The 57,671-nt window shown below is 68.8% G+C and carries 50 protein-coding genes and 1 riboswitch (2 of these 51 running past the window's edge); of the genes, 18 read left to right on the top strand and 32 right to left on the bottom strand.

Annotated features, from left to right (window positions below; all coding sequences use genetic code 11):
• Positions 1 to 800, bottom strand: partial view of a recombinase RecA gene (recA, locus tag ACLJOO_RS14545; RefSeq protein WP_410787598.1) — the 5' portion only. 274 nt of this gene lie to the left of the window's left edge; only the first 800 of its 1,074 coding nucleotides appear in the window; it begins with the start codon at positions 798 to 800; its stop codon lies beyond the left edge, outside the window.
• A 249-nt stretch (positions 801 to 1,049) separates the two neighbouring features.
• Between recA and ACLJOO_RS14550 the strand changes: the two genes are divergently transcribed.
• The 3 genes from ACLJOO_RS14550 (at position 1,050) to ACLJOO_RS14560 (ending at position 4,715) form a co-directional block, all read left to right on the top strand.
• On the top strand, positions 1,050 to 1,841 hold the full coding sequence (locus ACLJOO_RS14550; protein ID WP_410787600.1) for a hypothetical protein: 792 nt from the start codon (positions 1,050 to 1,052) through the stop codon (positions 1,839 to 1,841).
• Between the two features lie 41 nt (positions 1,842 to 1,882).
• Positions 1,883 to 2,443 (top strand): GrpB family protein, encoded by a 561-nt coding sequence (locus ACLJOO_RS14555; protein WP_410787601.1) that lies wholly within the window; start codon positions 1,883 to 1,885, stop codon positions 2,441 to 2,443.
• A gap of 166 nt (positions 2,444 to 2,609) precedes the next feature.
• Entirely contained in the window at positions 2,610 to 4,715 is a 2,106-nt protein-coding gene (locus tag ACLJOO_RS14560; RefSeq protein WP_410787603.1) for an MMPL family transporter, read from the top strand.
• A gap of 32 nt (positions 4,716 to 4,747) precedes the next feature.
• Here ACLJOO_RS14560 and ACLJOO_RS14565 read toward each other — a convergent pair whose 3' ends face one another.
• Complete coding sequence (locus tag ACLJOO_RS14565; RefSeq protein WP_130379664.1) at positions 4,748 to 4,942, bottom strand: DUF3046 domain-containing protein; 195 nt, start codon at positions 4,940 to 4,942, stop codon at positions 4,748 to 4,750.
• The gene (locus ACLJOO_RS14570) at positions 4,939 to 6,105 is read right to left on the bottom strand and encodes an LppM family (lipo)protein (RefSeq protein ID WP_410787604.1); all 1,167 of its coding nucleotides are present in this window, start codon (positions 6,103 to 6,105) and stop codon (positions 4,939 to 4,941) included. The genes ACLJOO_RS14565 and ACLJOO_RS14570 overlap by 4 nt, the downstream gene beginning before the upstream one ends.
• A gap of 109 nt (positions 6,106 to 6,214) precedes the next feature.
• On the opposite strand from ACLJOO_RS14570, the gene ACLJOO_RS14575 reads away from it, so the two are divergent.
• From ACLJOO_RS14575 to ACLJOO_RS14585, 3 genes are all read left to right on the top strand, one after another.
• Entirely contained in the window at positions 6,215 to 10,861 is a 4,647-nt protein-coding gene (locus ACLJOO_RS14575) for an ATP-dependent helicase (RefSeq protein ID WP_410787605.1), read from the top strand.
• Positions 10,862 to 10,872: 11 nt separating this feature from the next.
• Complete coding sequence (locus tag ACLJOO_RS14580; protein ID WP_410787606.1) at positions 10,873 to 11,658, top strand: DNA-formamidopyrimidine glycosylase family protein; 786 nt, start codon at positions 10,873 to 10,875, stop codon at positions 11,656 to 11,658.
• Positions 11,659 to 11,772: 114 nt separating this feature from the next.
• Complete coding sequence (locus ACLJOO_RS14585) at positions 11,773 to 12,234, top strand: DUF4262 domain-containing protein (protein ID WP_410787607.1); 462 nt, start codon at positions 11,773 to 11,775, stop codon at positions 12,232 to 12,234.
• Between the two features lie 8 nt (positions 12,235 to 12,242).
• On the opposite strand, the gene ACLJOO_RS14590 is transcribed toward ACLJOO_RS14585, so the two are convergent.
• Entirely contained in the window at positions 12,243 to 12,530 is a 288-nt protein-coding gene (locus tag ACLJOO_RS14590; RefSeq protein WP_130379674.1) for a helix-turn-helix domain-containing protein, read from the bottom strand.
• Positions 12,531 to 12,693: 163 nt separating this feature from the next.
• Positions 12,694 to 13,167, bottom strand: a complete 474-nt coding sequence (locus ACLJOO_RS14595; RefSeq protein WP_410787608.1) for a CinA family protein — start codon at positions 13,165 to 13,167, stop codon at positions 12,694 to 12,696.
• 296 nt (positions 13,168 to 13,463) lie between these two features.
• Here ACLJOO_RS14595 and ACLJOO_RS14600 point away from each other — a divergent pair, with 296 nt between their 5' ends.
• The gene (locus ACLJOO_RS14600) at positions 13,464 to 14,591 is read left to right on the top strand and encodes a DUF2332 domain-containing protein (protein ID WP_410787610.1); all 1,128 of its coding nucleotides are present in this window, start codon (positions 13,464 to 13,466) and stop codon (positions 14,589 to 14,591) included.
• A gap of 60 nt (positions 14,592 to 14,651) precedes the next feature.
• Here the strand turns inward: ACLJOO_RS14600 and pgsA are convergent, their stop codons facing one another.
• The 7 genes from pgsA to ACLJOO_RS14635 all read right to left on the bottom strand — a co-directional run bounded on the left by pgsA (position 14,652) and on the right by ACLJOO_RS14635 (position 22,459).
• Entirely contained in the window at positions 14,652 to 15,275 is a 624-nt protein-coding gene (gene pgsA / locus ACLJOO_RS14605) for a CDP-diacylglycerol--glycerol-3-phosphate 3-phosphatidyltransferase (protein ID WP_410787611.1), read from the bottom strand.
• The gene (gene rimO, locus ACLJOO_RS14610) at positions 15,272 to 16,936 is read right to left on the bottom strand and encodes a 30S ribosomal protein S12 methylthiotransferase RimO (RefSeq protein ID WP_410787613.1); all 1,665 of its coding nucleotides are present in this window, start codon (positions 16,934 to 16,936) and stop codon (positions 15,272 to 15,274) included. Before rimO ends, pgsA begins: the two co-directional genes overlap by 4 nt.
• 51 nt (positions 16,937 to 16,987) lie before the next feature.
• Positions 16,988 to 17,752, bottom strand: coding sequence for a helix-turn-helix domain-containing protein (locus ACLJOO_RS14615; protein ID WP_410787614.1), 765 nt, complete (start codon positions 17,750 to 17,752; stop codon positions 16,988 to 16,990).
• A 117-nt stretch (positions 17,753 to 17,869) separates the two neighbouring features.
• Positions 17,870 to 18,436 (bottom strand): hypothetical protein, encoded by a 567-nt coding sequence (locus tag ACLJOO_RS14620; protein ID WP_410787615.1) that lies wholly within the window; start codon positions 18,434 to 18,436, stop codon positions 17,870 to 17,872.
• Between the two features lie 4 nt (positions 18,437 to 18,440).
• A complete protein-coding gene (locus ACLJOO_RS14625) occupies positions 18,441 to 21,056 on the bottom strand; it encodes a DNA translocase FtsK 4TM domain-containing protein (RefSeq protein WP_410787617.1) in 2,616 nt (871 codons plus the stop codon).
• Positions 21,057 to 21,129: 73 nt separating this feature from the next.
• Positions 21,130 to 21,912 (bottom strand): DUF4184 family protein, encoded by a 783-nt coding sequence (locus ACLJOO_RS14630; protein ID WP_410787618.1) that lies wholly within the window; start codon positions 21,910 to 21,912, stop codon positions 21,130 to 21,132.
• Positions 21,913 to 21,943: 31 nt separating this feature from the next.
• Positions 21,944 to 22,459, bottom strand: a complete 516-nt coding sequence (locus ACLJOO_RS14635) for a DinB family protein (RefSeq protein ID WP_410787619.1) — start codon at positions 22,457 to 22,459, stop codon at positions 21,944 to 21,946.
• Positions 22,460 to 22,566: 107 nt separating this feature from the next.
• A riboswitch (SAM riboswitch) is annotated at positions 22,567 to 22,680 on the top strand.
• A gap of 17 nt (positions 22,681 to 22,697) precedes the next feature.
• Here ACLJOO_RS14635 and ACLJOO_RS14640 point away from each other — a divergent pair.
• Entirely contained in the window at positions 22,698 to 24,062 is a 1,365-nt protein-coding gene (locus ACLJOO_RS14640; protein WP_410787620.1) for an aminotransferase class V-fold PLP-dependent enzyme, read from the top strand.
• 10 nt (positions 24,063 to 24,072) lie between these two features.
• Here ACLJOO_RS14640 and ACLJOO_RS14645 read toward each other — a convergent pair whose 3' ends face one another.
• Positions 24,073 to 26,139, bottom strand: a complete 2,067-nt coding sequence (locus tag ACLJOO_RS14645; RefSeq protein WP_410787621.1) for a prolyl oligopeptidase family serine peptidase — start codon at positions 26,137 to 26,139, stop codon at positions 24,073 to 24,075.
• 37 nt (positions 26,140 to 26,176) lie between these two features.
• Here ACLJOO_RS14645 and ACLJOO_RS14650 point away from each other — a divergent pair, with 37 nt between their 5' ends.
• Genes ACLJOO_RS14650 through ACLJOO_RS14660 form a run of 3 tightly spaced genes read left to right on the top strand, consistent with a single transcriptional unit; the run spans position 26,177 to position 29,448 of the window.
• Entirely contained in the window at positions 26,177 to 28,009 is a 1,833-nt protein-coding gene (locus tag ACLJOO_RS14650; RefSeq protein WP_410787622.1) for a LuxR C-terminal-related transcriptional regulator, read from the top strand.
• A 48-nt stretch (positions 28,010 to 28,057) separates the two neighbouring features.
• The gene (locus ACLJOO_RS14655; protein WP_410787623.1) at positions 28,058 to 28,807 is read left to right on the top strand and encodes a disulfide bond formation protein DsbA; all 750 of its coding nucleotides are present in this window, start codon (positions 28,058 to 28,060) and stop codon (positions 28,805 to 28,807) included.
• Positions 28,807 to 29,448: a maleylpyruvate isomerase family mycothiol-dependent enzyme gene (locus tag ACLJOO_RS14660; RefSeq protein WP_410787624.1), complete on the top strand. Its 642-nt coding sequence runs from the start codon at positions 28,807 to 28,809 to the stop codon at positions 29,446 to 29,448. The genes ACLJOO_RS14655 and ACLJOO_RS14660 overlap by 1 nt, the downstream gene beginning before the upstream one ends.
• A 70-nt stretch (positions 29,449 to 29,518) precedes the next feature.
• On the opposite strand, the gene ACLJOO_RS14665 is transcribed toward ACLJOO_RS14660, so the two are convergent.
• Positions 29,519 to 31,045, bottom strand: a complete 1,527-nt coding sequence (locus ACLJOO_RS14665) for an alkaline phosphatase D family protein (protein WP_410787626.1) — start codon at positions 31,043 to 31,045, stop codon at positions 29,519 to 29,521.
• Positions 31,046 to 31,242: 197 nt separating this feature from the next.
• On the opposite strand from ACLJOO_RS14665, the gene ACLJOO_RS14670 reads away from it, so the two are divergent.
• The gene (locus ACLJOO_RS14670) at positions 31,243 to 32,322 is read left to right on the top strand and encodes a fatty acid desaturase family protein (RefSeq protein ID WP_410787627.1); all 1,080 of its coding nucleotides are present in this window, start codon (positions 31,243 to 31,245) and stop codon (positions 32,320 to 32,322) included.
• Positions 32,323 to 32,397: 75 nt separating this feature from the next.
• On the top strand, positions 32,398 to 33,480 hold the full coding sequence (locus ACLJOO_RS14675; protein WP_410787628.1) for a fatty acid desaturase family protein: 1,083 nt from the start codon (positions 32,398 to 32,400) through the stop codon (positions 33,478 to 33,480).
• Here ACLJOO_RS14675 and ACLJOO_RS14680 read toward each other — a convergent pair.
• From ACLJOO_RS14680 to dapA, 3 genes are read right to left on the bottom strand one after another with little or no spacing between them, the layout of a single operon-like run.
• Positions 33,454 to 34,485 (bottom strand): LacI family DNA-binding transcriptional regulator, encoded by a 1,032-nt coding sequence (locus ACLJOO_RS14680; RefSeq protein WP_410787629.1) that lies wholly within the window; start codon positions 34,483 to 34,485, stop codon positions 33,454 to 33,456. The two genes, ACLJOO_RS14675 and ACLJOO_RS14680, sit on opposite strands and share 27 nt — an antisense overlap.
• Positions 34,486 to 34,530: 45 nt before the next feature.
• Positions 34,531 to 36,225 (bottom strand): ribonuclease J, encoded by a 1,695-nt coding sequence (locus ACLJOO_RS14685; protein ID WP_410787630.1) that lies wholly within the window; start codon positions 36,223 to 36,225, stop codon positions 34,531 to 34,533.
• Positions 36,222 to 37,136 (bottom strand): 4-hydroxy-tetrahydrodipicolinate synthase, encoded by a 915-nt coding sequence (dapA, locus tag ACLJOO_RS14690; protein ID WP_410787631.1) that lies wholly within the window; start codon positions 37,134 to 37,136, stop codon positions 36,222 to 36,224. Before dapA ends, ACLJOO_RS14685 begins: the two co-directional genes overlap by 4 nt.
• Before the next feature lie 218 nt (positions 37,137 to 37,354).
• On the opposite strand from dapA, the gene ACLJOO_RS14695 reads away from it, so the two are divergent.
• On the top strand, positions 37,355 to 37,885 hold the full coding sequence (locus ACLJOO_RS14695) for a hypothetical protein (protein WP_410787632.1): 531 nt from the start codon (positions 37,355 to 37,357) through the stop codon (positions 37,883 to 37,885).
• On the opposite strand, the gene ACLJOO_RS14700 is transcribed toward ACLJOO_RS14695, so the two are convergent.
• On the bottom strand, positions 37,876 to 38,691 hold the full coding sequence (locus ACLJOO_RS14700; RefSeq protein WP_410787633.1) for a metal-dependent hydrolase: 816 nt from the start codon (positions 38,689 to 38,691) through the stop codon (positions 37,876 to 37,878). The two genes, ACLJOO_RS14695 and ACLJOO_RS14700, sit on opposite strands and share 10 nt — an antisense overlap.
• A 109-nt stretch (positions 38,692 to 38,800) precedes the next feature.
• Between ACLJOO_RS14700 and argG the strand changes: the two genes are divergently transcribed.
• Entirely contained in the window at positions 38,801 to 40,234 is a 1,434-nt protein-coding gene (gene argG / locus ACLJOO_RS14705) for an argininosuccinate synthase (RefSeq protein ID WP_410787635.1), read from the top strand.
• Positions 40,235 to 40,346: 112 nt separating this feature from the next.
• Here the strand turns inward: argG and ACLJOO_RS14710 are convergent, their stop codons facing one another.
• From ACLJOO_RS14710 to paaA, 6 genes are read right to left on the bottom strand one after another with little or no spacing between them, the layout of a single operon-like run.
• Positions 40,347 to 40,949: a hypothetical protein gene (locus ACLJOO_RS14710; protein ID WP_410787636.1), complete on the bottom strand. Its 603-nt coding sequence runs from the start codon at positions 40,947 to 40,949 to the stop codon at positions 40,347 to 40,349.
• 26 nt (positions 40,950 to 40,975) lie between these two features.
• The gene (gene paaE, locus ACLJOO_RS14715) at positions 40,976 to 42,061 is read right to left on the bottom strand and encodes a 1,2-phenylacetyl-CoA epoxidase subunit PaaE (RefSeq protein WP_410787637.1); all 1,086 of its coding nucleotides are present in this window, start codon (positions 42,059 to 42,061) and stop codon (positions 40,976 to 40,978) included.
• Complete coding sequence (paaD, locus tag ACLJOO_RS14720; protein WP_410787638.1) at positions 42,062 to 42,529, bottom strand: 1,2-phenylacetyl-CoA epoxidase subunit PaaD; 468 nt, start codon at positions 42,527 to 42,529, stop codon at positions 42,062 to 42,064. It abuts the gene before it with no gap.
• Entirely contained in the window at positions 42,523 to 43,257 is a 735-nt protein-coding gene (gene paaC / locus ACLJOO_RS14725; RefSeq protein ID WP_410787639.1) for a 1,2-phenylacetyl-CoA epoxidase subunit PaaC, read from the bottom strand. Before paaC ends, paaD begins: the two co-directional genes overlap by 7 nt.
• Positions 43,254 to 43,532, bottom strand: a complete 279-nt coding sequence (paaB, locus tag ACLJOO_RS14730; RefSeq protein ID WP_410787640.1) for a 1,2-phenylacetyl-CoA epoxidase subunit PaaB — start codon at positions 43,530 to 43,532, stop codon at positions 43,254 to 43,256. Before paaB ends, paaC begins: the two co-directional genes overlap by 4 nt.
• Complete coding sequence (gene paaA, locus ACLJOO_RS14735) at positions 43,529 to 44,443, bottom strand: 1,2-phenylacetyl-CoA epoxidase subunit PaaA (protein WP_410787642.1); 915 nt, start codon at positions 44,441 to 44,443, stop codon at positions 43,529 to 43,531. Before paaA ends, paaB begins: the two co-directional genes overlap by 4 nt.
• A 164-nt stretch (positions 44,444 to 44,607) precedes the next feature.
• On the opposite strand from paaA, the gene ACLJOO_RS14740 reads away from it, so the two are divergent.
• From ACLJOO_RS14740 to ACLJOO_RS14750, 3 genes are all read left to right on the top strand, one after another.
• Positions 44,608 to 45,795, top strand: a complete 1,188-nt coding sequence (locus tag ACLJOO_RS14740; protein ID WP_410787643.1) for a DUF418 domain-containing protein — start codon at positions 44,608 to 44,610, stop codon at positions 45,793 to 45,795.
• An 18-nt stretch (positions 45,796 to 45,813) separates the two neighbouring features.
• Positions 45,814 to 46,422 carry a GNAT family N-acetyltransferase gene (locus ACLJOO_RS14745; protein WP_410787644.1) on the top strand — a complete coding sequence of 203 codons (609 nt, stop codon included), beginning with the start codon at positions 45,814 to 45,816 and terminating at the stop codon, positions 46,420 to 46,422.
• Positions 46,423 to 46,669: 247 nt separating this feature from the next.
• Positions 46,670 to 48,370, top strand: coding sequence for an alpha/beta hydrolase (locus tag ACLJOO_RS14750; protein WP_410787645.1), 1,701 nt, complete (start codon positions 46,670 to 46,672; stop codon positions 48,368 to 48,370).
• Positions 48,371 to 48,677: 307 nt separating this feature from the next.
• Here the strand turns inward: ACLJOO_RS14750 and ACLJOO_RS14755 are convergent, their stop codons facing one another.
• The 8 genes from ACLJOO_RS14755 to ACLJOO_RS14790 form a co-directional block, all read right to left on the bottom strand.
• A complete protein-coding gene (locus ACLJOO_RS14755) occupies positions 48,678 to 51,197 on the bottom strand; it encodes an ATP-binding protein (RefSeq protein ID WP_410787647.1) in 2,520 nt (839 codons plus the stop codon).
• Positions 51,198 to 51,306: 109 nt separating this feature from the next.
• On the bottom strand, positions 51,307 to 51,750 hold the full coding sequence (locus ACLJOO_RS14760; RefSeq protein WP_410787648.1) for a hypothetical protein: 444 nt from the start codon (positions 51,748 to 51,750) through the stop codon (positions 51,307 to 51,309).
• A gap of 1 nt (position 51,751) precedes the next feature.
• Positions 51,752 to 52,498 carry a 4-hydroxy-tetrahydrodipicolinate reductase gene (gene dapB / locus ACLJOO_RS14765; RefSeq protein WP_410787649.1) on the bottom strand — a complete coding sequence of 249 codons (747 nt, stop codon included), beginning with the start codon at positions 52,496 to 52,498 and terminating at the stop codon, positions 51,752 to 51,754.
• Between the two features lie 60 nt (positions 52,499 to 52,558).
• Positions 52,559 to 54,379, bottom strand: coding sequence for a hypothetical protein (locus ACLJOO_RS14770; RefSeq protein ID WP_410787651.1), 1,821 nt, complete (start codon positions 54,377 to 54,379; stop codon positions 52,559 to 52,561).
• A 36-nt stretch (positions 54,380 to 54,415) separates the two neighbouring features.
• A complete protein-coding gene (locus ACLJOO_RS14775; protein WP_410787652.1) occupies positions 54,416 to 55,411 on the bottom strand; it encodes an ABC transporter ATP-binding protein in 996 nt (331 codons plus the stop codon).
• Positions 55,411 to 56,412: an ABC transporter ATP-binding protein gene (locus ACLJOO_RS14780; RefSeq protein WP_410787653.1), complete on the bottom strand. Its 1,002-nt coding sequence runs from the start codon at positions 56,410 to 56,412 to the stop codon at positions 55,411 to 55,413. Before ACLJOO_RS14780 ends, ACLJOO_RS14775 begins: the two co-directional genes overlap by 1 nt.
• Positions 56,409 to 57,308, bottom strand: a complete 900-nt coding sequence (locus ACLJOO_RS14785; RefSeq protein WP_410787654.1) for an ABC transporter permease — start codon at positions 57,306 to 57,308, stop codon at positions 56,409 to 56,411. The genes ACLJOO_RS14780 and ACLJOO_RS14785 overlap by 4 nt, the downstream gene beginning before the upstream one ends.
• A protein-coding gene (locus ACLJOO_RS14790; RefSeq protein WP_410787656.1) for an ABC transporter permease crosses the window boundary here: on the bottom strand, positions 57,301 to 57,671 show its end. The gene runs 556 nt beyond the window's last position; only the last 371 of its 927 coding nucleotides appear in the window; the start codon falls outside the window, past its right edge; its stop codon occupies positions 57,301 to 57,303. Before ACLJOO_RS14790 ends, ACLJOO_RS14785 begins: the two co-directional genes overlap by 8 nt.

The following is a 57,671-nucleotide window of genomic DNA, read 5'->3' on the forward strand; positions in this document are numbered from 1 at the left end:
GCCTGCTTGAACGGCGGGGCCACCTTGTTCTTCACGACCTTGACGCGGGTCCGGTTACCGACGACGTCGGTACCGTCCTTCAGCGACTCGATCCGGCGCACGTCCAGCCGCACCGATGCGTAGAACTTCAGCGCCTTACCACCGGTCGTCGTCTCCGGGGAGCCGAACATGACGCCGATCTTCTCGCGCAGCTGGTTGATGAAGATCGCGGTCGTGTTCGTCCCGCTGACCGCGCCGGTCATCTTCCGCAGCGCCTGGCTCATCAGCCGGGCCTGCAGACCGACGTGGCTGTCACCCATCTCACCCTCGATCTCGGCCCGGGGCACCAGCGCGGCCACCGAGTCGATCACGACGATGTCGATCGCGCCGGAGCGCACCAGCATGTCGGCGATCTCCAGCGCCTGCTCACCGGAGTCGGGCTGCGAGACCAGCAGCGCGTCGGTGTCGACGCCCAGCTTCCGCGCGTACTCCGGGTCGAGGGCGTGCTCGGCGTCGATGAAGGCTGCGATCCCGCCGGCCCGCTGAGCGTTGGCGACCGCATGCAGCGCGACCGTCGTCTTACCGGAGGACTCCGGACCGTAGATCTCCACCACCCGGCCGCGCGGCAGTCCACCGATCCCGAGCGCGATGTCGAGCGCGATCGAACCGGTCGGGATGACCTCGATCGGCGGCCTGTTCTGCTCGCCCAGGCGCATCACCGAGCCCTTGCCACACTGCCGCTCGATCTGTGTCAGCGCAGTCGCAAGCGCCTTCTCACGATCCGCTTCCTTGCGCTCCGCGCTCACCGCTGCACCAGCCATCTGACTGCCACCTGACCCATCTCATAATCGGGGCCGCTTCCTAGCCGCCCGGAGGACTTCTCGTATCGCCAAAGAAGGTATCCATCACGTCGGACAGTTTTCGCCGCGACTTCGAATCTGTGGACAACTCGGCCGTCCAACCACCTTCCGAGCACCAAAGTATCCCGAACACGTGTTCGAATCACAACTGACACGCCGAAGCCTGTTCCCGCAACCATCCTGACCCAGCCGGTCCCTACTCTTGCGGACGTGACAGACCGTCCCGACGTACCCGATTCCGCCGTGGTCCTCGCGATCAGCAGGGTCGAATTCGGTATCGACATCGTGCTCGACGCGCTCCGCTCGCAGGACCCGTTCGGCATCCGCACCGTCCTCGCCGAATACTCCGCTCAGGAGAAGCCCAACCTCGCCGAGAAGGGTCTGATCCTCGCGATCGACCGGCTGCTGCAGATGAAGGTGCCCGGCCACGAGGAATGGCCGACTCTCCCGCTCGCCAAGCGCTGCGACTGGTGGGTCGAGCGCCTCGGCGGGTTCGCCGCGGTCGTCGCCGGTCTCCCCCGGCTCAGCGGCGCGGCAGCGGACCGGTTGCCGATGAAGGACACCCTCGGCGCCGCCGTGCAGGCGATGGTGATCGGCGCGGTCTGCCGCGAGTACGGCGTGGAGGCGCACGCCGACCGTACGTCGATCATCATCCGCGTACTCACCGACCGCCCGATCACGCCGGACGAGGTCCTCAAGTACGACGACCCGGAGATCGCCGGCAAGGACGTCTCCGAGCAGTTGGGGCTCGACGAGGTCGCAACGGACATGGGGTTGCGCAAGGGCGTCCGGCTGGTTTGGCGACTGAGCAAGCTGTTCGGCGGACTCAGCGAGGTGTTCGAGGACCGTCCGCGCGGCAGCCTGGGCGCCCGGTTCGTCGGGAAGCTCCCCGGCGTCGGCGTGGTCGGCGGCTTCTTCGACGAGCGCAAGGGCATCAAGAAGGCGGCGTACGAGGCCGCGGATCTGCTCACCACCAGCGCGTTCCGGGTCAAACCGGTGTAAAAGGCTGGGACCCGCCACCGCAGTACTGGGATGATCTCCGCATGACTGGGATCGTCATCGCGCGGCCGGACGACACCTGGCCCGCGCAGTACCAGAAGACCGCTCAGGTGATCGGCGGACTGCTCGGCGAGCTGGCCCAGCGGATCGACCACATCGGCTCCACCTCGGTGCCGGGTCTCCCGGCCAAGGACATCCTCGATATCCAAGTGACGGTCGGCACCGAACCGGACCTGGACGACGTCGCCGAGCAGATGGCCGCCGCGGACTGGGGGCTCCGCCCGCCGCGGCGTGACCACCCGGTGCCGGGTCTGCCCGCCGACGACATCCAATGGGTGAAGCGGATGCTGGTCGAGCCGATGTACCGGCGCCGGGTGAACCTGCACATCCGTGTCGCAGGGCGGGCCAACCAGCGGTACGCGCTGCTGTTCCGCGACTATCTGCGCAGTCATCCGGAAACGGCGCGGGCGTACGCCGTCTTCAAGCAGCACGCGGCCGCGCTCCGGCTCGAGATCGGCGACTACAGCGACCTGAAGGACCCGGTCTGCGATCTCATCTATCTACCGGCCGAGGAATGGGCCGCCCGCACCGGCTGGACACTCTGAGAACTGAACCAGTGCCCGTGCAGGCAGGACGACGCACGGTGAGCGCAGTACTACCGAGTGGTCGTTGACCCTGTCTGACGCAGCCACCAGGCTGGTTCGGGGGCGTCGTGATCGGTCCGGCGTGCGGACGGATGTCTCTCCAGGGGGCGTGGTTCGGGTGCGCGGAGTGGGACGGCTCGCGGCGTTGCCGTGCGGCAAGGTGTCGAAGTGGATCGTGCTGGCGCTGTGGATCGTCGCGATAGGGGTGTCCTTCAGTCCGGCGGGCAAGCTGACCGGTGCGCAGGAGAACGACGCTGTCTCGTGGCTGCCCGGTAAGGCGGAGTCCACCGAGGTCTTGAAGGCGACCCAGCAGTTCTCGTCCCCGGACGAGATTCCGGCTGTGCTGGTGTACGAACGCTCGTCCGGTATCACTCCCGCTGACCAGCAAGCGGTCGCTCGACAGGTCGCTCAGTACGGCGATCTGCAGGACGTCGACCGTGACGTCATCGGGCCGATCCCGTCGGAGGATCGCAAGGCACTCCAGGTGCTCGTACCGATCAACGCCGGCTCTGGCGGCTGGGAGACCATCGGTGCGCGTGCCGACGACATCAGGCGGATCGCGGCGGACCGGCCAGACGGACTGTCCTTCCACGTGACCGGACCGGGCGGATTCGCCGCCGACTCGCAAGAGGCCTTCGCAGGTATCGACGGCAAGCTCCTGTACTCCGCTGCAGCCGTGGTGATCGTCATCCTCCTGCTCACCTACCGGAGCCCCGTGTTGTGGCTGCTGCCGATCCTCTCCGCAGGTGTCGCACTCTTTGCGGCACAGGCCGTCATCTACGTCTTGGCGACCCGAGCGGACCTGACCGTCAACGCCCAGAGCGCAGGCATCCTGACAGTCCTTGTCTTCGGCGCGGGGACGGACTATGCCCTGCTACTGATAGCCCGCTACCGCGAGGAACTCAGGAAGCATCAGGACAGGCATGAGGCGATGGCATTCGCTTTGCACCGGTCCGGTCCGGCGATCATCGCATCAGGATCCACAGTGGTAGCAGGCATGCTCTGTCTGCTGTTCGCCTCGATGAACTCCACCCGCGGGCTCGGTCCGGTCGCAGCAGTCGGCATCGTGATCGCCCTGCTCGCCATGCTGACCTTGCTGCCCGCACTGCTCGTCATCTGTGGTCGTTGGGTGTTCTGGCCGCTCCGTCCGACGTACGGATCGGATGACCACACCGAGACGAGTGTGTGGGGTCGCATCGGCCGACGGATCGCCGTACGGCCGCGGCTGACCTGGATCACCACGTCCGTACTCCTGGGCATCGCCGCCCTCGGCATGCTGACACTCAATGCCAACGGCCTGTCCAACGAGGAGTCCTTCGTCGGTACGCCGGACTCCGTCGTCGGAGAGAAGATCGTGGCCGCCCACTTCCCGGCCGGCGCGGGCAACCCACTGGTGGTGGTGAGCAAGGCTGACAAGGCCGCGGAGGTCCGTACGGCGATGTCCTCGACGCAAGGCATTGCGGCGGTGGCGGAGCCGCGGGTTGCCGGCGGACTGGCGTACCTCGAGGGGACCATGACCGACGCGGTGGACACGCAGGCCGCGAAGGACACCGTCGATCGCGTACGCACGTCCGTCCACGCGGTGCCGGACGCCGACGCACTCGCCGGCGGTGGTGCCGCGATCCTGCTGGACACGCAGCGGGCGTCCGCTCACGACAACAAGCTGATCATCCCGGTGGTGCTCGCGGTGGTGCTGGCGATCCTCGCACTGTTGCTGCGGGCACTGGTCGCACCGGTGATGCTGGTAGCAACCGTCGTACTGTCGTTCGGCGCGGCGCTCGGGATCAGCTCACTGGGATTCAAGGCACTCGGCTTCGAGGGTGCGGACACGTCGTTGCCGCTGTTCGTCTTCGTCTTCCTGGTTGCCTTGGGCATCGACTACAACATCTTCCTGATGACACGTGTGCACGAGGAGGCGAAGACCCACGGCACCCGGCGCGGTGCGCTGATCGGGGTGGCCGCGACCGGTGGGGTGATCACGTCGGCCGGACTGGTGCTGGCGGGGACCTTCGCGGTGCTGGCGACGCTGCCGGTGGTGGCTTTCGCGGAGATCGGCATCGCGGTCGCGCTCGGCGTACTGCTCGACACCATCGTCGTCCGTTCCGTGCTGGTCACGGCGCTGAACCTGGACATCGGCCGGCACCTGTGGTGGCCGAGCCGGCTGGCCCGTCAGCGCGATCCTGGTCCGGCCGACAGCCTGCCTGAGGGCGAGTCGACGCTCACCAGGACCTGATCGAGTGGCGTGGGCTGGCCAGCGTGGGCTGGTCAGCGTTCGCTGGGCGGAAGGTTGAGGTGCGCCCACACCGCCCGCCAGACGAACTTGGCGGCCTCACCGTCGGCCAGGGCCTCGACGACCGTGCGGCCGCCGAGCTCCTGGACCACCTGGGTCTCTGCCCAGGTCCGTGCATACGCGGGCCCGAGATGGTGATCCATCCGTGCCCAGAATTCCGTCAGTCTCATGCCTGCCCGTCGTTGTCCTTCGGCGGCGGTCCCCAACCGCCCTGCTGCCCCTGCTGAGGCGCCGACGGACCACCCTGCGGGCCCCAACCACCCTGCTGCTGCGGCGGCTGCTGACCGTAACCCTGCTGCGGAGGCTGCTGACCAGGCTGCTGACCCTGACCAGGCTGCTGTCCCCAACCACCAGGGCCCTGCTGAGGCGGCTGCTGCGAGCCCCACTCCCCCTGACCTTGCTGAGGCTGCCCAGGGTACTGCTGCTGACCAGGCTGACCATGCTGACCGGGCCCCTGCGGCGGCTGACCCGGGTACTGCCCCGGCTGTCCGCCGTACTGACCAGGCTGTCCGGGCTGTCCCTGCTGACCGCCGTACTGACCGGGCTGGCCCGGGTACTGCCCACCGGGCCCCTGCTGGCCGTACTGCTGCTGGCCGAACCCAGGCTGCCCCGGGTACTGCCCCGGGGCGCCGTACTGACCCGGCTGGCCCGGGTACTGCCCCGGGAACTGCTGGCCGTAGCCCTGCGGCCCCTGCTGCGCCTTGCGGCTACGCAGGATGAAGACCACCGCCGCGCCGATCGCCAGCAGCACGAGCACGATGATCAGGATCAGCGCCCACATCGGGAACCCGCCACCGGCCTCGGAGGTCAGCGAGATCTTCCCGAGCTTGTCGATGCTGTCGTACGTCGCGGTCCGGCCGCTGACCTTCGCGCCGCTGTCGTGTTCGAGGATCTTTCCCGGCATGGTGATCTTGAAGTTCACCTCCGGCTGGCTGCCGGACGGCAGGTTGCTGCCGAGGTCGCCGGCCTCGACCGTCACCTTGACCTTGTCGCCGTCCTTGGTGAAGCCGACGCCTTCGCCGCTCGAGCTGCCCATCTTGTCGAACGGCACGTTCTTGAAGGTGCAGTCGGAGCCGACGTACTTGTCGTCCTCGTACGACTTGCACTCGACGCCCTGCGTGGCAGTCGATTTGACGCCGCTCTCGACCTGCTGGCGGATCTTGTCGAGGGACTGGCCGCTGGACTGCAGCAGCTGCTTGTCCACCCCGAGCTTCATGGTCCCCGAGACCGTCTCGTTCGACCCGACCTTCAGGTCGGCGTCGAGCTTGACGCACCCGGTCAGCCCGACCAGGCAGGCCACGACGACGAGGGCTCCACGTACGCGGTTCATCATGCGACCGATCATTCCAGACGAAGGGGACAACCGGCGCACCGGACGGAAAGCGCCTGCTCACGGTGGGCGATCGGGCGGCTCGTGAAAACTGTCGGCGGGACCCGGCAAGATGGTCGGCGTGAAGAAGACCAGCGCGTTGAGCCGGTTCTCGCCCGCGACCCGGGCGTGGTTCGGCGACGTCTTCGAGGCGGCCACCCCGGCCCAGCTCGAGGCGTGGGACGCCATCACCGCGGGCCGGGACGCGCTGGTGGTCGCCCCGACCGGCTCCGGGAAGACGCTGGCGGCCTTCCTGTGGGCACTGGACCGGCTGGCCACGACACCGCCGCCGGACGATCCGAAATTGCGCTGCCGGGTGCTGTACGTGTCACCGCTGAAGGCGCTCGCCGTCGACGTCGAGCGGAACCTTCGCGCGCCGTTGATCGGCATCCGGGAGACCGCCCGCCGGCTCGGTGAGGCGCCGATCGACGTCGAGGTCGCGGTGCGCTCGGGCGACACCCCGGCCAACGAGCGGCGACGGTTCGCCACGCGGCCGTCCGACGTACTGATCACAACTCCTGAGTCCTTGTTCCTGTTGATGACCTCGCAAGGCCGGGAGTCGCTGCGCGGGGTCGAGACCGTCATCGTCGACGAGGTGCACGCGGTCGCCGGTACCAAGCGGGGCGCGCATCTCGCGCTGACCCTCGAGCGGCTCGACACACTGCTGCCGCAGCCGGCGCAGCGCATCGGCCTGTCGGCGACGGTGCGACCGGTGGAGGAGGTCGCGCGGTTCCTCGGCGGCGAGCGGCCGGTGACGGTCGTGCAGCCCAAGTTCACGAAGCAGTGGGATCTGAGCGTCGTCGTACCGGTCGAGGACATGGCTGAGCTGGCCGCGACCGAGGTCGAGACCTCTGGGTCCGCGGCCGGTCCGCAGCAGCATGCGTCGATCTGGCCGCATGTCGAGGAACATGTCTTCGACCTGATCAGTCAGCACAGTTCGACGATCGTCTTCTCGAACTCGCGCCGCCTGGCCGAGCGACTCACTGCCCGGCTGAACGAGATCGCTGCCGAGCGCGCCGAGCTGGAGCTGCCGGAGCTCGGCTCACCTGCGCAGCTGATGGCGCAGTCGGGCGGATCGCTCGCGGCTCCGCCGTTGATCGCGCGGGCCCATCACGGCTCGGTCAGCAAGGAGCAGCGGGCGCTGATCGAAGCGGATCTGAAATCCGGGCGGCTGCCGTGCGTCGTGGCGACGAGCAGCCTCGAGCTCGGCATCGACATGGGCGCCGTGGATCTCGTGATCCAGGTCGAGGCGCCACCGTCGGTTGCCAGCGGACTGCAGCGCGTCGGTCGTGCGGGCCACCAGGTGGGAGCGGTGTCGCGCGGTGTGCTGTTCCCCAAGTTCCGCGGCGATCTGATCGACACCGCCGTCGTCGTGCAGCGGATGCGCGACGGCCTGATCGAGAGCCTGCACATCCCGGCGAACCCGCTGGACGTTCTCGCGCAGCAGATCGTGTCGATCGTGTCGCTGGACTCCATCGACGTCGACGAGCTCTTTTCTCTGGTACGACGCTGCGCGCCGTTCGCGACGCTGCCGAGATCGGCGTACGACGGGGTGCTCGACATGCTCTCCGGTCGGTACCCGTCCGACGAGTTCGCGGAGCTGCGGCCGCGGATCGTCTTCGACCGGGTGAGCGGGGAGATCTCCGGCCGGCCGGGCGCGCAGCGGCTCGCGGTGACGAGCGGCGGGACGATTCCGGACCGCGGGCTGTTCGGCGTGTTCTTGGTCGGCGAGTCGACGAACCATCGCGTGGGCGAGCTCGACGAGGAGATGGTGTACGAGTCGCGCGTGGGCGATGTCTTCACCCTCGGCGCGTCGAGCTGGCGGATCGAGGACATCACGCACGACCGGGTGCTCGTCTCCCCCGCGCCCGGTCAGCCGGGCAGGTTGCCGTTCTGGAAGGGCGATGCGGTCGGGCGGCCGGCGGAGCTCGGCGCGGCGACCGGCGCGTTCGTTCGCAAGATGGCGTCGTTGCCCGCGGGTAAGGCGATCGAGCGCGCGCGGACCGCGGGCCTGGACGAGTACGCCGCGAACAACCTCGTCGCGTATCTCGCCGAGCAGCGCGACGCGACCAGCCGAGTGCCTGACGACGTGACGATCGTGGTCGAGCGGTTCCGCGACGAGCTCGGCGACTGGCGGGTGTGCGTGCACTCGCCGTACGGCGGACAGGTGCACGGCCCGTGGGCGCTGGCGATCGCTGCGCGGCTCCGGGATCGCTACGGGATGGACGCGCAGTCGGTGTCCGGCGACGACGGGATCGTGCTGCGCCTGCCGGAGACGGACGAGCCGCCGCCGGGCGCGGATCTGGTGTTGTTCGATCCCGCGGACATCGAGGATCTGGTGACCACCGAAGTTGGTGGGTCGGCGTTGTTCGCGGCGCGGTTCCGGGAGTGCGCGGCGCGGGCGTTGCTGCTGCCACGACGCAATCCGGGACGACGGTCACCGCTGTGGCAGCAGCGGCAACGCGCCTCGCAGTTGCTGAGTGTCGCGAGCAAGTTCGGGTCGTTCCCGATCGTGCTCGAGACCCTGCGCGAAGTCCTGCAGGACGTCTACGACCTGCCTGCGTTGAAGGAGCTGCTGACCGGGATCAGCGAGCGCCGGATCTCGGTCGTCGAGGTTGAGACATCCGAGGCGTCGCCGTTCGCGAAGTCGTTGCTGTTCGGCTATGTGGGCGCCTTCATGTACGAAGGTGACAGCCCGCTCGCCGAGAAGCGCGCAGCCGCGCTGTCGCTGGATCAGAGTCTGCTGGCCGAGTTGCTCGGGCGGACCGAGCTCCGTGAGTTGCTCGACGCCGAGGTCGTACTGCGGACCGAGGCCGAGCTGCAACGCCTTGCCGAGGATCGCCGAGCGCGTGATGCCGAAGGGTTGTTCGACGTACTGCGGATCATCGGTCCGCTGTCGTTGCCGGAGGCAATCCAGCGGTGCGTCGACGGTTCGGATGCGGAGTCCTGGCTGACGTCGCTCGCGGCCGCGCGTCGCGTCGTCCGGGTGCGGATCGCGGGCGAGCATCGCTGGGCGGTCGTCGAGGACGTGGCTCGGTTGCGCGACGCCCTCGGCGTGCCGCTGCCACCTGGCGTTGCGGAGGCGCATGCCGAGCCGGTCGCCGATCCGCTCGGCGACCTCGTGTCTCGGTACGCGCGGACGCACGGACCGTTCCGCGCGATCGATCTCGCGACCCATCTCGGCATCGGAGTCGCAGTCGTCACCGACGCGCTGCGGCGGCTGAGCGCGGCCGGTCGAGTCGTCGAAGGCGAGTTCCTGCCGGGCGGGATCGCGCTCGAATGGTGTGACAGCGAGGTCCTCCGGCTGCTGCGACGCCGCTCCCTCGCCGCGCTGCGCAAGGAGGTCGAGCCGGTCGATCCCTCCGCGCTGGCGCGATTCCTGCCCGCCTGGCAGGGCATCACGAGCAGCCGCGGCCGCGGGTACGACGTACTTCTCGGAGCGGTCGAGCAACTCGCGGGATGCGCGGTGCCGGCGTCGGCTCTGGAGTCGATCGTGCTGCCGTCGCGGGTCCCCGGGTATCAGCCGTCGATGTTGGACGAGCTGACCGCGACCGGTGAAGTGGTGTGGGCCGGCTCGGGTTCACTGCCCGGAACCGACGGATGGGTGTCGCTGCATCTGGCCGACAACTGCGACTTGACGCTGCCTGACCCGGATCCGGCTTTCGAGCTCGGCGACACGCACCAAGCTGTGCTGGACGCGTTGGCCGGGGGCGGTGCGTTCTTCTTCCGGCAGTTGAGCGACGTCGTCGGTTCCAGTTCTGGTGCGATCGAGGACGAGACGCTGGTCGGCGTTCTCTGGGACCTCGTCTGGGCCGGGTTCCTGACGAACGACACGTTGACGCCGGTCCGATCGCTCGTCGGTGGTGGTCGCGGCAGTCATCGAACTCGTCGTGCGACTCCACGTGCGCGTCCGGGTCGGCCGATCCGGCCAGGACGACCCGCGATGCCGTCCCGGAGTGGTCCGCCGACGGCCGGCGGGCGGTGGTCGTTGCTTCCGGCCCGAAGCTCGGATGCGACCCGGCGGGCGCATGCCGCCGCCGAGACCCTTCTCGATCGCTACGGCATCGTGACGCGGGGTTCGGTGATCACCGAGCGGACGCCTGGTGGGTTCGCGGCCGTCTACAAGGTGCTGAGTGCCTTCGAGGAGTCCGGGCGGTGCAGGCGCGGGTACTTCGTCGCGGGCCTCGGAGCTGCCCAGTTCGCACTGCCCGGCGCAGTCGATCGGCTGCGGGCGCTCGCCGAGCTACCGACCTCGAGGCCTGACGGACCATTCGGCTCCCCGGGACGGTTCGGGCCCGGTGGCGCACGGGCAGGCGGTGCCGCTCGCGGCCGGAAGGACGAGGAGCTGACCGCGCGCGCCGTCGTACTGGCTGCGTCCGATCCAGCCAACCCGTACGGTGCCGCGTTGCCCTGGCCTGAGCGGGAAAGCGCCGGCGGGCATCGCCCCGGCCGGAAGGCAGGCGCGTTGGTGGTGATGGTCGACGGGCAGCTGATCGTGTATGTCGAGCGTGGCGGGCGGACCGTGCTGAGTTTCACGGAGGATCCCGATCTGCTGCAGCCGGCCGTTGACGCGTTGGCGCTGTCGATCCGGGACGGTCAGCTCGGCAAGCTCAGCGTGGAGACCGCGGACGGTGAGCAGGTTCGCCATACCGCGTTCGGGGACGCGTTGGCCAAGGCCGGATTCCACGCCACGCCACGCGGTCTGCGGCTCCGGGCGTGAAGTAGTCGGTCATGCCCGAAGGAGACACCGTCTGGCGAGCCTGCAAGCGGCTGAATCAGGCCCTTGCAGGGCAGGAACTCGTTCGCACGGACTTCCGGGTGCCTTCGTTGGCGACGACCGATCTGACCGGACGGACAGTGCTGGAAGTCGTTGCGCGCGGCAAGCACACTCTGATGCGGATCTCCGGTGGGCTCACGCTGCACAGCCACTTCCGGATGGACGGCAGCTGGCACCTGTACCGTCCCGGCGAGCGTTGGCGCGGCGGCCCCGACCACGAGATCCGTGTGGTCCTCGAAACCGCACCGTGGACGGCCGTCGGATACCGGCTCCCGGTGCTTGACCTCGTCGCCTCCGACAAGGAGGACACCGTTGTCGGGCATCTCGGCCCGGATCTCCTGTCGCCGTCGTTCAATCGCACACTTGCGATCTCGAACGTCGAGTCCGATCCCGGACGCACCATCAGCGAGGCGCTGCTCGACCAGCGCAACCTCGCCGGGATCGGCAACTTCTACCGCACCGAGGTCTGCTTCTTGCTCGGCTTGCACCCATGGCGCCCGGTCGAGGCTGTCGACGTCCCCGGCGCGGTCGACCTGAGCCGCAAGCTGATGAAAGCCAACGTCCGCAACGGCACCCAGGTCAGCACCGGCATCGACCGGCCGGGGCAACGCTCCTGGGTGTTCGAACGCGCCGGCAAGCCGTGCCGCCGATGCGGTACGACGATCCTCACGTCCTCCCTCGGCGAGCCGACCCGCGAGCGGGTCACGTACTGGTGCCCGGCCTGCCAGCCCGAAGCCTGATTCCTGTCGACATCGCCCTACCGAAATTGCCCTGTGGACAACGGCTCCGGAGGGAGTGAACACGGATACCTTCTCTGACGCATCGAACAACTGTTCGAGCGAAAGGAGATGGTGATGTGCGACAAGTGCGGTGGCCTGGACGACGAGCGGTACTCGCGACAGCTCGAGCGAAACATCCAGACGTACGGCTGGACGATGCAGTTCATCGAGGGCGACGGCGGGCGGAACCCTGCCTTCGGGTACACACTCGGCCTCAGCCTCTACCGGCATCCGGAGATCATCGTCTTCGATCCGGAGCCCTGCTACGCCTTTCTGGGGCTCAAGCCGCTCGCCTGGGCGGTGCTGGAAGGCGCGGTCTTCGACGAGGGCGACGACCTGTCCGGCTTCTTCCCGCCGCCGCACACCGCCGAGCTCCTGCGATTTCCCGACTCGGCGCACCATCTGTACACCGCCAACACGATGTTCCGGCGGCCCGGTCAGCCGCCGCTGCCCGCGCTGCAGCTCGTCTGGCCGACCCGGATCGCACTGATCCAGCCGTCCAGCAGTGGTTCGACCCCCAACGGAGGCGTCCGATGATCCGCGGCTCAGGCCGCGGCCACGACCTCGGGCTCGATGGTCGGATGCGCCAGCACCAGGGCCTCTTCGCGCGCCAGATCTTCGCTCACCTCGGCGAACACCGTCGACAACGGCACTTCCAGCGCCATGCAGATGGCCGCCAGCAACTCGCTCGAAGCTTCCTTCTGACCGCGCTCGACCTCGGACAGATAGCCGAGGCTGACGCGTGCGTCGGCGGATACCTCGCGCAGAGTGCGCCCCTGGCGCAGCCGCTTACGCCGCAGCACGTCGCCCAGCAGGCCACGAACCAGCACCATGAGGTTTCTCCCTTCCGCCTGTCCGGTCGCGTCTACTCGCACGGTAGCTCGACCGTAGGAACCAACGGTACCTGTTGCTGGGTCACTACCTCTCGCAATGTCCACCTTCGGTGCGCCGTGCCAGTCTGCCTTACCTGTCCCCATGCTGGTCCCAACACCCCGATCAGTCGAGTTCTTCCGCCACAAGTTCTGCTCCGAGTTCCAGGACGGCCTGCACACTCCCCCGGCGCACAGCTGCCCGATCACCGCTCAGCTGCAACTTCCGCACCTGCACCGAGCCTGGTCCGGCCGCGGCGACGTACACCGTGCCGGCCTCGACACCCGCCTGCGGGTCCGGTCCGGCCACACCTGTCGTCGCGAGCCCGTAGTCCGCCTCCAGACGCTCCCGCACACCGCTGGCCAATGCAGCAGCCGTATCCGGGTGCACCGGGCCCACAGCAGCCAGCAGCTCCTCCGGCACGCCCGCAAGCTTGGCCTTCAGGTCAGTCGCGTACACCACCACGCCACCCCGATACACAGCCGACACCCCCGGCACATCCGTCAGAACCGCCCCGACCATCCCACCAGTCAACGACTCAGCAGTCGCCAGCGTCACGCGACGTTCCAGCAACAACCCGACCAGTCGCTCAACCGCCACCTCGACCCCACCGCCCACGGCCACCTCCCGCTCCCAACACGCGCCAACTCGACACCCACCACCCAACACCACCCCCGCTGCCAACCCATGACACACCACCCACAACGCGCCACCCACCGCCGTCCCCCTCGACCATCCCGGAGGCCCATACAACTAACAACACAATCCGCAGAGGCACCCACGCGAACGGAGGCGTGGCGAGGTTCGGTCGAAAGTACGAAGCCGCTGACCCACATCCGACAAGAAGCTCGAGAATTCCTGAAGCTGGGCGAGGGTGCGTGGCTAGACTCGTTCGAATGCCGGAGGCGACTGGTGGGAGCGTGAAGGGCGGGGTGCGCGGGCGTACTCTCGCGCAGGTCTATCGGCGGTTCGGTGAAGGCGATGCGCTGAAGATTTCGCCGCTGTACGCGCGCATGGCGATCGCGCTGAGTGAGTCACCTGAAGCGCTCCGAGTGATCGAGAACGCGCCGCCACGCCGTCGGCATCCGACGGTCATCCTCGCCGCGCTCCACGACCTCGCCCTCTCCGGACAGGCCTCAGACCTAGCCGCCGCCTTCGCCACCGCAAACGCCACCGCCGCCACATCAGGCGCGGATGGGGTGGATGTGGTTGGGGCGGTGGGGGTTGGGGTGGTCGAGCGGGTTGGGGAGTTGGTCTTGGGGGTTGGGGCGGGGCGGAAGGTTCGGGGGGATGAGGGTGGGCGGCATGCGGTGTTGTATCCGGCTGTTGCTGAGGTGGCGCGGCGGGTTGGGGCGGCGTCGGTTGGGCTGATTGATGTGGGGCGGCCGGCTGGGCTGAATCTGACGGTTGATCGGGTGGGGATCTCGTATTCCAGCGGGCAGTCGTTGGGTGACTCGGGCTCCGCGGTGCAGGTGTCGGCTTCGGTTGTGGGTGATGGGCTCGTGCCGCTACTAGCGGTGCCGGAGGTTGCGGCTCGGATCGTGGTTGATGTTGATCCGGTTGATGTGACTGAGGTGGACGAGGCGCGTTGGTTGCGGGCCTGTGTGCCGCCGGATCAGGTGGAGCGGTTGGCGAGGCTCGAGGCGGAGTTGGCGTTGGCGGCGGCGGCTCCGCCGGTGCTGGTGCGGGGTGGTGTCGTTGACGTTCTGCCGGAGGCGCTCGCGTTGGTGCCTGACGACGTACTCCCGGTGGTGATCACGACCTGGGCGTTGTCGGGGCTGGATCTCGAGGGGCGGTTGCGGTTCCTGCAGCGGCTCGACGAAGCGGCGACCCGGCGGCCGGTGGCGTGGGTGTCGGTCGAGGGGGTTGGAGTCGCGCCGGGGATGCCGACGTTCGGCGATCGGCGGGCTTCGGGGCACAGCATCATCGGTTTGGGCGTGTTCGATCACACGTCGCTGCATGCCACGGCGGTCGGGCGCTGCTGGCTCCGCGGCGAGATGCTCGCCTGGCTGGCCGACGCGTAGACCCACCCGCCAGTCCACTGCTCGCCGGACCATCGCTCGCCGATCAAGCAGTGACCAGGGTTATGGGAGGGGGCGTTTGGCCGCGGCTCTTAGGCGGAGGGCTCGGGAGAGGTAGTCGAGGCCGGTGACGAGGGTTACCAGGACGGCGGCGGCCATGATGGCTACCGCGGGCCAGTGGACCAGCGCCAGGTGTTGCCATGGGAGGAGGTAGAGGCCCAGGGCTACGGCTTGGAGAACCGTCTTCAGTTTGCCGCCTCGGCTGGCGGGCATGACGCCGTGGCGGATGACCCAGAAGCGGAGGGCGGTGACGCCCCATTCGCGGACCATGACCACGATGGTGACCCACCAGGGAAGTTCGCCGAGGTACGAGAGGCCGAGGAAGGCGGCGCCGGTGAGGGCCTTGTCGGCGATCGGGTCGGCGATCTTGCCGAAGTTCGTGACCAGGTTCCAGCGGCGGGCGATGTCGCCGTCGAAGCGGTCGGTGACGATGGCGACGACGAACGCGGCGGTCGCGAGGAGGCGGTCCCCGGTCGTGTGGCCGCCGTCGCGGAGCAGGAGCCAGACGAACAGCGGTACCAGGACCAGGCGGAGGACCGTGAGCGCGTTCGGCACGTTCCAGGCGCTGGGCGCGTGGAGATGGCCGCCGGCTGCGTGCGGCGCCGGGTTCGTCTCCGGGTTGGTCACGCGGTCAGGTTAGCTGCCGGGCGGGCGTCTGGGGCGTTCACGAGTGCCGCGAACTCGGCGATCAGGTCGACGCCGTCGTTCGACACCACCTTCGCGGAGACCAGATCCCCGACCCGGATCCCGTCCGGGAGGCCGGTCACCGTCGTCATCCCGTCCACCTCGGGCCCCTGGTGCGCCGCACGACCCTCAGCCGTGCGACCGGCCACGACCCACCCGGTGGACCCGAGGTCGGCGTCGGACTGCGACGCGGCCTCAGCCGCGTCAGAGTCGCCGGAGTCCGTCGAGTCGAGGGACTCGATGAGGACCTCCAGGAGTTCGCCGATGCGGGATTCAGCGCGGGAGGAGGTCAGGTCCTCGGCGAGGCGGGTGACGCGGTCGAGGCGGTCAGCGATGGTGTCCTCGTCGAGTTTGCCGTCGTACGTCTCGGCCTCGGTGCCGTCCTCGTCGGAGTAGCCGAAGACGCCGATCGCGTCCAGGCCGGCGCGGGAGAGGAAGTCGCAGAGGATGTCGACGTCCTCTTCGGTCTCGCCGGGGAAGCCGACGATGACGTTGCTGCGGATGCCGGCGGTCGGGGCGGCGGCGCGGACCTGGGAGATGAGTTCGAGGAAACGCTCGGAGTCGCCGAAGCGGCGCATCCGGCGCAGGAGCGGGCCGGAGGCGTGCTGGAAGGACAGGTCGAAGTACGGGACCACGCCGGGGGTGGCGGTCATCGCGGTGATCAGGGTGGGGCGCATCTCGGCGGGCTGCAGGTACGAGACGCGGACGCGGGTGATGCCGGGGACCTGGGCGATCTCGCCGACCAGGGTCTCGAGGAGGCGGAGGTCACCGAGGTCCTTGCCGTAGGAGGTGGAGTTCTCGGAGACCAGGAAGAGTTCCCGTACGCCGTTCTCTGCCAGCCACTCGGCTTCGCGGAGCACCTCGGCCGGACGGCGGGACATGAAGGCGCCGCGGAACATCGGGATCGCGCAGAACGCGCAGCGGCGGTCGCAGCCGGAGGCGAGTTTCAGCGGCGCCATCGGGCCGCCGTCGAGGCGACGGCGCATGACGCGAGGGCCGCTCGCAGGCGCGGTCGCGAGATCGGGGGCGTCGATCTTCAACTCTTCCGGTGCACCGGTGACGAAGCGACCTTTGAGTTCGCTAGGAGCGTCTGAGGTGGTGCCTACCGGCCGGAGCGCCTCTGGGATGTGGTCGCCGTGGCCGGGGATTGCTACGCCGGAGGTGGTGTGGCGGTCGGCAGGGGCGAGTGGGAGGAGTTTGCGGCGGTCGCGTGGTACGTGGGCCTGGTGCTTGGTGCCGGCGAGGATTGCGCGGAGGCGCTCCGAGATGTCGGTGTAGTCGTCGAAGCTGAGGACGGCGTCCGTCTCCGGGAGAGCGTCCGCGAGCTGCTCGCCGTACCGCTCGGCAAGGCAGCCGACCGCGACGACGGCCTGCGTGCGGCCGGAATCCTTGTAGTCGGCCGCCGCGAGCAGCGTGTCGACGGAGTCCTTCTTCGCGGCCTCGACGAAGCCGCAGGTGTTCACCACCACCGTGTCCGCCTCGGCGGCGTCGTCGACCAGCTGGAATCCGCCGGCTTCGAGCCGGCCGGCCAGTTCCTCGGAGTCGACATCGTTACGGGCACAGCCCAGCGTGACCAGGGCGACGGTGGTGGGTGGCGTAGTCATCCCCACGAGTATGACGCGCTGTGCACGTCCGTACCTAACTCAGAAGCTCGATTACTGGTTGCCGGTGGTCTTGCTGAGGGTGCCGTTCGGGTGCGCGGTGAACTTGTAGAGCTTGGTGGGGATCCGTTTGCCGTTGAGCACGACGACGAGGTTGCCGGGGTTGCCTACCGTCACGCGGATGTCGCCGGCGCTGGTGACGGACTGCGCGATGCCCGGGCTGAGGCGGCCCTGGAAGAGGCGACGATTCTTCCTGTCCCGGATCGTCAGGTACGTGCCGTCGCCCGTCGCCGTCAGTCGCAGCGCGGTCATCAGAGCGGGCGGTTTGGCGGACGTCGGCTTCTTGGTGGGCCGCACCGTCGGCTGCGGCGATGCCTTCGGGGTCGGCGTCGTGACCGTTGCCGTCGTGGTCGCGGTCTTGGACGCGTTGGCCTCGATGTCGCTGGGTAACGTGAACAGCCGCACCATTCCCCAGCCCATCAGGATGACCAGGATCGCGCCGACCACGAGAGCCCAGCGCGGGCGGGCCGGGCGGAGGGTCGGGGCCTTGGCCGCGGCGCGTTCCTCGCGCCGGGATTTCTCCTCCTCGACGGCGTGTTCGGCGTCGAAGGCGGCGAGCAACGGAGCGGGGTCGGCCTTGACCACGCGAGCGATCGACCGGATGTGCCCACGGGCGTAGAAGTTCCCGCCGCAGCGGGAGAAATCGTCGGCCTCCATGGCGATCAGCAGCCCGGATCTGATCCGGGTGGCGGCGCTCAGTTGCTCGATCGTCATGTCGGCCCGTTCGCGGGCCGCCGTGAGCTCGCTGCCGATGCTCACGTCCCCACCATCCTCTCCTCGTCCGACCTGTTCGCGCGGACCATCGACAGCCGGTGCATCGATATCAACACAACGACATCAACTCAACGGCTTGGGTTCGACGGGGTCACGGACGAGTCAGAGCTGTTCTCTGACTGGGCACCTGGTATCGGCCAGCATGTGCAGTGCCTGCACCACTTCCCCGTTGGACGGCCGAGCCGTCAACCCGAACGGTATCGCGAGTGAGGATCCGGTCAGGCGGCGGTTGGCATCGGTTGTCTTGCGGGTCGAGCTCGGCATCGCACCGAGCACCGGCCCAGGATCCTGCAGGTGTACGGCGATCCGCCCGTCGTCGAGCGGATGCCGGCGCTGCAGCACCGTCACCTCTTCGATGTCCTCCCACCGGGTACCCACCCATTCGCTGCCGATGCGCAGCCGGATGCCGACGTCGTCGGCGACCAGCATGTCCCCCACGGTCAGCGCGCGGGCGCACACCACGGCGAGTACGGCGAACGCGGCCGCCACGATCCAGCGCAGGATGCCGGCCGGACTCGAGGACGCGGACGCCGCGAAGCCGATCGCGACCAGCGCCGCACCGACGGCGAGTCCGCCGTGCACCCGCTGCGAGGCGCGAACGGTGAACGGCACGGGCTCGGGGTCGACGTCGAATCGGTCCTGCCTGGGCAGTGCGCTCGCGGCGGTCACGGTCTCACTCTCCTCGGAGGGTGGTGATGAAGTCCTCTAGGTCGTCGGGCTTGACCAGGACGTCCCGGGCCTTCGAACCCTCGCTGGGACCGACGACGCCGCGGCTCTCCAGGATGTCCATCAGCCGGCCGGCCTTGGCGAAGCCGACGCGGAGCTTACGCTGCAGCATCGACGTCGAGCCGAACTGGGTGGAAACAATCAGTTCCGCCGCCTGCACCACCAGGTCCAGGTCGTCGCCGATCTCGTCGTCGAGGTCCTTGCTCGGCCCCGGTGCCGCGGTGACGTCCTCGCGGTACGTCGGCTCCAGTTGCGTCTTGCAGTGTTCGACGACGCCGTGGATCTCGGACTCCGTCACCCACGCACCCTGGATACGCATCGGCTTGCTCGCGCCCATCGGCAGGAACAGACCGTCACCCTGACCGACCAGCTTCTCCGCACCGGGCTGGTCGAGGATGACCCGGCTGTCAGCCAGCGACGAGGTCGCGAACGCGAGCCGCGACGGCACGTTCGCCTTGATCAGACCGGTGACGACGTCCACCGACGGCCGCTGGGTGGCGAGCACCAGGTGGATACCGGCGGCCCGGGCCAGCTGGGTGATGCGGACGATCGAGTCCTCGACGTCGCGCGGGGCGACCATCATCAGATCGGCGAGCTCGTCGACGATCACCAGCAGATACGGGTACGGCGTCAGCACGCGCTCGGATCCCGGTAGCGGCTTCACCTTCCCGCCACGGACCGCCTTGTTGAAGTCGTCGACGTGCCGGAACCCGAACGCCGCGAGGTCGTCGTACCGCATGTCCATCTCGCGGACGACCCACTGCAGCGCCTCGGCGGCCTTCTTGGCGTTGGTGATGATCGGCGTGATCAGGTGCGGGATGCCCTCGTAGTGGTTCAGCTCGACCCGCTTGGGGTCGACCAGGATCATCCGCACCTCGTCCGGCGTGGCCCGCATCAGGACCGAAGTGATCAGCGAGTTGACGAACACCGACTTACCCGAACCGGTCGCGCCCGCGACCAGCAGGTGCGGCATCTTCGCCATGTTCGCGACCACGAACCCGCCCTCGACGTCCTTGCCGAGGCCGGCCACCATCGGGTGATGGTCGTTGCGGGCCGTTGCGCTCCGAATGACGTCGCCGAGGCTGACGATCTCCTTGTCGGTGTTCGGGATCTCGATACCGATCGCGGACTTGCCCGGGATCGGCGACAGGATCCGGACGTCGGCCGACGCGACGGCGTACGCGATGTTCTTGGACAGCGCGGTGACCTTCTCGACCTTCACCGCGGAGCCGAGCTCGACCTCGTACCGGGTGACTGTCGGGCCGCGGGTGTAGCCGGTGATCTGGGCGTCGATGCCGAACTGCTCGAACACCTCGGTCAGCCGGTCGACCACCGCGTCGGACGCCTTGGTCCGGGCCTTGTGCACCGAGCCGGGCTTGAGCATCTGCCCGTCGGGCAGGGTGTACGTGATGTCGCCGGACAGGCTGAGCTGCTCGACCCGCTGCGGCAGCGGCGTGTGCGGCGGCGGCTCGGGGGCCGGTGCCGGCGGCTTGCTCGGGGCGGGCGCCTCGAAGGCAGGCTCGACCGCGGCCGCGGAGGGTGCGTCATCAGAGACGTCGTACGCCTCCTCGACGACCGGCTGGGCCTTCGCCTTGCGGCCGCGCTTCGGGGTCTCCTCGAGTACGGGTGAGTCGTACGGCTTGATCGTCGGCTCGCCGTCCTCCTCGAGCTCGGCCTTGGCGCGTCGCTGCTTGCGGGTCAGCCGGACCGTGTCGTCGGTCGGAGCCGCGATCACGGACGGAGCGTCCTCGGGCAGCTCGGTCCGTCCCATCAGTACGTCGAACGCCGCCCGGAACCTCAGTGGGATCGCGTAGACCGGCGTACCGGTGATCACCAGGGCGCCGAAGATCGACAGGAGCACGAGCAGCGGCGCGGCGACGTACTGCGTGAGCAGGTCCGAGAGGAACGACGAGACGAAGTACCCGATCGCGCCGCCGGCGTCACGCAGCGGTCCGTCGGCCGGGTTGCTCGGCCGCGGGAGGCCGTTGGCGATGTGGATCAGGCCCAGTACGCCGAGGCACACCGCGGTCCACCCGATGACCTGACGGCCGGCAGGGCCGTTGCGGTCGGGGTGACGCAGTGTGCGGATCGCGATGACCACCAGCATCAGCGGCAGGGCCCAGCCGAGCATGCCGATGCTGCCGCCGACCACGGTCCGTACGCCGTCGCCGACCGAGCCCGGGAGGTCCCACCAGATCGCGGCGGCCACGACGACCGCCAGGCCGATCAGGAACAGGCCGGCGCCGTCACGGCGATGCTCCGGCTCGAGCTCACGGGCACTGTGGCCGATCCCCCGCACCATGCTGCCGAGCAGGTGCGCGATACCGATCCAGACCTTCACCACCCCGCGGCAGAGCGCGAGCATGGCGGCCGCGAACGGGCCCGGTCCGCTGTTTTTGGGCGTGCTGGTCCGCGCGGCGGTGGATCCACCGCGCTTCGAGCTTTGCCCTCGCTTCTGGGCGCCTGACGGACGGGAGCGTCCACCGGCAGCCGAACGGGCCGTGCTCGGCCGTTTAGCTGCCGACTTCTGCGCCCGCGCCGGGGAAGACGTGCGGGTCGCCATATTGATCAGGCTACCCCGATTACCCCTTGAGTCCCACGTGTCACACGCCGATCACGCTGCCCCATCCGTGGCGTCACGAAACGTGTGTTCGCCGTCGCAGCCGCCCCAGGTGCCACAACACGACGTACCACGCGAGCGCGGCCAGGCCGCCGGAGACGAGGCCGGACAGCACCAGTCGTACGGCGGTCTCCCCGGCGAACTCACCGTCCACCCGGCCGAGTTCTACGACCGCACCGACAACCCCGAAGAGCACCAGGGCGCCGAGCACGAGGTATCTCACCCAAGCGGGCACACCAGCTGTGACTGCCGCTGGCGCCGTACGGCGGTACCAGCGGTAGAGCCAGATCGCGAGGACGAGGCAGCCGCCGACTGTACTGACGTACTGGAGGATGCGGTTCACCTCCCACGCTCCCGTGACCTGTGCCCGAAAGAAGCCTGGAAACTGGCGGACGAAGTACCCGTCCCAGTGAGTGAAGGAGTCCCAGAGCACATGGGTCAGCGCGCCCACGACGGCCGAGACGACTGTCCACAGCAGGAAGGTGGCACTGAGTCGGTCCGGTGCAGGTAGGCGCGCGGCAAGCGCAGGTGGCGCGAGAGCCGTCAGGGGTCGCCTCAGGACCAAGTTGAAGACTGCGAGGAGCACGAGCGCCAGCAACGGGTCCAGCCAGAACGCCGAAGTGAACTGGTGGGTGAGCGTCAGCGTGAAGTTGCCGTTGATCCGCTGGGTCGCGATCCGGTAGATCGGGTCGACGTACAGCAGGTCAGGCGCTACCGCACCGGCCACCAGGGCTGACGCCACGAAGGGCCGGCGGACTAGCGGGAGCACAGCCGCAGGGTGGGCGAGGGTGAACGGCACCCCCGCACCTTAGAAGCCCTGAAGGTCGTCGTTACGCGCCTGTGGTGCCGTCGAGTTGCTCCCGCAAGAGGTCGGCGTGGCCGCAGTGGCGGCCGTATTCGCCGATGAGGTGGATGTAGATCATCCGCAGCGTCGACTCGGTGCCCTTGAACGTGAAGCGCTCGTCCAGCGAGTGACCGGCGGCAACGTCGTCAGACAGCTTCCACTCGGCGATCAGACCGTCGTACGCCGCCTGCGCGTCAGCAGGGTCGATCAACTCGAAGTCCGCGTCCTTGCCTAGCTCCGGCGCGAACAGCGGCTCTGCGGGCTCGTCGGCGAAGTGGATGCGGAACCAGATCCGTTCGACCTTGGTGAGATGCCGGATCAGGCCGAGCAGCGACAGGTTGGACGGCGGCGACGGCCGTTCCGCCAGCTGCTCAGCGGTCAGCCCTGCGCACTTGAAGAGCAGCGTGGTGCGGTAGAACTGCAGATAGCCGTGCAGCAGTTCCGCCTCAGGTGCGGTCAGCGAGCCGTCCGGTCGTTCGACGGCAGGTGCTCTCCAGGTCACTCGACTTCCTCACCCTGTTCGATACTGTCCCACGATGTGTGCAGTCATCTCATCACATGAGATAGCCACTGGCGGTGCCCGTAGCCCGTTCGTTACCGTTCTCGGCAGGTCATGAGTGTCAGCGACAAGCCCCGGCTAGCTGGCCGGCAACCCTCCTCCGCGGTGGGGTGCCCCGGGTGAAGACCAGGCCGTGCGGATACCCCGTTCGGCAAGTGCGGACTTCCCTGGGAGCAGCATCATGTCGATCCTGTCCATTCTCGAGCCGGCCAGTACGACGACTCCGCGGCCGGCGATCGCCCGGCTCGCGACCGGCAGCATCCCCGCCACGGTCGGGTCGGACCTCCTGGTCCCGCTCGCCGACGGCCGGGTCACCGACTACGCGAACTTCGACCACGGTGCGAGTGCGCCGTGTCTGGAGTCCGTCCGGGCCAGTGTCGAGGCCGCGCTGCCGTCGTACGCGTCGGTGCACCGCGGCAACGGGTACGCCTCGCGGATCACCACCCAGTGGTACGAGCGGGCGCGCGCCGAGGTGCACGCCTTCGTCGGGGCGCGTGCGGACGACCAGGTGATCTTCACCCGGCAGACCACCGACGCCCTGAACCTGCTGGCCCGTGCGGTGCCGGCGGACGCGACCGTGATCGTGTTCGAGTCCGAGCACCACGCTGCCCTCCTCCCCTGGCCCGGCGACCGGACCGTGCGGCTCAATGCGCCGTCGAGCGCGGCCGAGGCCGTGACCCGTGTCGCCGACGCACTCCGTCAGGCGCCCGAGGGCCCGCGGCTCGTCGTCATCACCGGTGCGTCCAATGTCACCGGCGAGATCTTCCCGATCGCCGACATCGCCAAGGTGGCCAAGGCGCACGGCGCGCGCGTTTGCCTGGACGCCGCGCAGCTCGCCCCGCACCGCCCGGTCGACATCGCCACCCTGGACGTCGACTGGGTCGCCTTGTCCGGTCACAAGCTCTACGCGCCGTACGGCGCGGGTGCGCTGATCGGCCGCTCCGACTGGCTCGACGCCGCCGACCCGTACCTGCACGGCGGCGGCGCGACCCATGCCGTCACCAGCGACACCGTGGTGTGGACGACCGGTCCGGCCCGCCACGAGGGCGGCTCCCCGAACGTCATCGGGGCCATTGCGCTGGCGAGCGCCTGTGCCGCGATCAGCAAGCACCGGGACGCGATCGAGCAGCACGAGCGCAGCCTGCTGGCCCGTCTGCGCACCGGCCTCACCCAGATCCCAGGCGTCACGACGTACTCGATCTTCGGTGAGGACGCGGACCGTGTCGGCACCGTCTGTTTCACGGTCGCCGGTCTGACGTCGACGCTGGTGTCGGCAGCGCTGAGCGCGGAGTACGGCATCGGTGTCCGGGACGGCAAGTTCTGCGCGCACCCGCTGGTCGGTCACCTGCTGGCGAACTCCCCCGAGCACGGTACGGCGGTCCGCGCCAGCCTCGGCCTCGGGACGACCCGTGAGCACGTGGACCGGCTCGTCGACGCCGTACGCACGCTGGCCACCAGCGGCCCGCGCACGGAGTACACGGAGAGCGCGAACGGCTGTCAGCCGGCCGACGATCCCCGCGATCTCCAAGCGCCCCGCATCTGGTGAAGCAGCCCTCCTACTGCTCAGGAGGTACGAGACCTACATGGTGAGCAGCGAACGCCAGTAGGTCCGCCCACTCCGCCGCGATCATCGCGGCGGGCTTTCCGAAGCCATGGCCGGTGTTGACCTCGACCCGAGTCAACACAGGCCGCGGACCGGACTGGGCATGCTGCAGCGCCGCGATGAACTTGTGGCTGTGCAACGGAACCACCCGGTCGTCGTGGTCACCTGTGGTCACGAGAGTCGCCGGGTACGCCGTACCGTCGCTGACGCGATGCAGTGGCGAGTACGCCAACAGGTCCTCGAACTGCTCCGGATCGTCGGGCAGACCGAAGTCGGACGCCCACGCCGCTCCCACGGTGAACAGGTGGAACCTCAGCATGTCCAGGACACCCACACCGGGCAGGGCGACGGCGAACAGGTCCGGCCGCTGCGTCATGACCGCGCCGACGAGCAGTCCGCCGTTGCTGCGGCCGTGGACTGCCAGCTGCTCCGGAGTGGTCACGCCGGTGTCCCGCAGGTGTTCAGCGACCGCGATGAAGTCGTCGAACACGTTCTGCTTGTTCTTGAGCCGTCCCGCGTCGTGCCACTCGGACCCGTACTCACCGCCGCCACGCAGGTTCGTGATGACGAGTACGCCGCCTGCAGCAAGCCAAGCCGGCCAGCCGGGGCGGTAGTCGGCCTCGACTGGGATGCGGAACCCGCCGTACCCCCACATGAGGGTCGGACGCGGCGCATCGAAGTCCAGGTCGGATCGGGTGATCAGGAAGTACGGCACGTCGCGGCCAGGAGCGATCCGGCGTGTGACGGTGACCTGCGGCGGTGCGAACCCAGCAGAACTGTCAGCGCCGCGGACCAGCTGAGGCAGTGCGCGTACGTCGCCTGACCCGGTCGAAACGGCGTACGACAGCGTGGGGTCGGTTGTCGTCGACAGCCCGATGAACAGCTCGTCGTACTCCGCTCCAGCGTTGAGGCCGACCACTCCCCCGCCAGGTACGTCGACAACACGCTGGCCGGACCCGTCCAACGCGTAGAGCGTCAGCACCGGCTGCGCGTCCACGAGCGTCAGCGTGGCCAGGCCGTCCGCAGTACCGCGGACTGCCTGCAGCGTCGATTCCCCCTCCGGGATGAGGTCGGTGAACTCGCCCTCCAGCGTCGAGAGCACCACACGGCCGCGCGACGCGTCCCGGTCGGTCCGCAGTACCAGCTGGTCGCCAGACATCCGTACGAACGCGATCTCGTCCACGAACTCGTCGACGACCTTCACCGGCTCGCCCAGCCCGTCCGAGCTGACCGGGTACACCCAGAGCCGGGTGGCCGGGTCCGTGCCTTCGAAGATGTGGACAACCAGGTACCGGTCGTCGTCGGATACCTCGGGCGTGACGAAGTACTGGTCATGGCCCGGGAAACTCAGCACCAGCTCGTCCTCGGACTGGGACGTGCCGACCCGGTGCAGCATCAGCCGCCCACCACCCAGCGACGCCGTCTCGGTCCCCTCGCTGCGCCCACTCGCCGGGTAGTGCAGATAGAGGTACGCCGAACTGTCCGGAAGCCACGTCGCCTCGCTGAACTTGGCCTCCGACACCACATCGTCGACCGGCGTACCAGTGGCGATGTCGAGCAGCCGGAACGTCGTCCAGTCGCTGCCGCTCTCGTTGATGCCGTACGCGAAGTACTTCCCGTCAGGGCTGACGGTGAACGACCCGAGCGAGTCGGTGCCGTCCTCGGAGAGGGTGTTCGGGTCGATCAGCACGCGGCCGCGGGACAGCAGCTCGTCGAGCGAATCGGCAACGTAGATCACGTCCTGTGCCTGCGTGCCGTCGTTGCGGCCGACGAAGTACCAGCCCGCCTTCTTGACCGGTACGCCGGCGCGTGGGCGCGCGAGGATCGCGGCCATGGTGGTCTGGAACCAGCCACGCTCGGAGTAGCCGGCCAGCTCGGCCTGCGTGTACTCGTTCTGCCGGCTGACCCAGTCCTGGGTGTCGGCCGAGTCAGGGTCCTCCAGCCAGCGGTACGGATCGGCGATCTGGTGCCCGTGCAACGTCTCGACCACCTCGTCGCGACGGCTCTCCGGATAGGTCATGCTGACAAACCTAGCTGGTGACGGTCACACTGCGAGCGTGAATAACGACCTGCTCCTGGGTGCCGCTGCGGTGGCCGGTGAGCGGGTGCGCCTCGACGTACTGCAGCAGGTCGTTGGCCTACCGCCCAACGACTTTCTGGACGCCCTGGACGCGCTGGTCCGTGCTGGCGCTTTGGTCGTCACGGCGGGCGAGGCCTGGTTTGCCGACGAGTCCGTACGCCGGGACGCCGAGGGACGGCTGCCCCTGACCGACCGCGCCGACCTGCACCGCCGTACAGCCGAGGCCGTCGACGCACCGGCCGAGGTCCAGCGGCACTACTCCGCAGCCGTCGCAGTGACACCGGATCCCCGAGAACGAGCGCGGCTGCAACTCAACCTCGCAAAGGCAGCCGTCCGCGCCGGGGACCTCCCGGCAGCACACGTGGCCGCCCAGGCGGCGGTCGCGACCGCACGCACCTTGCAGGACCTCGATCTGCTCGCAGACGCAGCAGTGACGTTGGAGCCGATCGGCCAGTCCGCGTGGGACGGCGACATCCACCAGTGGTGCACCGAAGCGCTGGCCGCCCCCAGCCACTCAGCAAGGACCCAGGTCCATCTGCTTGCCCGGCAGGCACAGGCAGCCATCTACCTCGGCCGCTGGTCAGAGGCCTCGGCTGCGAGCAGCGAAGCGCTCTGCCAAGCCGAGAGCATTCAAGGCGACGACCTGCTCGTCGAGGCACTCACTGCACGCCAACTCGCCACCAGCGGACCGGACGACGTCGACGAACTGACCACCGCAGCCCGCCGCATGATTGAGCTCGGTACGTCGACTGGACGCGCCGAGATCGAGCTACGCGGACGCCTGTGGCAGGTGGACGCGCTGTGGTACGCCGGCGACCTGGCAGCGATCGCAGCCGAGACAGGGCGACTCGCGAGCTGTGCTGGTCGTGTCAGCGGTCCGCACGGCCGCTGGCACGTGCTGCTCACGCGGGCCTCGCTTGCACTGGCCAGGGCCGAGTTCGAGGACGCCGAGTCCCTGCACGACGACGCACTCTCTGGCTTCCGGGAGATCGACCACCCCGCGGCGCATGGTGCTCAGGTCGCGTTCCAGATGGTGCTCGGCCATCACCGCGGTCACACCGAGGCCCTGCTGAGCCCCGCGGTCTGGCAGTTCGGGACGGATGTCCGTTGGGACCTGTCCGCCCGCCTGGCTCGTGCGTTCGTCCTCGTGGATGCAGGTCGGTTCGACGAAGCAGCTGCCGCCTACGAACGCTGCGGACGCCCGGAGTCCTGGCAACCGATGCGGGCCGCCGAGCTACTGATGGACGCCATCGCAGCACGAGTAGCGGCCGCACTCGGCCGCACAGACGACGTACGGCTCCTCCGTGCCCGGTTGGAAGCCCGCCGCGGCCGGTACGTCGTCGGCGGCGCCGGCGCGACCAACTTCCTCGGTCCGGTCGAACTGGTGCTCGGTGCATGCGCTGCCGCGCTGAGCGACTGGGATGCGGCCGCTGCAGACCTCCAGATGGCCGGTGCGCTCAGCCGGTCGATCGGTGCGCCCGGCTTCGCGGTCGAGGCCGCCTGTCTGCTGGCCGAGGTGTACGAGCGGTCCGGTGATTCAGCGCAGGCCCGTGCCCTGGCCGCCGAGACGCTGCCGCTGGCCAAAACGCTAGGAATGACGCCCTGGATCCGCAGATTGACGCCGACAGACCCGTTGAGTCAGCGCGAGCGAGAAGTCGCCGATCTGGTCGCCAAGGGCCTCAGCAACCGCGAGATCGCCGCTGCACTGGTCATCTCCGAACGAACCGCGCAGAACCACGTCCAGCACATCCTGACCAAGCTGGGCTTCGCCAATCGCACCCAGGTGGCCGCCTGGGTGAGTAAGGGATGAGCAATTCGGACGATGCGCCGCGCCCTCGCGCGGCGGACGCTGAGGACCATGACGCGACACGACCAGACCGGCGCCGACCTCGACCTGTGGGACCAGGTCACCAGGACCTACTTCACTGAGCGCCTGGGCACCGTCCCAGACCACCGCACCGAGGCAGCAAGCACAGCACCAGGCGTGCACCTGTATGTCGACCCCGTCTGCCCGTACACGTGGGTGGTGGCCTGCTGGCTGCGCGAGGTCGCCCAGCACCGCGACCTCGATCTCCGCTACCACGTGATGAGCCTGCTCATGCTCAACGAAGGCCGCGACGACACCTACAGCCGGCAACTCGACGCGTCGACAGGCCCGTCCCGGGTGGCGACCGCAATCGTCGTACACCACGGCCCCACAGCCTTCCAGACCTGGCACAGTGCCTTCGGCAACCTGATCTTCGACCACTGGCGCTACCCGACGCCGACGGAGTACCGCGACGCCTCAGCAGCAGCCCTCACCGAGGCCGGACTGCCCGCGAAGCTCGCGGACACGGCCGGCACCACGGAGTACGACGAGGCACTGCGCCGCAGCCACGACGAAGGAACTCGTGCGGTCGGGATCGACGGCGGTACGCCGGTTGTCCACATCGACGGGACCGCCTACTTCGGACCGGTCCTGAACGCGGTCCCCCGTGGCGACGACGCGCTGCGCCTGTTCGACGGCGTACGGCTGCTCGCGGGGTGTCCTGACTTCTACGAACTGAAGCGCACGCGAACCACACCGCCCGATGTGAGCTACCGTCCGATCGAGGGGAAGGCACCGTGATGAACGACGATGACCTGTGGGCCGCGATCGATGCTCAGCGCCTGCGCACCGCCGACCTGCTGGCAACGCTGGCGCCGGCCGATTGGTCGCACCGCTCGCTGTGCGACGGCTGGACTGTGCGCGACGTCGCCGGCCACCTCACCCTCCAGCAGATGACGATCGGCAACGTCCTCCGCCTCGCGATCAAGCATCCGGGAATCCACAGCCTCAACTGGATGATCCAGACCTCCGCCCGCGACCAGGCGGCCCTGCCGACCGAACAGCTCATCGCCGAGATCCGCGGCATGATCGGCTCCCGGCGGCACAACCTCGGCGTCACCCCGCGAGAGACGCTGATCGACATCGTCGTCCACGGACAGGACATCGCGATCCCGATCGGCCGGTCGCTCGCCGTACCGCCGGAGATAGCGGCGACGGCGGCCTCGCGTGTCTGGGAGTGCCGGGGCACGCGACTGTCCAAGGTCTTCAAACCAGTGCCGTACGACGGTCTGAGACTGGTCGCAGACGACATCGACTGGGCTGTCGGCGACGGGCCGGAGCTCCGCGGTCCCGTGCTGTCGTTGCTCCTGCTACTCACCGGCCGTCGCGTCGTACTGCCACAGCTCGTCGGCCCCGGCGCGGAAGTCCTACAGCGGGTATGACGTCGTACTCACCGGGTCCGGCGGGCGGCATCCCGCACAGGCGCCGGAGCCCGGTGAGCACGACTGGCCCTCACGGATGGGCCGGGGTGATGTCCTTGCTCCAGAGCACCGCGCCGAACAGGTTCCGCAGCGAGACCGTGAACACGCCGGTCCGCGGGTCGATCCGGGTGTGCCCGAAGAACTGGTTGCCGGCAGCGGGTGACTGGCTCGGGAAGTCGGCCGCCTTCGAGAACACGACCTCCGGGCCGAACGTGTTGTCCAGCGCGTTCGGCCCGAACGTCCCGGCGTTGATCGGCCCCGCGACGATCTCCCAGAACGGATCGAAGTCGGTGAACGCAGCACGCGCCGGGTCGTAGTGGTGCGCGGCACAGTAGTGCACGTCGGCGGTCAGCCAGATCGCGTTGCGGACCTTGCGCTTCTTGAACTGGCTGAGCACCCAGGCGATCTCGTGCTCACGACCACCGGGCGCCCCCGGCAGACCGTTCGCGACCGCCTCGATCAGGTCGCCGTCCGGGACGAGCAGGCCGAGCGGCATGTCGCTGGCGATCACCTTCCAGGTTGCCCGCGACGCCGCGACCTCACGGACCAGCCAGGCGGCCTGCTCGGCGCCGAGCATCGCCACCGGCCCGACCGTCGACGGCACCGGGTTCGCGCCGCGGAACGTGCGCATGTCCAGGCAGAACACGTCCAGCTGCGGACCGTAGCTCACCTTGCGGTAGATCCGGTCCCGCCCGCCGACGTGCTCCATCGGCAGGTACTCGAGGAACGCCTTCTTCGCCCGCGCCGCGAGGACGTCGACCCGCTTCTCGGTGTACCGGGCGTCGGTGATGATCTCGCCCGGGTACCAGTTGTTCAGCGTCTCGTGGTCGTCCCACTGCGCGACCAGCGGTACGTCGGCGTACAGCGAGCGCACGTTCTCGTCGAGCAGGTTGTACTTGTACCGGCCGCGGTACTCGGCCAGCGTCTCGGCGACCTTCGACACCTCCTCGGTCACCACGTTCTTCCACACGGTGCCGTCGGCAACTTTCAGCTCGGCCTGGATCGGGCCGTCCGCATAGATGTTGTCGCCGGAGTGCAGGAAGAAGTCCGGCCGGGTGTCGTGCATGGCCTTGTAGGCGATCATCCCGCCGAGCTCGGGGTTGATGCCGTACCCCTGGCCCGCGGTGTCGCCGGTGAACACGAAGGACACCGGTTGGTTGCGCCCCGGCGTACTGAACGAGCCGTCGAGCGTCTGACCGATCCGGCCGTTCTCGTCCTCGAAGCCGAGCCGGTAGTCGTACCGCTGCCCCGGCCGCAGACCGCGCAACGGGAGCCGCGCCGTGAAGTCGTCCGCGGCGTCCGTCTTCGGGCCGCGCAGGCAGATCGCCTTGTCGAACCGGCCGTGGCTGGTCAGCTGGACGACCAGCCGGCCGGGCCGGTCGGCGCGCGACCAGACGACGGCCGAGTTCGGCGTCACGTCGGCGCTCGCGATGCCGGACGGCAGCACGGCCCGGTCGCGACGGATGAGGTTCGGCCCCGCAGCGGCGACGCCCGGTACGGCGAGGGACGCACCAGCGACGGTTGACGCGGCAAGGAGTTGGCGGCGACTCAGTTTCATGACCCGAAGGTGCTCCCCGCTGATGACTGGCAGGTGAAAGCCGGGCGAACTGAGCCTCAAATCACCTCCGCATCCCGGACAGCGCCTTGCGTGCGACTACCCGGCGTGGTTCCGTTGAAGACCTCAGCACCTTCTCGTGACGCTGCCCCGGACCTGGTAGCGCATCAACCGATGCACTATTGGAACGGGGCGCTCCCATGTCATCGCTTCTCGCCGAAGACCGCGACCCCCTGCGGGCACAGAACAAGTACACGAACCTCTACACCGACCTGCTCCGGACCGTCCGCGAACTCGGACTGCTCCGGCGGCGTCGCGGGTACTACTTCACCCGGATCGGCTTGGTGCTGACGGCCTTCGCGGCCGTCTGGGTCGGCGTCGGCCTGCTCGGCAACTCCTGGTTCCAGCTCCTGATGGCAGGCGCGCTCGCGCTGGTACTCACGCAGGTCGCCTTCCTCAGCCACGACAGCGCGCATCGCCAGGTCTTCGACTCGGCCGCGTGGAACGACTGGACCGCGCGCCTGCTGGCCGGTGGTCTCGTCGGGATGAGCGCCGCGTGGTGGAAATCGAAGCACAGCCGCCACCACGGTGCGCCGAACCAGTTGGGGAAGGACCCGGACATCGCTATCGGGGTCATCGCGTTCACGCCTGAGCACGTCGGCAGACGTAAGGGCTTCCAGGCCTGGCTGACCCGCCGCCAAGGCTGGCTCTTCTTCCCCTTGCTGACGCTGGAAGGCCTGAGCCTGTACGTCTCGAGCATCCAGCACCTGTTCCGCCGGGGAGCGAGCACGGTCGACCGCATCGAGGCCGCGATCGTGGTCAGCCGGCTCGCCGGCTATCTGACCGTGCTGTTCCTCGTGCTGCCGATCGGCAAGGCCGGAGCGTTCCTCGGGCTGCAGCTCGCCGTCTTCGGCGTCTGCCTCGGCGGTTCGTTCGCCCCGAACCACAAAGGCATGCCGCTGGTACCGAAGACGATGAAGCTCGACTTCCTGCGCCGCCAGGTGCTGATGTCGCGCAACATCCGCGGCGGCGTGTTCACCGACTTCGCGATGGGCAGCCTCAACTACCAGATCGAGCACCACCTGTTCCCGAGCATGCCGAGCCCGACGCTGCGCAAGGTCCAGCCGATCGTCCGCGAGTACTGCGAACTGCACGGAGTGAAGTACACCGAGGTCAGCCTGTTCACGTCGTACAAGATCGTGGTCGGGTACCTGAACAACGTCGGTCTGCGCGCCCGGGACCCGTTCGACTGCCCGCTGGCCTCGCAGTACGGCCGATAGCACTTTGCCAACCCGACCTCGTCGAGTCACGTGTCCGCACGCCCGACGTTGCATGAGGTCACTAGGCTGACCGGCGTGACAGCCCAGCAGCAGTACGTCAGCCTCTACACCGATCTCCTGCAGACCGTCCGCGACCTCGGTCTGCTGAGGCGGCGGCAGGGCTACTACGTCACCCGGATGAGTATCGTCCTCGGTGCCCTGCTCGCGGTCGTCGCGTGCATGATCCTGCTCGGCAACTCCTGGCACCAGCTCTGGCTCGCCGGTGCCCTGGCGCTCGTGCTGGTGCAGGTGGCGTTCCTCAGCCACGACAGCGCCCACCGGCAGATCTTCCACTCGAACGCCCGCAACGACTGGACCGCGCGGATCCTCGCCGGCTGCGTCCTCGGAATGAGCGTCAGCTGGTGGCGCAGCAAGCACAACAAACATCACGCCGCCCCGAACCAGGCGGACCGCGACCCCGACGTACAGCTCAAGGTGCTCGCCTTCACGCCTGACGCTGTCGTCGAACGCGGGCCGGTGGGCCGCTGGTTCGCCGCGCGCCAGGGCTGGCTGTTCTTCCCGCTCCTCACGCTCGAAGGCATCGGCCTGCACGCCTCCAGCCTGACGCACCTCCTCCGCCGCGGCGCGACCCGCGCGGACCGCGTCGACGCCGCTGTCGTCGCGTCGCGGATCAGTGTGTACGTCGCCGCGCTCTACTTCCTGCTGCCGCCCGGGAAGGCCACCGCGTTCCTCGGTCTGCAGCTCGCCGTGTTCGGGGTCTTCCTCGGCGCCGCGTTCGCCCCGAACCACAAGGGGATGCCGATCGTGCCGGCCGGGATGAAACTCGACTTCCTCCGCCGCCAGGTGCTGACGTCGCGCAACATCCGCGGCGGCGTCCTCACCGACTTCGCGATGGGCGGCCTGAACTACCAGATCGAGCACCACCTGTTCCCGAGCATGCCGCGACCGACGCTGCGGCGGGTCCGGCCGATCGTCCGCGAGTACTGCGAACTCCACGGCATCGCGTACGCCGAGGTCGGCCTGTTCGCGTCGTACCGCGTCGTCGTCGACTACCTCAACAACGTCGGCCTCCGCGCCCGCGACCCCTTCGACTGCCCCCTAGCCGCCGAACTGCGCTCTGCGGGCGGGCCCTCAGCTGGGCGGCGGGATCTCGCCTGAGCCGCGGATTGTGAGTTTTACCGGGACGCGGACCGTGCGGCCGGGGCGGTGGGGCTCCGGGAGGCGTTCGGTCATCAGTTGGATCGCCGTGCGGGCCATCACGTCGGCGGACTGTGCGACCGCGGTCAGGCCGGGGCTGAGGAGGTCGCCGAGTGCCAGGTCGTCGAAGGACACCAGGGCTACCTGGTCCCGCCGGCCGGCGAGGCCACGCAGTACCTCCGCGGTGGTCATGTTGTTCGCCGACAGCAACGCTGTGGCCGGCTCGGAGCGGTCGAGGACGGCCGAGAGCGTGATGCCGATGCCCTCGGTGGTCGGCTCCGACAGGTGCACCAGGTCCTCGTCGACGGTGATCCCGTGCCGGGCCATCGCCGCCCGGTAGGCCACCACCCGCTCGCGGGCGGTGAAGATCCGCTCGTCGTCACCGAGATAGGCGATCCGGCGGTGACCCTGGCGGACCAGGTGGTCGATCGCCTGGTCGATGCCGCCGGCGTTGTCCGCGAGTACGGCGTCGGCCTCGATCCCGTGCGCGGGACGGTCGATCGTGACGACCGCCATCCCGGCGTCGACATGCGGCGCGAGGTACTCCTGGGTCTCCCCGATCGGCGCCATGATCAGCGCGTCCGGGCGCCGGGCGACGAACTCCAGGCAGACCTCCCGCTCCCGCTCCGGGTCCTCGTCGGTCAGGCCGATCATCACGACCGAACCCGACGAGCGGGCCCAGAGCTCGACCGCGCGCCCGAGCGACGCGAAGAACGGGTCGCCGATGTCGCGGATCACCACCGCGATCGTTCCGGTCTTGCCGCGGCGCAGCATCCGGGCGGACTCGTTCGGGGTGTAGTTGAGCTCCTTGATCGCGGCCTGGACCTTGGCGGTCAACTCCGGGCTGACGTTCGGTTCCTCGTTCACCACCCGGGACACGGTCTTCAACGCGACCCCGGCCCGGGCGGCGACCTCCTTCATCGTGGGCCGGCGCTGGCCCGTCCCGTTCACCCCGCTGACACTCATCGCCGGCCCACCCTTTCGTCGTCGCGCAGAGGTTACACCGGGTGACTAGCTTTCGACCACGACCGGAATGATCATCGGGCGGCGGCGGTGGGTGTCGCTGACCCACTTGCCGACCACCCGGCGGATCACTTGCTGCAACTGGTACATGTCGTCGACACCAGTACCCATCGCCTTCGCGATCTCCGCCTCGATCTTCGGTTTCAGGTCGTCGAAGACCGAGTCGTCCTCGGCGAACCCGCGCGCGTGGATCTCCGGGCCGGCGGTCAGCTTGCCGGTCACCGAGTCCATCACCGCGATCACCGAGATGAAGCCCTCGTCACCGAGGATCCGGCGATCCTTCAGCGAGGTCTCGGTGATGTCGCCGACGGTCGAGCCGTCCACGAACACGTACCCGCAGTCCACCTTGCCGGCCACGACGGCCTTGCGGTCGATCAGGTCGACCACCACGCCGTCCTCGACGACGACCACGTTCTCCCGCGGTACGCCGGTCTGCACCGCCAGGTCCGCGTTCGCGTGCAGGTGCCGGACCTCGCCGTGCACCGGCATCACGTTGCGCGGCTTCACGATGTTGTAGCAGTACAGCAATTCGCCCGCGCTCGCGTGACCGGACACGTGCACCAGCGCGTTGCCCTTGTGGATCACGTTCGCACCGTGCCGGATCAGGCCGTTGATCACCCGGTACACCGAGTTCTCGTTGCCCGGGATCAGCGAGGACGCCAGTACGACGGTGTCGCCCGGCTGCAGGTGTACGACGTTGTGGTCGTTGGCGGCGATCCGGGACAGCGCCGACATCGGCTCGCCCTGCGAACCGGTCGACACCAGCACCACCTGCTCCGGCGGGTAGTTCTCCAGTTCGCGCATGTCGATCAGCGTGTCGCCGGGCACGTTCAGGAAGCCCAGGTCCCGGGCCACGCCCATGTTGCGGACCATCGAGCGGCCGACGTACGCGACCTTGCGGTGGTGCTTCACCGCGGCGTCCATGACCTGCTGGACGCGGTGCACGTGCGAGGCGAAACAGGCGACGATGATGCGCTGGTTCTTCGCCTTGGTGAACACCCGGTCCAGCACGGGCGCGATGTCGCGCTCGTGGGTGGTGAAGCCGGGCACCTCGGAGTTGGTGGAGTCGACCATGAACAGGTCGACGCCCTCCTCGCCGAGCCGCGCGAACGCGCGCAGGTCGGTGATCCGGTTGTCCAGCGGCAGCTGGTCCATCTTGAAGTCACCGGTGTGCAGCACCACGCCGGCCGGCGTCTTGATCGCGACCGCAAGCGCGTCCGGGATCGAGTGGTTGACCGCGACGAACTCGCAGACGAACGGCCCGATCTGGAGCTTCTCGCCCTCGACCACGGTCTGCTGCGGCACGTTGCGGTGCCGGTGCTCCTTCAGCTTGCCCTCGAGCAGCGCGAGCGTGAGCTGCGACCCCACCACCGGGATGTCGCCCCGCTCACGCAGCAGGTAGGGCAACCCGCCGATGTGGTCCTCGTGGCCGTGCGTCAGAACCACCGCGACGACGTCGTCGAGACGGTCCCGGATCGGCTCGAAGTCCGGCAGGATCAGGTCCACGCCAGGCTGGTTCTCGTCCGGGAAGAGTACGCCGCAGTCCACGATCAGCAGCTTGCCGTCGTACTCGAACACCGTCATGTTCCGGCCGACCTCACCGAGGCCGCCGAGCGGGATGACCCGCAAAGCGCCCGGAGCGAGTGGTCCGGGCGCGGAGAGATCTGGATGGGGATGGCTCATGCAATCAGTCCTGCCGTCTTGAGGTCGGTGGTGAGCCAGTCCACTTGCTCGGCGGTCGCCTCAACCAGCGGCAACCGAAGTGTCGCGTGCTCGATGACGCCGGCCAGCTTGAGCGCGGCCTTCACCATGATGGCGCCCTGGGTCCTGGTCATGATCGTCTCGACGGCGGGCACCAGCCGTCGATCAATTTCCTGTGCGGTGGCGAGGTCGCCGGCCACCACGGCGTCGATCAACTGCCGGTACTCCCGGCTCGCGACGTGGGCTACCACGCTCGCGATGCCGACCGCGCCGATCGCCAAGGAGGCGAGATTCAGCTCGTCGGCACCGCAGTAGTAGAACAGATCGGTGTTCGCCAGCACCTTGGTGGTCCCGGCGATGTCGCCCTTGGCGTCCTTCACCGCGACGATCCGCGGGTGCTCGGCGAGCGTGATCAAGGTCTCGGACCTGATCGCGACACCGGCCCGGGCGGGGATGTCGTAGAGCATGTTCGGTAGGCCGGTGGCGTCCGCGACCGCGGTGAAGTGCGCGCGCAGCCCGTCCTGCGGGGGCTTGTTGTAGTACGGCGTGACGACGAGCAGCCCGTCCGCGCCGGCGGCCTCGGCCTGCTTGGCGCACTCGATCGTGTGCGCGGTGTCGTTCGTCCCGACGCCGGCGACGAGCTTGGCGCGGTCACCGACGGCCTCACGGACCGCCTGGATGATCCGGACCTTCTCCTGGTCGGACGTCGTCGGCGCCTCGCCGGTGGTCCCGTTCAGCACCAGGGCGTCGTTACCGCCGTCGACGAGGTACGTCGCGACCTTCTGGGCGGCGTCCAGATCGAGGGAGCCGTCAGGCCGGAACGGGGTGATCATCGCGGTCGTCAACCGGCCGAACGGCGGTGTTGACGAGGGCGTGGATGCTGGCGAGGACATGGGCCTCAGATTACCGCTCCCGAACCCTGAAGAAATGGGTAGGCCTGGTGGCTGTCCGCTCGGGGGTCCGGGCAGCCACCAGGCTCACTCGTCCTATCGGGGCCCGCCCGGTAGTCGTTACAGCTTCCGGCAAAAAAGTCCGGAAAAACTTCTGCAAATACTCTCTGTAAGCAAATGGCTGCATTGCGTGGAGATTCCGATGCTTTAGTCTCATCGGCGTGTCGACACCACCCGGCAACCCTGCCAACTCTGCCAACCCAGCCACGCCGGCCGCCCGCCAGAGCCTGACCACGGTCTGCGCCGCGATGGCCGGGGCGATCCCTCTCATGACCCTTGTCCTGTGGTTCGTCCTTGCCACCGAAGGCATCGGCGAGTTCCCGAAGGGCTGGCCGACGCTGGCCGTCCTCGCCGCTGCGGTCGGCGCATACTCGATCTGCGAGCTGATCGGCTTCCGCACACCCCCGCTCGAGTACTCGAATCGCCCGGCCGCCGAGGTCCAGACGGACTCGTGGCTTCGCTTCACGTCGTCGACGTTCACGCGCTTCGGGCTCTGCGAGGGCGTCTTCATGATCTCCGTTGCCCTGTCCTTCGTCGCCGCCAGCTTCTGGGTCGTCCTGCTCGGCGCCATCCTGTCCCTCCCGCTGATCCTCTGGGAAGCGTGGCCGGGCGAGCGCAACCAGCGCCGCTTCGCTGCGGCACTTGAGTCCGGCGGCGTTCCGTCGTATCTGACCGGCCGGCTTCAGGACTGACCTGCGAGCCAGATCGAGGTCGCGTCGAACAGTCGCTGCAGCACCTGGAGCGCGCCGGGGAGAAGGAGTACGCCGCCGATGGTCAGCACCGGGACGATCACCATGTGCTCGAACCACTTGCCTGTGCTGAAGCGCAGCGGTTTCGGGAGGCGGAGTTCGTACCAGGTCTCGCCCCGGATCGGGAGCGGCCAGAGCCAGGGGCAGCCGGAACGGGTCAGGCTGTCCCCTAGGCAGTGAACGAACATGCCGACGGCCACCGCCGCGCCGATCCAGCCGCCGATCTGGCTGAGGCCGGCCTGTAGCGCGTCGGCGGCCGCTGTTCCGGGGAGCGCGTCGCCGGTGCCGACGATCGACCAGCCGGCTGCGGCGACGACGGCGAGGACGATCCAGTCGCCGAGCGCGTCGGCGGCCAGGACCAGGCCGGTCACGGCGACGGCCAGCACTGCCCATTTGCCGCGGTCGCCGAGGCTTGCGGCGAGCATGCCCAGCAGGATCGCGGCGACGAGCGTATGAGTCGCGTGCCGGTGTTTGCCGGTGCTGTCCTCGTCGCGCGGGCCTTTCGTCACGTTGTAGAGGACGCCGGAGAACGCCCGTACCGCCGCCGACACCAGCCGGGTCACCGGCCCGAGCAGGCGTGATGCGCTCGCCCCCGGGTGATCCAGGTCCGGCACCAGCGCGTACCCGGCGGTGGCCGCCGCGAACGGCACCACTTCCGCCACCGAGGTCAGCCCGACCAGCGGCGCCACCGCCAGCCCGGCACACCACCCCGACAAAGCATGCGACCGCCCCATCATCCGAAGCCTCACTCCCCTCACAGTCCCGCACATCCTCCCCCACCCGCCCCATGAGCCACACCCACCACACCGGAAAGGCGACGGCTTTGCATAATCATGCAGGAGGGTGCATACTTTTCCTGTGTCCAAGGTGCTTACTTCTTTGCCGGTCGGTGAACGGGTCGGGATTGCCTTCTCGGGTGGTCTCGACACGTCGGTTGCGGTTGCGTGGATGCGGGACAAAGGTGCGATCCCGTGCACGTACACCGCTGATCTCGGGCAGTACGACGAGCCCGACATCGGGTCGGTCCCCGGCCGCGCGGCGGCGTACGGGGCCGAGATCACCCGGCTCGTGGACTGCCGCGCCGCGCTCGTCGAGGAAGGGCTCGCGGCGCTGGCCTGCGGCGCGTTCCACATCCGGTCCGGCGGGCGGACGTACTTCAACACCACCCCGATCGGGCGGGCGGTGACCGGCACCCTGCTGGTCAAGGCGATGCTCGACGACGACGTCCAGATCTGGGGCGACGGCTCGACCTTCAAGGGCAACGACATCGAGCGGTTCTACCGCTACGGCCTGCTCGCGAACCCGCAGCTGCGGATCTACAAGCCGTGGCTGGACGCGCAGTTCGTGCACGAGCTCGGCGGCCGGAAGGAAATGTCCGAGTGGCTGGTCGCGCACGACCTGCCGTACCGGGACAGCACCGAGAAGGCGTACTCCACCGACGCGAACATCTGGGGCGCCACCCACGAGGCGAAGACCCTCGAGCACCTCGACACCGGGGTGGAGACGGTCGACCCGATCATGGGCGTCGCGCACTGGGACCCGGCGGTCGAGATCGCCGCCGAGGACGTCACCATCGGCTTCGTGCAGGGCCGCCCGGTGACGATCAACGGCAAGGAGTTCGGAAGCGCGGTCGACCTCGTCCTGGAAGCGAACACGATCGGCGGCCGGCACGGGCTCGGCATGTCCGACCAGATCGAGAACCGGGTCATCGAGGCGAAGAGCCGAGGCATCTACGAGGCGCCCGGGATGGCGCTGCTGCACGCGGCGTACGAGCGGCTGGTGAACGCGATCCACAACGAGGACACGCTGGCCAGCTACCACACCGAGGGCCGCAAGCTCGGACGGCTGATGTACGAAGGCCGCTGGCTCGACCCGCAAGCGCTGATGGTCCGGGAAGGGCTGCAGCGGTGGGTCGGTACGGCGGTGACCGGCGAGGTCACGCTCCGGCTCCGGCGCGGCGAGGACTACTCGATCATCGACACCCAGGGTCCCGCGCTCAGCTACCACCCGGACAAGCTGTCGATGGAGCGGATCGAGGACTCGGCGTTCGGCCCGGTCGACCGGATCGGCCAGCTGACCATGCGGAACCTGGACATCGCGGACTCGCGCGCGAAGCTGGAGCAGTACGCCGGACTCGGCATGTTCGGCTCGTCCAACCCCGCGCTCGCATCGTCCACCGAGCTCATCGGCGAACTCCCGAAGGGCGGCGCCGAAGCCATCGCCTCCCGCGGCGAGGCCACCGAGGAAGACGAGCTCCTCGACCGCGCCGCCATGGAGTCCGGCACCGACTGAGTCTCCACGCGCAGGCAGAACCCTCGATCAGCCACTCAAACCAGCGGAAATCAGGGGTTCTGCCTGCGTGGCGGTGCGTCAGTCGTCGATGTCCGGCGTGGCCGGTTGCCCGTCAGCCGCGCACGTGCGGTTGGTGGCGGTCGCTGGTCCGGTCGGCCGGCTTCGCGGCGACGGCGTCGGCGGTGCCGGACGTGCTCCGAGACCCGGCGGCGGGTGGCGTCACGCCCGCGGCGGCGTGGCGTTGCGTCTCTTCCATCTGGCGGAAGTGGGCGCGGTTGATCGCGCCGCCCAGGATCAGGCCGACCTGGCCGCCCGCCTCGTGAGCGACTTTCTCGTACTGCCCCCGAAGCAGGCGGTCCGCGCCCTTGCCGACCAGCTCGCCGAGCCGCCCGTCGGCGGCCTCTACGGTCAGCCTCGCGTCGATCGTGCTGGCGGACGCCAGTGCAGCCTGCTGGGCGACCGCGGATCGCTCCTCCGCCGGCAGCGTGGCGAAGTGCCGGCTCGCGTTCATGTGCGCCTCGACGGCCGTCTGCAGCCGCTCTCCGGGAGCCGCGGCGGACATCCGTTCCGCGATCTCAGCCGCGGGCCGGTCGTACGGCTCGAACTCGCGCGCCACCGCCTCGAGAAACGCGGGACGCATCGACTTCTCGACGTTCTCGACGAACTCCCGTTCCTCGGACGTGATCGGACGCGGCGCCGGAAACAGTTCAGTCATGCGCCGGAGTGAACCAGTTCGCGGGGTCAGGCGTCGAAGTCGAGTGTCACCGTCGGCGTGGTGGGATGGGACTGGCAGGTGAGGACGTAGCCGGCGCGGATCTCGTCGGGTTCCAGGGCCCAGTTCGTGTCCATGCGGACGGTGCCGTCGAGGACCTTGGCGCGGCACGTGCCGCACACGCCGCCCTTGCAGGCGAAGGGGGCGTCGGGGCGTACGGCGAGGGTCGCGTCCAGGACCGCCTTCGAGTGCTCCCCCAGGGCGAACGTCGAACGACGACCGTCGAGGATCACCGTCACCTGCGCCGCGTCCTCATCGACAGGGGCCTCCTCGACCGGTGCCTTCGGGGCCTCGTCGCCGACGTGGAAGAGCTCGGCGTGGACGTGTTCGCGCGCGACGCCCTCGGACAGCAGGAGCTCCTGGGCGCCGACGACCATCGCGTACGGGCCGCAGAGGAACCACTCGTCGACGGAGTCCAGTGGGAGGATCGTCGCGAACATCCGCTGCAGCCGGTCCGCGTCGATACGGCCGCTGAAGAGCTCCACCTCGGTCGTCTCGCGCGACAACACGTGCACGAGGTGCAGGCGCTCGGCGTACCGGTCCTTCAGGTCGGCGAGCTCGTCGGCGAACATGACCGAGCCCGCGGTCCGGTTGCCGTACAGCAACGTCACTCGGCTGGACGGTTCGATCGAGAGGATCGTCGCGACCAGCGACAGGACGGGTGTGATTCCGCTGCCCGCGGCAACGAATGCGTAGTGCTTCGCGTTCGCGGCGTCGAACGTCGTACCGAAACGGCCGAGCGGGGTCATCACCTCGAGTTCGTCGCCGACCTTCAGGACCTTGGCGGCGTACGACGAGAAGTCGCCGCCGGGGAGGCGCTTCACGCCGATCCGTAGCACGCCTGATCCCGCGGGCGAGCAGATCGAGTAGCTGCGGCGTACCTCTTCTCCGGTACGGCGGATCGTCAGGTGCTGGCCTGCGGTGAACTCGTAGTCGTCCGCGAGCTCCGGCGGTACGGCGAAGGTGATCGCGACCGCGTCGTCGGTGACGGGCTCGATCGCGGCGACCTTCAGCGAGTGGAAGGTGGCGCGCCGGCGGGGGGCGATTGTCGTCATCTAGATCGCCTTGAAGTGGTCGAAGGGTTCGCGGCAGGAGTTGCAGCGCCACAGTGATTTGCAGGAGGTGGAGCCGAAGCGGCTGAGTTCGGTGGTGTTCGGCGAGCCGCACAGGGTGCAGCGAACGCTCAACTGCAGCAGTACCTGCCTGGTACTAGCGGGTGGTGCGATGCCGTAGTCGGTGAGCTTCGCCTTTCCTGCTTCTGTCATCCAGTCGGTAGTCCAGGCTGGGGACAGGACCGTCTCGACTCGGCCGTGGACGTGTAGCGACTGGAGGGTCAGTTCGACCTCGTGGCGGATCAGGTCCATGGCGGGGCAGCCGGAGTACGTGGGGGTGATCGTGACGACGACCTCGTCGCCTTCGTGCCTCACACCACGCAGTACGCCTAGGTCGGCGATTGTCAGGACCGGGACCTCGGGGTCGGCCACCTCGCCGACGGCCTCGAGGATGGCGGCGTCGGTCACCATGTCGCACCCGGATGCGATCGCGCCACATGCTGCAGCTCAGCCAGCAGAAAGCCCATGTGCTCGGTATGACGACCCGACCGACCGCCGGAGTGCTGGTACGACGACGAAGGCCGCTCGCAGGTGGACTCGTCTATGACGCCCATTACTCGGCCAAGCCAAGCGTCGTGGAGTGTTGAGGGATCTACGGCGACTGGCAAGCGCTGCACGAGGGCGTCGGACTCGAAGAGTTCTGCGGTGTAAGGCCAGAGGGCGTCCAGGCCGGCCTCCATGCGGCGGTGGCTCTCCTCGGTCCCGTCGCCCAGCCGCAGCACCCACTGCGTCGCGTGGTCGACGTGGTACGCGACCTCCTTGACCGCCTTCCCCGCCACACCGGCCAGCGTCTCGTCGGCGCCCGACCGCAACTCGTCGTACAGCAGATGCTGGTACGTCGCGAAGTACAGCAACCGTGCCATCGCGAACGCGAAGTCGCCGTTCGGCAGCTCGCACAACTGCAGGTTCAGGAACTCGCGCTCGTCCCGGAAGTACGCGAGCTCGTCCTCGGTGCGGCCGTCCAGCGAGCCGGCGTACTGCAGCAGCGACCGCGCCTGCCCCAGCTGGTCGAGCGCGATGTTGCCGAGCGCAACGTCCTCCTCGAGCTGCGGCGCGGCCGCGATCCACTCGCCGGTCCGCTGCGCCGCGATCAGCGCGTCGTCACCGAGCCGGAGCGTGTAGACGAACAGCTCGTTCACAGGTGCTCGACGCCTTCCGGGACCTCGTAGAACGTCGGATGCCGGTACACCTTGTCGCCGGCCGGGTCGAAGAACTCGTCCTTCTCGTCCGGCGACGACGCGGTGATGTCCGACGCCCGCACCACCCAGATCGACACGCCTTCCTGGCGACGCGTGTAGACGTCCCGCGCATTCCGCAACGCCATCGTCGCGTCGGGCGCATGCAAGCTGCCGACATGCGTGTGCGACAGCCCACGGCGCGAGCGAATGAACACCTCCCAGAGCGGCTCAATCATGCGGCACGCTCCGCTTGCTTGGACGCGTAGGCAGCCGCGGCCTCGCGCACCCACGCGCCGTCCTCGTGCGCCTTCACGCGATGGGACAACCGCTCCTGGTTGCACGGGCCGTTGCCCTTCACCACGTCGTACAGCTCGGTGTAGTCCGGCTCCGTGAAGCGGTAATGGCCCGACGTCTCGTCGTACGACAGACCGTCATCAGGGACACGCAATCCGAGTACGTCGGCCTGCGGCACGGTCATGTCGACGAACCGCTGCCGCAGCTCGTCGTTGCTGTGCCGCTTGATCCCCCACGCCATCGACTGCTCCGAATGCGTCGACGCCGCGTCCGGCGGGCCGAACATCATCAGCGACGGCCACCACCAGCGGTCCAGCGCATCTTGAGCCATCGCCTTCTGCTCGAGAGTGCCGTTGGACAACGTGTAAAGGATCTCGAACCCCTGCCGCTGGTGGAACGACTCCTCCTTGCAGACCCGCACCATCGCCCGCGCATACGGCCCGTAGGAGCAGCGGCAGAGCGGGACCTGGTTGACGATCGCGGCGCCGTCGACCAGCCAGCCGATCGCGCCGATGTCGGCCCAGGTCAGCGTCGGGTAGTTGAAGATGCTGGAGTACTTCTGCTTCCCGCTGTGCAGCAGGTCGAGCAGGTCCGCGCGGTCCACGCCGAGCGTCTCCGCGGCGGCGTACAGGTAGAGACCGTGGCCGGCCTCGTCCTGCACCTTCGCCATCAGGATCGCCTTGCGCCTCAGCGACGGCGCGCGGCTGATCCAGTTCCCCTCCGGCTGCATGCCGATGATCTCGGAGTGCGCGTGCTGCGCGATCTGCCGGATCAGGGTCTTGCGGTACCCGTCCGGCATCGCGTCCCGCGGCTCGATCCGGCCGTCGGCGTCGATGGTCGCCTGGAAGTCCATACCCACAGCATATGTGACACTTTTTCTCAGAATCAACAACAAGTGTCACAAAGGTGGTGCTGGACCCACCCAGGGAGTGGGTTTGGCGCTCTGGGGACGGCCGGCCGGGGTCGCGAGGATTGAGTCAACAGCTCAACCCTTCCACAGTTTCTCCGGAGGATCCCGTGACCACCACAAGCACCCTCCCGGCCGTCGATCATCGCGGACCGGTCACCGGCAGAGAACGTGCCCTCACCCCCGACCTGATCCGCGGCGCGATGCTGCTGCTGATCGGCCTCGCGAACAGCGCCAACTTCGCGTTCGCCGGCCAGCCCGGCGTGGAGAGCGCGCCGCACGGCTTCGAGCGGATCCTGAACTTCCTCAAACTCACCTTCGTCGACGCCCGGGCGTACCCGGTGTTCGCGGTGATGTTCGGCTACGGCCTCGTGCAACTGGCCCGGCGGCAGCGGTCCTCGGGCGCCACCACCGGCGCCGTCCGGCGGATCCTGCTCAAGCGCAACGCCTGGCTGATCGGATTCGGCCTCGTCCACGCGACGCTGCTGTACTTCGGCGACTTCCTCGGCGCGTACGGCGTCGTCGGCATCGTCTGCACGCTGTTCCTGATCAACCGCGGTGACAAGTTCCACCGGATCGTCGTCGCCCTCTGGGCCTTCATGGCCGTCGAGATCCTGTTCGTCGGGGCCAAGGCCGCGCTCGCGATCGTCAACAGCACCGGCCCGGCGCACGCGCTGACGAACTCCCCCAACCCGTCGCTGGCCGCTTCGTCGTACCTGGGCAGCCTGGTCGACCGGCTGCACGAGTACCCGCTGCACGCGGCGAGTGTGATGCCGTTCATCGTGATCGTCTGGCTCGGTATCTGGGCCGCTCGCAAGCAGATCCTGGAGAACCCGGGCGCCCACAAGACCCTGCTCACCCGGGTGGCCGTCGGCAGTCTCGGCATCACCGTTCTGGGCGGCCTGCCGCTCGCGCTCGTCGGAGCCGGCTGGATGCACGTCGACGAGGGCGCGGTGGACGCGCTGAGCCTCCTGTCCCACGTGTCCGGCATGTTCGGCGGTCCTGGGTACGTCGCTCTGTTCGGCCTGCTCGTCCTGCGCATCCGCACGCTGTCGCTGCCGGTCCGCGCGATCTCCGCGCTCGGTCAGCGGTCGCTGTCCGGGTACCTGTTCCAGTCGGTCTCGTGGATGATCCTGCTGGCCCCGTTCACGCTGGACCTACGGTTCGGAAGTACGGCGTACACCGCGGCGCTGGTCGCGATCGGTGTCTGGGTCGTCTCGGTCGCCGGCGCCTACGCGATGAGCCGGCGTTCGTACCGCGGCCCGGCCGAGACCCTGCTGCGCAAGCTCGTCTACTGACTTGCGAGGATGGCGGCTATGAGTGACTTCGGCGTACCGGAACCGGCCAACCTCTCGGATCTGTCCGGTGACACCCCGGTAGCTGAAACAAGCGTGCGGCTCGCGCTGCCCGCGGAGGCCGACGCGATCGGCGAGATTCAGGTCGCAGCCTGGCGTACGTCGTACGCCGGGCTGCTGCCGGCGGATGTCCTCGCCGATCTCAACCCGGCGCAGTTCGCAGCCCAGTGGCGGGCCGCGCTGGTCGCTCCGGGCGAGGCGCGGAACCGGGTGATGGTCGCGCTGGCCGGCCGCACCCTGGTCGGCTTCGCGGCGATCACGCCGTCCGACGACCCGGACGCCGACCAGCAGCACGACGCGCTGATCGCCGAGCTCGCGGTCAGCCCGGAGGCGACCCGTGCCGGCCACGGCTCCCGCCTCCTGAACGCCGTCGTCGACACGGTCCGCGCCGACGGCTTCCGCCGCGTCACCGTCTGGGTCAACTCCACCGACGACGTACTCCGCGCCTTCTACACCGATGCCGGCTGGGCCCCCGACGGCGCCCACCGCGAACTCGACCTCTACGGCGACGAGTCCGTCCGCATCAAACAGATCCGCCTGCACACGGACCCCGGCCCGATCGGCGACTAGGGCGTGTCTTGTAATCCAGGGCCGTAGCGAGGAGGTGCTCGGTGCGGTGGCTCGGCGTGCGGGGGCGAAGGTCTCGATGCGGAGCATCGTGGCCTTTGCACCCGTGCGGCGAGGTGCCGTGCCGAGTGGCCCGCAGTAGGCGCTGGATTACAAGACACGCCCTGACCGGGGGGTGGTGCTCGACCCCGTTCAGCGGGCATGACAGATTGTCACGGACCGATTACGCGTGGCGTCCGCTGGAGTCTGCATGAAATTCCTTCCCCTGGCCATCGGCCTTGGGCTGTCCGTATCCGCTGTTCTCGTCGTACCGGGCTCGGGGGCGACCGCGTCGATGCAATCGGCGACCGTCGTCGACAGACCCCATCAGGTGGCGACCAAGTACCTCAAGCAGAAACCGCACTGGTTCGAGTGCGGGGATGCCGAGCTCCACACGTACTGCGCGAAGATCACCGTCCCGCGCGACTGGGCCAACCAGTACGCCGGGCACGACCTGCAGATCGCGGTCAGCAAGGTCGCACCGGCCAAAGGCAAGCCGAGCCGCGTCGTGTTCGGCAACCCGGGCGGACCCGGTGGCGCAGGCCTCGGAATGGCGCCGTACCTCGCGAGCCAGCCAGCGCTCGCCAAGGATCACCTCGCCGTCGGCTTCGACCCGCGCGGCACCGGCGGCAGCTCGAACGTGAGCTGCGACGGCGCCCCCGGCTACACGATGGACGCGCGCGACCGCGATCCCGCGACCCGCGACCTGATCTCCGAGGCCTCGGAGATGGCGCAGACGTACTGCGACCAGCAGTCCCGCGGCCTGCTCCCCTACATCACCACCGCGCAGACGGTGCAGGACATGGACCTGATCCGGCGGCTGCTCGGCTTCGACAAGATGGACTACGTCGGGTACTCCGGCGGCACCTGGCTCGGGGCGTACTACCAGACCTACTTCCCCGAGCACGTCGGCCGCTTCGTGCTGGACTCGAACACGGACTTCACCGGGACCTGGCTGGACACGTTCGTCAGCCAGCCGCAGGCGTTCGAGCGCCGGTTCCGCGAGGACTTCGCGCCGTGGGCGGCGAAGTACGACGACCAGCTGCACCTCGGCGGGACACCGGGTGCGGTCATCCGCCTCTACGAACGGTTACGACGGGCCCTCAAGGAGCAGCCCGCGACCGAGGAGTTCCTGGACGGCGCGGTCAACGTCAGGTACGACGAGAACACCCTCGACCTGATGGTCACCGGGGATATGTACTCGAAGCTCGATTTCCATTCCCTCGCGGCCGACCTGCTCTTTCTTCATGACCTTTCCGAATTGCAGGCAAAGGGCGGCCCGCGGGCCGCGCAACGCCAGGTCGACGCGCTCTCCAAGGCCCGGCAGCAGCAGCTCGTCGCGCGCGCCGGCCGATCGCCCGTCGGGCTCCGGACGCTTGGTGAGGACGACGCCGAGGACGCGACGTTCACCGCGATCACCTGCAACGACACGGCCTGGCCGCAAGGCCGCGAGTACGGCGAACAGCTCGCCGCGCGCCTCGGTCCGCACTTCCCGCTGGTCGGCTGGACGATGTCCGAGAGCCCCTGCTTCTACTGGGACCGTCCGAACCTGACGATGCCCACGCCGACCGGCAAAGGCTTGCCCACAACGCTCATGGTGCAGTCCGTGCACGACCCGGCGACCAACTACGGCCTCGCCGCGGCAGCCCACCGCCGGTACGCCGGTTCGCGGCTGCTGACCGTCACGGGCGAGGGCGACCACGGCATCTACGGCGGCGTGAACCGCTGCGCCGACCGGATCGTCAACACGTTCCTCACCACCGGGGTCGCACCGGCCAAGGACGTGAGCTGCGCCGGCGAAGGCATCCCCGCACCCGACGCCGAGGAGCCGGGCCTCGACGAGGGCACCGGTGGTGCTCCTTTACGGAAGATCGCCCGATTCACCAAAGCTGTTTCCGGATATCTGCCGTAACGACCGTTTGAGAAGCCGGCCGAATTCCCCTACGGACCGGCAGATCGCGGTCACGGTCGGCGAAATCCGGCCGGGGATTTCGTTGTCAGGACAAATTTGTCAGGGCGATGTCAGGGTTCCGTCCCTGTGCGACAGAGCGTGATCGCGGCAACCTTGAGGAAGCGCGGAGGACCCGGACGTCGACTGGGAGGGCTCGACGACGGTGACCATCGCCGACGTGGCTTCGGCCGGCTGTGAGGTGGGGGGACTGCCTGGGGGGTCAGACAGAGGACACAGCCGGCCGGGCCACGAATCTGGATCCGCGCCCTTAGATCCCTCGCGGGGCATCGTCGATCCCCCAGGTCGTGGTGCCTCGCGAGGCCATGCCAGGCGGCGGGTAACCGTCCGCGACCGCGGCCAGTGGCGCCGCGCGGCCGGCCGACCAGGCGGCCCGGAAGGCCCGGCGCTCGAGCGACGCTTCGACCGCGGCTCGGGTGGCCTCGCAGCCGGCCTTCTCGATCTCCGGCACCGGCGCCCGGATGACTTCGCGGACCCCGTCGGCGGCACCGAGCAGGAAAGCGGCGTACTCGCTGCGTTCGCGTTGCTGTGCGACGGCAGCGAGCTCCTCGAGCACACTGGCCGACCGCCACCGATCCCCGAGATCGCGATGCTCGGCGAGGCTTTCGTCGAGCAGGTGTACGGCGCGGTCGGTCAGGCCACGTCGGCGTTCGACGATGCCGAGCTGGTTCAGCGACCAGGCGACACCCTCGCGGTACCCGAGCCGTTGCGACAGCGCGAGGCTCTCCTGCAACAGGTCCTCGGCCTCGACCAGCTCCCCGCCGTACTGTGCGATCGCGCCGAGGCTGATCAGCGACCAGGCGAGTCCTTCGCCGTCACCGACGACCCGGAAGCTGTCGCGAGCCCGTCGGCAGCGGCGCGCGCCGATCTCGAGATCGCCGCGGAGCCAGGCCACGAAGCCGAGGTGGTTGTGGGCCCAGGCCATCCCGGCCCGGTCGCCGAGGCTCTCGTACAGGTCGTAGCTCTCGCAGTGCAGATCTTCCGCTGCCCCGTAGTCGCCGCGCTCGCGTGCGACGCCGCCAAGGCGTTGCAGGACCAACGCGGTACCGGACGTGTCGCCGAGTTCCTTGTACTGCCGGAGCGCGATCTGGAGTCGCTCGGTCGCGGCGTCGTACTCGCACTGGAGGAACGCCAGCGTCCCGGCGCCCAGATTCGCTTTCGCGCACACGGGCGCAAGCTCCGCGATCCGTTCGGGCGGCACCGAGTCGCCGAGTTGCAGGGCCCGCTCGAGCCACTGGCTGCCCTCGGCGTAGTGCCCGCGAAGGTAGCAGAACAGCCACAGCCCACCGGCCAGCCGGAGTGCCTCGTCGACCGCGCTGGTCCGCAACGCCCATGCCATCGCGGATCGCAGGTTCGAGAGCTCACGGTCCAACCGGTCGAGCCACTCCCCCTGCCCCGGACCACGCAGGTGGTTCTCAGATTCCTCGGCCAGGCCGACGTAGTACCGCGCGTGCTGCTCGGCAGCCTCGTCCGTCTGCCCCACGGCCCGCAGACGGTCGGCCGCGAACTCCCGGATCACGCCGAGCATGTAGTACCGCGCGATGCCGCCGCGCCTGACCACCCGGATCAGCGACTTGTCGGCCAGCCGCCCGATGAGGTCCAAAGCCTCGACCCGGGTGGCGCCACCGGGCATGACCGCTGCGGCCGCGCCCAGCGTCCAGCCGCCCGCGAACACCGACAGCCGGGCGAACACCTGCCGCTCGGCCTCGCTGAGCAGTGCGTGGCTCCACTCGATCGCGCCGTACATCGACTGCTGGCGAGGGGACGCGGTGCGTGGGCCGCCGGCCAGGATGCCGAACGACGTCTCGAGCTCGCCCGCCAGTTCCTCGATCGTCATCACGTTCGTCCGCGCCGCGGCCAGCTCGATCGCGAGCGGCATGCCTTCCAGGCGGCGTACGACGCGCGCGACCTGGTCGAGCTCGCCGGTCGGGTCGTAGCCGCGGGCGCTGGCGCGCTCGACGAACAGCCGCACCGCTTCCGACGACTCCAACCGGTCTTCGTCGTGCGGCAGGGCCAGCGCGGGTACGACGTACACGCTCTCGCCCGGCAGTCGTAGCAGCTCGCGGCTGGACGCGAGGATCGCCAGGTTCGGGCAGTACTCGAGCAAGGTCGAGCAGACCTGCCCGACCGTCGCGACCAGGTGCGAGCAGTTGTCGAGCACGAGCAGCATCGTGCTCCGGCCGATCTGCGCAGCGATCTCTTCGACCAGCCGCGTGCTTTCCAGCAGATGCATGCCGACCGACGCGGCGACGGCGGGAGCGACGGCCGCGGCGTCGGTGACCGACGCGAGCGGCACCCAGCAGACGCCGTCCGGGAAGCTGTCCGCCACGTCGCCCGCGAGGGCCAAGGTGAGCCGGGTCTTGCCGACACCACCCGGTCCGGTCAAGGTCAGCAAACGAGTCACATGCTGCCCCAGCAGGCGCGTCGTTGCGGTGAGCTCGGTCGTCCGTCCGATCAGCTCGTTGATCGGCACGGGTGGTTGCCGCATCGGCGGCCGTACGGTGCCGGCCTCCTTGCGCGCCTCCGCCGTCAGGAGGGACCGCTCCGGCTCACCGAGCCGCAGGGCGTCCGCGAGCAGACGCAGTGTCTGCGCCCGCGGCGCACGCCGGCGTCCTCGCTCCAACGCCGCGATCGCGTCGACGCTGAGACCGGCGCGTTCGGCCAGCGCTTCCTGCGACAGCCCCGCCTCCCGTCGGTGCCGGCGCAGTAGTCCGCCGAACCCAGCTCCTTGTCCGTCGCCCGTGCCGCGGCGAGATCCGTCTGATGGCACAGGACGGCCCCACCCAGTCTCCGACCTTTACGTGGCGGCTGCCACGTACCAGCGAAAATATCGCGTTCCACACCCGGTTGTCAGTTATCCCGGGGAACTCCCCCAGAACTCATGCGGTCCGATCGTGGTGTGCGATCGCCATTCGCATGGCTTCCCGGGCTCGTTTCCGGTCACCCGCGGCGTCGTACGCCGTCGACAGCCGGAACCAGACCCGCCAGTCTTCGGGGGCCGCTTCCGCCTCCGCCTTGTACCGCCCGAAGGCCTCGTCCGCGGCGGCCCGGTCCACTCGGCCGGACGGCCGGCGCGGCAGATCGTCGACTGGCAGACCGCCTACCGCCTCCAGTTCGCGGGCCAGGAGCTCGGTCTGTCGCCCGAACTGGATTTCGCGCCAAACCAGGTACGCGCCGATCAGCGGGATCACCAGGACCGCGAGCCCGAGTACGACCGACACCGGCGTACCGACCTTGATCAGCAGCACACCGCGCCAGCCGATCAGCACCGCGTACGCGACCAACACGACCGCCAGCAGGATCGCGGTCTGCTTGGCCCTCATGTCAGGAGAGGTCCATGAAGTGCTCGAGCCCGACTGTCAGACCGGGCGCGCCGCCGATCCGCCGTACGCCGAGCAGGACGCCGGCCATGAACGAGACCCGGGCCATCGAGTCGTGCCGGATCGTCAGCGTCTCGCCCTCGTCGCCGAACAGGACCTCCTGGTGCGCGATCAGGCCGCGCAGCCGGACGCCGTGCACCCGGATCCCCTCGACGTCCGCGCCGCGGGCGCCGTCGAGTGCCGTCGTGGTGGCGTCCGGGATCGGGCCCGAGCCGGCCTCGCGGCGGGCGTCCGCGATCAGTTCCGCCGTACGCCGGGCCGTGCCGGACGGAGCATCCACCTTGTCCGGGTGGTGCAGCTCGACGATCTCGACGGACTCGTAGTACGGCGCGGCCTTCGCGGCGAACTGCATCATCAGCACGGCGCCGATCGAGAAGTTCGGCGCGATCAGTACGCCGGTCTCCGGGGACTCCTCCAGGAATCCGCGCAGCGTCGCGAGCCGCTCGTCGTCGAAGCCGGTGGTGCCGACGACCGTGTGGATACCGTGCTCGATGCACCAGGCCAGGTTGTCCATCACGACCTCGGGCCGGGTGAAGTCGACGACGACCTCGGCGCCGGCCTCGGTCAGCGCGTCGAGCGCGTCGCCCTGGTCGAGCTGCGCGACGAGCTCACAGTCGGCAGCCTCCTCGACCGCGAGGCACGTCTGAGCGCCCATCCTGCCCTTGGCCCCCAGGACACCGACCTTGATCATGCGACACCCTTTCTTCCCCGATCGAGGGAACAGTCTGTCCGAACTCCGGGGTTCAGGATCTCATCCGGCCGGTGGGACCGGCCGCTCGGCCTTCGGGATCCAGACAGCCAGGCCGATCGTCTGCCGCGCGGGCGCCAGCTGTTCGTAGTCGGCGCGGAAGTCCAGCCCGCAGCTGCGCAGAGCGTTGATCTCCAGGTCGGAGATCTCCCGGTTCAGGATCACGAGCGGCGGCCGGGACGGGCGCTCCTTCCGGCAGACCTCCTCGATACCGGCCGCGGTCCGCCCGCGCTCCTTGGGCGCGATCCAGGCCTCGCCGAGCGGGCGGCCGCCGAGCATCAGCACCAGGCCGGCCATCTTGTCGAAGGCGAGCATCGGCCGTCCGGGCGGCTCGGTGTACGGGCGGAGATCGGCGGCCAGGCGACTGAAGTTCTCCTCGGCCGGCGGCGACAGGTACATGCCGTCCAACGCGGGGATCGTCGCGGCCGCGGTCAGCTGCGAGTGGCCGACGGAGCGGTACGGGTACCGGAACAGGCCGGTGTACGCGATCGTCGCGGTCGCGGCCAGGGACCCGACCAGCACCAGTCCGACCGTCACCCGCGCCACGATCGGGGTCGCCCAGATGCCGGTCAGTACGGCGATCATGACCGCTGCCCAGGCGGCGAACGCGTTGAAGCCGATCGTGAAGAGCGGCGTGTTCGTGCCGAACGCCTGCACGAGCGGCAGCAGCACGAGCAGGGACAGAATCACCCAGGTCCGCGTGTTCTCGCGGCTCAACCGGGAGCGGGGAGTGACGCCGGCACGGCCCGCGATCACGGCACCGGCAGCGGCCACGACGGCGACCAGTACGGCGGCCAGCAGCGTCTCGGCGTACATCGGGATGTGTTGAGAGCCGCCCACTGCGCCGTCGTCGACGACAACCCGTCGGACGGACAGGATCAGCGCCACCAGGGCGAAGACCGCGGCGGCGATCCGGAGCCGGCGCCAGCGGGCGACGACCGCCACGGCAGTCGCGAGGAGTAGGAGGCCGTGCGCGCTCAGTGTCTGACCGATCAGTTTCATGGTGCTCGACCAGTAGAGCTGCAGCAGCTCGGCCGGCGAGTACGACGTACCGGCGATGAACCTGTTGACGTCGAGAATCCCCGGCACCGCCACGTTCAGCCGGACCACGAAAAGCTGCACGACGAGCGCGACGAGGGCCAGACCGCCGAGCGCGAAAAGGATGCCGCGGGCAACGGCTCGCCCGCCCTGACCGGCCAGTACGACCACCGCGGTGATCACGATCAGCCCGATCACCACGACCGAGGTCCACTTGGCCAGGACCATCACGCCGATCACCAGGCCGGCGACGATGAAGATCCAGTACGGGACCGGCGTACCGCGATCGACCGCGGTCGCCATCCACAGCACGCAGGACACCAAGCTCAGCGCCCCGAGCAGCACCACATCGTTGTAGCCGGGCGACTGCGGCAGCCAGCTATAACACATCCCGCCCGCGGCGAGAACGACCGCCGTACCCGCGGCCTCCCACAGCCGGGTCGGCGGCAGCCCTGGCCGTCGTCCGCGCAACCAGCGCATGAAGCTGTACCCGAAGACGAGGTGTACGACGACCACGGTGAACAGCCGGAAGAACCGGAGTTTCACGATGTCGTACCCGAACCACTCGAACACTGGGCCGTACAGATACTGCACGCCGGTCAACGCCAGCGGGTTCCTGTCCCACCACCGGTACGAGAGCAGGTAGTAGCCCTCGTCGGTGATGTCGAATCCCTCGTTGGCGGCCCGTCCCGCGGTGAGAATCCACCACGCCGCCAGCCCGCCGGCCACCACGATCACCCCGGTGAGCAGGACGAACCGTCTGCCTGCCGAGGAAACCGTACTCACGGCCGCAACCCTAGGCCATCACCCGACTGCTATCCCTCAGGCGGTTGAGTAGGCGGTTTGCGCGGCCTCCGCGAAGTGGCACGAGACGGTCTGGCCGGACTTGATCTCCCGGAGCTCCGGTACGTCGGTACTGCACTTGGCCTCCGCCCGCAGGCATCGGGTGTGGAACCTGCATCCGGACGGCGGCATCACCGGCGACGGCGGGTCACCGGCCAGCACGATCCGTTGCCGCCCCTGCCGCGCCAGACCGGGCTCGGCGGACAGCAGCGCCTGCGTATACGGATGCGCGGGTACGTCGTACACGTGCTGGTGCTCGCCCAGCTCGGCGACCTTGCCGAGGTACATGACCGCGACCCGGTCGGAGACGTGCCGGACGACGGACAGGTCGTGGGCGACGAAGATGATGCTGAGACCAAGCTCGCGCTGCAGCCGCATCAACAGGTTCACCACCTGCGCCTGCACCGACAGGTCGAGCGCCGAGACAGGCTCGTCGCACAGCAGTACGTCGGGATTCAGCGCGATCGCCCGCGCGATCCCGATCCGCTGCCGCTGCCCGCCGGAGAACTGGTGCGGGAACTTGGTCTCGTCCTCGGGGCGCAGACCGACCAGCTCGAGCAGCTCACGAACCCGGGTCCGGATCTCGACGCCCTTGCCGACGTCCGAGTGCACCTCGAACGGCTCGGCGACGATCTCGCCGACCCGCATCCGCGGGTTCAGGCTCGAGTACGGGTCCTGGAACACCACCTGGACGTTGCGTCGCCAGCGCCGCAGCTCGCGGCCCCGGAGCTTGCTGACGTCCACGCCGTTGTACTCAATCTGCCCCGCCGTCGGCTTCTCCAGGGCGGCGAGCAGCCGGACCAGCGTCGACTTCCCGCAGCCGGACTCGCCGACGATGCCGAGCGACTCGCCCTTGCGCAGCGTCACGTCGACGCCGTCGACCGCGCGGACGACGGTCTTGGCGCCGAAGTTCAGCGCCGGGCTGATGTCGTAGTGCTTCACGACGTTCGTTGCCACCAGCAACTCGTCGGCCATCAGACCGCCTCCCTCTGAGCGAGCGACGTACGCCGGATACACGCGGCCTCACGTCCGGGCGCGATCGTCAGCAACGGCGGCACCTCGGCCGCGCAGTCGTCGACCGCGATCGGGCACCGGGTCCGGAACGCGCAGCCGGACGGGATCGCCCGCAGCGACGGCGGCGTCCCGGGGATCGTCGGCAGCTCCTGGCCCTTGAGCTCGGCCGACGGCATCGAGCCCAGAAGCCCTTCGGTATAAGGGTGTACGGGGTGCTCGAGGGCTTCCGCCGTCGCGGCCCGCTCGACCACGTGGCCGGCGTACATCACGACGACGTTGTCGGCGACGTCCGAGACCACGCCGAGGTCGTGCGTGATCAGCACCACGCCCATGTCCCGCTCGGCCTGCAGTTCGGCGATCAGTTCCAGGATCTGCGCCTGCACGGTCACGTCGAGCGCCGTGGTCGGCTCGTCGGCGATCAGTACGTCGGGATCCAGCGCGAGCGCCATCGCCAGCATCACGCGCTGCCGCATCCCGCCGGAGAACTCGTGCGGATAGTCCTTCACCCGCTGCGCGGCGGCCGGGATCCGCACCTGGTCGAGCATCTCCGCTGCCTTTTTGAGAGCGTCCCGCTTCGACATCCCGCGGTGTACCCGGTAACACTCGGCGATCTGGGTCCCGACCGACTGCACCGGGTTCAGCGCCGACAGCGAGTCCTGGAACACCATCGTGATCCGGTCGCCGACGATCCGGCGCCGTTCGCGGGTGGTCATCTGGATCAGGTCCGCGCCGCGGTACTCCGCCGTACCGGACACGATCCGGCCCGGCGGCATCTCCAGGATCCCTGTCAGCGCCTGCGTCGAGACGCTTTTACCGGATCCAGACTCCCCCAGGATCGCAAGCATCTCGCCGGCCCGCACCTGCCAGGACACCCCGTCGACGGCCCGCACCGGACCCCGGGGAGTGTCGAACTCGACGGTGAGATCGTCGACCTTCAGCAGTACTTCGCCAGTGGCAGTCATCGCATCAGCTTCGGGTCGAGGGCGTCCCGGATCGAGTCGCCGATGATCATGAACGAGATCGTCATCGTGGAGATGAACAACGCCGGCCAGATGAACAGGTGCGGCGTGTCCCGGTACGACGCCGCGACGCCGAACTGCGAACCCCAGGAGATCGACGGCGGTTGCAGCCCGACCCCGAGGAACGTCAGCGCGGCCTCGAGCCCGACCATGCCGCCGATGCCGAGCGTGGTCATCGCCAGCAGCGGCGCCATCGCGTTCGGGAACACGTGTTTGCGCAGGATCCGCACCGGCGGTACGCCGATCGACCGGGCCGCGAGGACGTACTCGCGGTTGCGGACCGAGAAGACCGTGGCCCGCATCAGCCGCATCCCGCCCGGCCAGCCGATCAGCAGGATGACGCCGACGATGATCCAGATGCTCCGGTTGGCGACCGAGTTCAGGATCACGATCAGCACCACGATGCCGGGGATCGAGAACAGCACGTCGGCGGTCCGCGAGATCAGGGCGTCGACGAAACCCGGGAAGTACCCGGCCAGCAGACCGAGCGAGCCGGCCAGCACGAACACGCCGAAACTCGCACAGATACTGACCAGCACCGACGGCCGCGCGCCGTAGATGACGTTCGCGAAGTAGTCGCAGCCCTGGATGTCGAACCCGAACGGATGCCCCGAGCTGCGGCCCTGACGGCTCTTGGCCAGCTCGCAGAACCTCGGATCGGCGGACGTGAAAAGCTTCGGCACCGCCGCCATCGTGAAGAACGCGAGCAGCAGCAGGCTGCACACGATGAACTGCGGCTTGCGCAGCAGGGCCCGGAGCAGCTCGCGGTTGGACAGGGTGCGGCCGTCGCCGATTTCCTGCGCCTCGGCGCCGACCGCCGCGGTGATCTGTTCAGACATTGCGCACCCTCGGATCCAGGACGCCGTACAGGAGGTCGATCAGCAGGTTGATCAGGATGAAGGAGATGAACGCGAGCGTCGACAGCAGCACCACGACGCCGCCCTCCTTCAGCTTGATCGCCTGGAACATGAACTGGCCGAGCCCCGGCAGGTTGAAGATGCTCTCGGTGATGATCGCGCCGCCGAACATGCCGGCCAGATCGAGCCCGATGAACGTGACCACCGGCAGCAGCGCGTTCGGCAGGATGTGCCGCCACAGCACCCGCTGCTCGCCGAGGCCCTTGGCCCGCGCGGTCTTCACGAAGTCGGCGTTCACCGTCTCCACGATCGACGTCCGCAGCAGCCGGGCCAGGCCGGCGAACC

The organism is Kribbella sp. C-35 (genome assembly GCF_046549195.1).
Taxonomy (GTDB): domain Bacteria; phylum Actinomycetota; class Actinomycetes; order Propionibacteriales; family Kribbellaceae; genus Kribbella.

Bases quoted from the DNA above. Each gene is read 5' to 3' on its own strand.
- ACLJOO_RS14625 (WP_410787617.1), bottom strand. From the start codon at position 21,056: ATGGCGACCCGCACGTCTTCCCCGGCGCGGGCGCAGAAGTCGGCAGCT.
- ACLJOO_RS14555 (WP_410787601.1), top strand. From the start codon at position 1,883: ATGACTGGGATCGTCATCGCGCGGCCGGACGACACCTGGCCCGCGCAG.
- ACLJOO_RS14585 (WP_410787607.1), top strand. From the start codon at position 11,773: ATGTGCGACAAGTGCGGTGGCCTGGACGACGAGCGGTACTCGCGACAG.
- rimO (WP_410787613.1), bottom strand. From the start codon at position 16,936: ATGACTACGCCACCCACCACCGTCGCCCTGGTCACGCTGGGCTGTGCC.
- ACLJOO_RS14590 (WP_130379674.1), bottom strand. From the start codon at position 12,530: ATGGTGCTGGTTCGTGGCCTGCTGGGCGACGTGCTGCGGCGTAAGCGG.
- ACLJOO_RS14575 (WP_410787605.1), top strand. From the start codon at position 6,215: ATGGTCGGCGTGAAGAAGACCAGCGCGTTGAGCCGGTTCTCGCCCGCG.
- ACLJOO_RS14640 (WP_410787620.1), top strand. From the start codon at position 22,698: ATGTCGATCCTGTCCATTCTCGAGCCGGCCAGTACGACGACTCCGCGG.
- ACLJOO_RS14655 (WP_410787623.1), top strand. From the start codon at position 28,058: ATGACGCGACACGACCAGACCGGCGCCGACCTCGACCTGTGGGACCAG.
- ACLJOO_RS14685 (WP_410787630.1), bottom strand. From the start codon at position 36,225: ATGAGCCATCCCCATCCAGATCTCTCCGCGCCCGGACCACTCGCTCCG.
- ACLJOO_RS14750 (WP_410787645.1), top strand. From the start codon at position 46,670: ATGAAATTCCTTCCCCTGGCCATCGGCCTTGGGCTGTCCGTATCCGCT.
- ACLJOO_RS14745 (WP_410787644.1), top strand. From the start codon at position 45,814: ATGAGTGACTTCGGCGTACCGGAACCGGCCAACCTCTCGGATCTGTCC.
- ACLJOO_RS14760 (WP_410787648.1), bottom strand. From the start codon at position 51,750: ATGAGGGCCAAGCAGACCGCGATCCTGCTGGCGGTCGTGTTGGTCGCG.
- paaA (WP_410787642.1), bottom strand. From the start codon at position 44,443: ATGGACTTCCAGGCGACCATCGACGCCGACGGCCGGATCGAGCCGCGG.
- ACLJOO_RS14600 (WP_410787610.1), top strand. From the start codon at position 13,464: ATGCCGGAGGCGACTGGTGGGAGCGTGAAGGGCGGGGTGCGCGGGCGT.
- ACLJOO_RS14785 (WP_410787654.1), bottom strand. From the start codon at position 57,308: ATGTCTGAACAGATCACCGCGGCGGTCGGCGCCGAGGCGCAGGAAATC.
- ACLJOO_RS14580 (WP_410787606.1), top strand. From the start codon at position 10,873: ATGCCCGAAGGAGACACCGTCTGGCGAGCCTGCAAGCGGCTGAATCAG.
- paaD (WP_410787638.1), bottom strand. From the start codon at position 42,529: ATGGTGACCGACGCCGCCATCCTCGAGGCCGTCGGCGAGGTGGCCGAC.
- ACLJOO_RS14665 (WP_410787626.1), bottom strand. From the start codon at position 31,045: ATGAAACTGAGTCGCCGCCAACTCCTTGCCGCGTCAACCGTCGCTGGT.
- paaB (WP_410787640.1), bottom strand. From the start codon at position 43,532: ATGATTGAGCCGCTCTGGGAGGTGTTCATTCGCTCGCGCCGTGGGCTG.
- ACLJOO_RS14710 (WP_410787636.1), bottom strand. From the start codon at position 40,949: ATGACTGAACTGTTTCCGGCGCCGCGTCCGATCACGTCCGAGGAACGG.
- ACLJOO_RS14570 (WP_410787604.1), bottom strand. From the start codon at position 6,105: ATGATGAACCGCGTACGTGGAGCCCTCGTCGTCGTGGCCTGCCTGGTC.
- ACLJOO_RS14780 (WP_410787653.1), bottom strand. From the start codon at position 56,412: ATGACTGCCACTGGCGAAGTACTGCTGAAGGTCGACGATCTCACCGTC.
- ACLJOO_RS14565 (WP_130379664.1), bottom strand. From the start codon at position 4,942: ATGAGACTGACGGAATTCTGGGCACGGATGGATCACCATCTCGGGCCC.
- ACLJOO_RS14680 (WP_410787629.1), bottom strand. From the start codon at position 34,485: ATGAGTGTCAGCGGGGTGAACGGGACGGGCCAGCGCCGGCCCACGATG.
- ACLJOO_RS14775 (WP_410787652.1), bottom strand. From the start codon at position 55,411: ATGGCCGACGAGTTGCTGGTGGCAACGAACGTCGTGAAGCACTACGAC.
- ACLJOO_RS14660 (WP_410787624.1), top strand. From the start codon at position 28,807: ATGAACGACGATGACCTGTGGGCCGCGATCGATGCTCAGCGCCTGCGC.
- paaE (WP_410787637.1), bottom strand. From the start codon at position 42,061: ATGACGACAATCGCCCCCCGCCGGCGCGCCACCTTCCACTCGCTGAAG.
- dapA (WP_410787631.1), bottom strand. From the start codon at position 37,136: ATGTCCTCGCCAGCATCCACGCCCTCGTCAACACCGCCGTTCGGCCGG.
- dapB (WP_410787649.1), bottom strand. From the start codon at position 52,498: ATGATCAAGGTCGGTGTCCTGGGGGCCAAGGGCAGGATGGGCGCTCAG.
- ACLJOO_RS14670 (WP_410787627.1), top strand. From the start codon at position 31,243: ATGTCATCGCTTCTCGCCGAAGACCGCGACCCCCTGCGGGCACAGAAC.
- ACLJOO_RS14645 (WP_410787621.1), bottom strand. From the start codon at position 26,139: ATGACCTATCCGGAGAGCCGTCGCGACGAGGTGGTCGAGACGTTGCAC.